The organism is Klebsiella pneumoniae complex sp. WS1778, assembly GCF_049472055.1.
Taxonomy (GTDB): Bacteria; Pseudomonadota; Gammaproteobacteria; order Enterobacterales; family Enterobacteriaceae; genus Klebsiella; species Klebsiella quasipneumoniae.
The window spans coordinates 795,694-851,411 of sequence record NZ_JBKGTJ010000002.1 but is presented as its reverse complement, the minus strand read 5'-3'; the positions used below and the strand labels follow the sequence as shown (position 1 = coordinate 851,411).

Genomic DNA, 55,718 nt, shown 5'->3' with positions numbered 1-55,718 from the left:
AGGCTCTCCTGGTGCAGCGGATCCAGCACCTTCTGCAGAAAACGCCGCGCGCGGGCATGCTGCGGATGGGCGAAAAACTCAGCCGGCGGGGCGACCTCGAGAATGTCGCCGCCGTCGATAAACACCACCCTGTCGGCAATTTCGCGGGCAAACTGCATCTCGTGGGTCACCACCAGCATGGTGATCCCACTGTGGGCGAGGTTTTTCATCACCTGCAGCACTTCGCCGATCATCTCCGGGTCGAGGGCCGAGGTGGGCTCGTCGAACAGGATAATCTGCGGCGAGGAGGCCAGAGCGCGGGCGATGGCCACCCGCTGCTGCTGGCCGCCGGAGAGCTGCGCCGGCATCTGCTGCGCTTTCTCCTCCAGCCCGACCTGGCGCAGCAGCGCCAGCGCCCGCTCCTGAGCCGCGCTTTTTCCCCAGCCGTGGACGCGCTCCAGCGCCAGCGTGATGTTCTCCTGCGCCGTCAGGTGGGCGTAAAGGTTGAACTGCTGGAAGACAAAGCCGACGCGGCTGCGCAGCTGGCGCAAGGCGCTGCCGCTCAGCCGGCTGGTGGGTTTACCGTCGATCAGGATCTCGCCGCCGCTTAAGGATTCGAGCTGGTTGATCAAGCGGATCAGCGTCGATTTTCCCGATCCGGAAGGACCGAGGATCGCCACCACTTCGCCGGGCTCGACTTGCAGGTTGATGGCGTTAAGCACCTGATGATCGCCGTAGCGCTTGGCCACCTCACGAAACGTTATGCTGGCGCGCTGCAGACGTGAAAAATCCGCGGCCGGGGCCGCGGAGTGGGAGAATAAACCCGAGAACATATTATTTCGCTTCTATGGTAAAGGCGCGCGGCTGCGGCGTTTTAGTGGCAGGGCCAAACCAGACATCGTAAATTTTCGCGGCTTCGCCGGTTTTCTCCAGCTTCACCAGCTCATCGTTGACGGCCTTCAGCAGGGCCGGTTCGCCTTTCTTCACCCCCACGCCAATCTCTTCTTTGCTGAGCAGGTCGGGCAGAATTTTAAACTTGGCTTTATCCGGCGCTTCCGCCAGCAGACCGGCAAGGATGGTGCTGTCCTGGGTGATGGCCTGGACGTTGCCGTTGCGCAGGGCGGTCAGGGCCAGCGGAATATCGTCATAGGAGAGGACGCGAGCCTGCGGGAAACGCTGGTGCAGCGCCTGTTCGCCGGTGGTGCCTTTCACCGCGCCGATGCGCGCTTTGCTGTACTCATCAAGCTTATCCGGAGACCCGGCCGGCACGAGGAACTGCTGGCCGGTGACGAAATACGGCGTTGAGAAATCAATAACCTGGGCCCGCTCCGGGGTGATGGTAATGTCGGCGACGATCAGGTCGGCTTTGCCGGACTGCAGCAGCGGAATACGGTTGGCCGGGTTAGTGGCCACCAGCTCGAGTTTGACGCCGAGCGCTTTCGCCAGCGCCTGGGCAAAGTCGACGTCGTAGCCGACGATATGGTGGGTTTTGGCGTCTACGGAGCCGAACGGCGGGTTGGCGTCAAAGGTGGCGACTTTCACGACGCCAGCGGCTTTGATGTCAGCCAGCTGGTCGGCCTGCGCCTGCGAGGCGAGCAGCAGCATACCCAGCGCCAGTGCGATTTTTGTGGTTTTGTTGCGCATAGTTTTTCCCCTGAATCCCTGTTTTGTTTTGTGGACATCACGCTCCCATAAATTGCCCATCGGCGGCAAAGAAGAAAAAATTCTTATCTATAACCAAAAAGAACTTAACAAACCTGTGGGTATTCTTTATGCGCCGCTGGCGTTTTCCCGGTGCGACAACGACCGCCGAACGGTTCCCTCTCCCTCAGGGAGAGGGTTAGGGTGAGGGGAAAAGGACCGGGCGTAATATGCGCCAGCCAGGATTGCAAATTCGGAATTAATATTTCCCGCGCCCGGCCAACTGTGGTTGAAATAGACCCAGGCGATACGCTTCCCGACAGAGGAGAAAACGAAAGTGGCATTGTGGCAACGGTTAACGGGCTGGCTGGCTTTTTTGTCCAACGGTGAAGCCGGACAGCAAGATACCCAACGCGTCATGGAGGCGATCCTGCCGGTGGCGAGCCTCTATGGCGTGGACATTGGCAACGTGGAAACCCGGTGGTTCCGTCATGATAAGACATACTGAGCGACGCAGGACGCGAGAAGCCTACTGGAACGAGGTGTGCTTTGTGTAGCAAGAGACTGCCTGAGGTTGCGGCCTCGCAGGAGGCGCCGCCGCAGCCCAGGCAGTTTTGACCATGACTATCCCCCCAGATACATCCGCTTAATTTCCGGATTAGTCAGCATCTCCCGCGCCGCGCCTGACAAGGTGATCCGGCCATTCTCCAGGACATACGCCCGATCGGCGATCGCCAGCGCGGCCGTCGCATTCTGCTCCACCAGCAGCACCGTCATATTCTCTTCGCGCAGTTGCTTAATGATGCCGAACAGCTCGCCGACAATTTTCGGCGCCAGTCCGAGGCTCGGTTCATCCAGCATCAATAACACCGGCTCGCTCATCAGCGCCCGGGCGATGGCCAGCATCTGCTGCTCGCCGCCGCTCATGGTGCCAGCCATCTGATGGCGCCGCTCCTTGAGCCGTGGAAAGAGGGCGTACATGCGATCGCGCAGGCGGGTGTAGCCGGCGAGATTATTGTAAGCGCCCATGCGCAGGTTCTCTTCGATGGTCAGGTTGGTAAAGACCCGGCGTCCCTCCGGCACCAGCGCAAGCCCGCGGCGCACGATCTGGTGGGTCTGGCTGCGCGAGATATCGTCGTTAAGGAAGCTGACGCGCCCGCTGGAGCGCACCAGGTTGACGATCCCGTTCAGGGTGGAGGTTTTACCGGCGCCATTGCTACCGATCAGGGTGACGATCTCCCGGTCATAGACGTCGATATCGACGCCCTTCAGCCCCTGGATCACGCCGTAAAAAACCTTCAGTTCCCGGGCGTTAAGCATAATTGGCTTCTCCCAGATAAGCGGAAATGACGTCCGGATGCTGGATCGCCTCGGCCATCAGGCCGCTGAACAATGGCTTACCATACTCCAGGACCATCACCCGTTCGCACAGGCGGTTGACGAAGGGCATATCGTGCTCGATTAACAGGACGCTGAGCTGATAGTCATGGCGCATGCGGAAGATCAGCTCCGCCAGATCCTCGGTCTCCTTTGGGTTCATCCCGGCAGCCGGCTCATCGAGCAGCAGCAGCTTCGGCGCGGTGGCCAGCGCGCGGGCGATCTCCACTTTGCGCTGGTTGCCATAGCTCAGGTTCGTGGCCTGCATATGGGCGAAGTGGGCGATGCCGATATCCTCCAGAATGGCCATCGCTTTGGCCTTCGCCGCCCGCTCGGCCGGAAAGTAGCGGCCAATGTGCAGGGCCGCCTCCAGCAACGAATAGCGGCTGGCCCGGTCGAGCCCGACCATCACATTCTCCAGCACCGTCATAGAGTTAAACAGCCGGATATTCTGGAAGGTGCGAGCGATCCCGGCGTTCACCACCTGGTTGGGCTTCAGCCCCTTCAGCGAGGCGCCCGCGAGGGTGACGCTGCCGCTGGTGGGCTTATAGTTGGCGGTGATGACGTTAAACAGGGTGGTCTTACCCGCGCCGTTCGGGCCGATAAGGCCAAAGATCTCCGCCTCGTCAACATGGAAGCTGACGTTGTCGATGGCCCGCAGGCCGCCAAACTGCATGGTGACGTCCTGCACCTGCAGGATGATTTTATTTTCCGCCATAGCCGCCGCTCCTTCTTCCGGTCTGCCAAATCTCTTTTTTCCCCAGCAGCCCTTCGCGGGCGAAGAGCATGATAATCAGCAGCAGCAGGGAGAAGACCACCATTCTCAGGCCCGGATAGGCGCCGAGATCGTGACCGAAGAACTGCAGCGGCTGGTCGAGAAAGCGCAGCCACTCGCCGCTGCCGACCACCAGCACGGTGCCGAGCAGGGCGCCGGTGGTGCTGCCGAGTCCGCCGAGGACGATAATAATCAGCAGCTGGAAGGTGAGCATAAAGTCGAACAGCCCCGGGGAGATGGTGGTCAGCAGGGAAGCCAGCAGACCGCCGCCGATCCCTTCGAAGAAGGCGCTGGTGGCGAAGGCGCAGGTTTTAATGCGGAAGGTGTTGACCCCCATGGCGATCGCCGCATCTTCGTCGTCGCGAATAGCTTTCATCATCCGACCATACTTCGACCACACCAGCTGAAGGATCATGCCGGTGGCCAGCAGGGCGAACAGCCCGCACCAGAACAGAAGATGCGGCTGCTGCGGAATATCGTTCAGCCCGATGGCGCCGTTGGTGATTTGCGGGTTGTTAATGGCGAGGATCTTGATGATAAACCCGAAGCCGAGGGTGACGATGGCCAGGTAGTCGCCGCGCACCCGGAAGACCGGCACGGCGAGGCACACCGCCAGTGCCGCCGCGCACAGGCCGCTTATCAGCAGGGCGGGGAGGAAACCCGCGTGCAGGCTGAGGATCCACGGGCTGGGGGCGGCCATTTCAAACATGTCTACCTTGCTGTCGCTGGAGAGGATCAGCAGGGCGGTGACGTAGGCGCCCACCGCCACGAAGCCGTTCGGCTCCAGCGACAGCTGGCCGGTCACGCCGTTGATCAGGTTGTAGCTGACCGCGAGGATCATAAAGATAAAAATGGTGCTGATGACGCGAACAATGTAGTCATTGAAAACCACGTTGATTCCGGCCAGCAGCGCGATACAGATGACAATAATGGCCAGGTTGCGCAGCTGCGCCCCGGCGGTCGTCGTCGCGTTGAGCATCAGAAACGGCTCCTTTCCAGACGTTCGTCGCCCATAATGCCGACCGGGCGGAACAAGAGGACCAGAATCAAGAACAGGAAGGCGAAAGCATCTTTATAGCCGCCCAGTTCGGGGAAGATCGCCACCGCGACCACTTCGGTAAAACCGAGGATAAAGCCGCCCAGCACCGCGCCGGTGACGCTGCCGATCCCGCCCAGCACGGCGGCGGCAAAGGCCTTCAGGCCGATAAGCACGCCCATCAGGGGATCGATCGTCGGGTAGCTGATGGAGTAGAACACGCCGCCGAGCGCCGCGAGGCTACTGCCGAGGGCGAAGACCAGGGAGATGATCCGGTTGGCGTCAATGCCCATCAGGCGCACGGTGTTGACGTCAAAGGCCACCGCGCGGATCGCCATCCCATAGCGGGTGCGGTACAGCAGCCAGAGGATCGCCAGCAGCAGCAGGACGGTGATCAGCGGCACAATCCACGCCACGTTGGTAATGATGACGCTGCCAAAGGCCCGGGTCTGGTTGAAAAAGTCCGGGGCGGAGAAGAAGCGCGAGCTGCCGCCGAACAGCACGTTAAACAGGTTTTCGAGGAAGAAGCTGACGCCGATGGCGGTGATCAGCATGGAGATTTTCGAGGCCTGACGCAGCGGACGATAGGCGACCCGGTCAATCAGCATACCAAACAGGCCGCACAGCCCGAGGGTCAGGAAAACGGCTACCCCGAAGGGTAGCCCAACCGAAGAAAATAAAAACAGCGTACTAAACGCGCCGACCATCATCACGTCCGCATGGGCGAAGTTGATCAGCCGCAGCACGCCATAAACCATCGTATAACCGATGGCAATCAGGGCGTACATGCCCCCAAGACTCATTCCATTGACCACTTGCTGGAGAAAAATGGCGCCGTCCATTTTGTAGCCTCGTCACAACTTAAGGGTTAACCACGGTACGAAACGCCAGCTTGCCATCTTTCACTTCGTTGATGACCGCGCTGCGAATGGCATCGCCGTTCTGTAAGGTCAGCGTGCCGGTCACGCCCTGGAAATCTTTGGTGGCGCGGATTTTTTCATTTACGCAGACCCGATCGTGGGGATCGCTGCACTGGTTCATGGCGTTGACGATGACGTTATAGGCATCCGCCGCCATTGCGCCCCAGGTATGGGTCGGCTGCTGGTATTTGGCTTCCCAGGCTTTGATGAAGGTTTCCCCCGCCGGGGTCTGCTCTTTGGCGTTCGGCGAGTAATAATCGGTGGTCATATAGCCGTTGACCGCGTCTTTACCGACATCGAAGAAGACCTGATCCGCGGCCAGTCCATCGCCGCCCACCACCGGTTTGTTGAGCCCCAGCTGTTTAGACTGCACGGCAATCAGCGCCCCTTCGGTGTAGTAGATCGGCATATAAATCATGTCGACATTCTTCGCCTTGACGCTCGCCAGCTGGGCTTTAAAGTCCTTGCTGCCGCCCGGGGCCTGGACCTCGATGGGAATGGTGCCGCCGTTTTTCAGGAACTGGGTGCGGAACGCTTTCGCCAGGCCGACGGAGTAATCGTTGCTGCTGTCAAACACGATGGCGGCGGTTTTGGCTTTCAGATCGCGGGAGGCCAGATTGGCCCCGACCACCCCCTGGAAGCTGTCCGAGAAGCAGACCCGGCTGACGTAGGGATGGTTGCGGGTGACGCGGTCGTTGGTGGCGGTGGAGGAGACCAGCGGCGTTTTGCTGTCATCGGCGATCTTGGTCATCGCCAGGGTGTTGGAGGAGGTGACTTCCCCGATAACGGCATCCACTTTATCGCTGGAGACCAGGCGCTGCATGGCGTTGGCCGCTTCGACTTTGTCGCTTTTATCATCGATGACGATAAGCTTGATGGTATCGCCATTTTTTAACGTCGGGGTGATGGCCTGAATAATGTCCAGACCTTTCTGCGACGGCTGGCCATAGCCGCTGAGGGCGCCGCTCAGGGGTAATACCACCCCGATTTTAATTTCCGCTGCCTGCGCGCTGCTGGCGCCGACCAGCGCGGCAACCAGCGTGGCCATTAAAGACGCTTTCCCGGAAAACGATTTCATGGGTATTTCTCCGTCGGTCGATTATTTATCTTTAACCATCAATGACTGCATAACATTGAGGAATAATGCGCCAGCTTATCCGGCGAATTATTGGCTGTTATGTTGAATAGATAACGAGATATATACCCTAAATAATTCGAGTCGCATGAAGGCGGCAAGTGAGCGAGTCCCCAGGCGCTTACAGAAGTAAGTGACTGACAGCCAACGCACATGCAACTTGAAGTATGACGGGTATTTTTAATGCGCTGAATTACCTTACAACGTCCGTTTCGTTTTTACTCATGCAATATTCTTATTACCTGCAGGCAAGGGCATAAGGCTGGCGACCACACGGTTTTTGATACGGTGAACGCATTTTGCCGGGTGGCGACAGGCGCCTTCCCCGGCCTGAAAACAGGCAATATACCGGTTAAACGGTTTTCGTCGGCCCGCGCAAGCGAAGCGCCGCCGGGAAATTTCAGCGTGCACCCGAATATAATATTCAGGCGCGCCCGGTAATATTAACAATGTATTCTGCTGCTCACGTGACTTATTATTTTAAAGGGGGCAATGGTTTTATTTTCCCATGCAGCGCCGGATTATCGCTTTCATCTTTCAGGCGCACTCCGGTAAGCCGTCGTAAAAAAGCCTGCTCCAGCAGCCAGGCCAGTTTAAAGGCGGCGGCGTCATGGCTCAGCCCTTCCGGGCGAATATTGGAGATACAGTTGCGCTCCGACTCCAGCCGCTGCCGATGCGGCTGCCAGGTGAGGTAGACGCCGAGGCTGTCCGGTGAGGAGAGACCCGGTCGTTCGCCAATCAGGATCGCCACCGCGCGGGCTTTCAGGGTTTCGCCAATATCATCCCCCAGCGCCACCCGTGACTGATGGGCCAGCACCACCGGCGCCAGGCCGATACCCAGCGTCTGCAGGTAGGGCAGCAGGGCGCGGATCAACGGCACCGCCTGGCGCTCTACCGCCCATGAAGAGAGGCCGTCGCCGATCACCAGCAGCAGGTCGGCGGGGCGGACGCCGCTGGCGGCGAGGTCGGCGCGGCTTTCGTCGGCAAGCTGCCTTCCGAGATCCGGACGCCGCAGATAGGTGTGACGGTCCGGCGCGGCGCTGTGCACCGTCAGAGCGTCGAGGCCGAGCGCCGCCAGCGGCGCCACCAGCTGCTGGCTGGCGAACGGCTGATGAATAGCATCCCGCGCTCTGGCGTGGGCCAGACCAAAGTTGAGGACTTCGCGGGTCGGCAGGCTGGCGCCGCTGCGCCCCAGGGCAATCCGCGCATCGGTAAATTCACGCAGCGGGTTCCAGGCGTCGGGACGGTTCATACGGAGGCTCCTTGCGGCAGGACGGACAACAGTGGATGACGGGCGTCGGTGAGCCGCAGCGCGCCGTGCGGATCGATAATCTGCATCTTCGCCAGCCAGTCGGCGAACTCCGGGGCATGCTTTAAGCCCAGCAGACGACGGGCGTACAGCGCGTCATGGAACGAGGTGCTCTGGTAATTGAGCATGATATCGTCCGCTCCGGGCACGCCGATCAGGAAGGTGAGCCCGGCGGCGCACAGCAGGGTCAGCAGGGTGTCCATATCATCCTGATCCGCTTCCGCGTGGTTGGTATAGCAGACGTCGCAGCCGATCGGCAGGCCCATCAGCTTGCCGCAGAAGTGATCTTCCAGCCCGGCGCGAATAATCTGCTTGCCGTCGTAGAGATACTCCGGACCGATAAAGCCGACCACCGTATTGACCAGCAGCGGTTCAAAGTGGCGGGCGACGGCGTAGGCCCGCGCCTCGCAGGTCTGTTGGTCGACGCCGTGGTGGGCGTTGGCCGACAGGCAGCTCCCCTGCCCGGTCTCAAAATACATCACATTGTTGCCGAGGGTACCGCGACCGAGGCTGAGGGCCGCTTCGCGGGCCTCCTGCAGCATGGCAAGATTGATGCCGAAGCCGCTGTTGGCCGCTTCGGTTCCCGCCACCGACTGAAACACCAGATCCACCGGCGCGCCGCGCTCAATCAGCTGCAGCGTATTGGTGACGTGGGTCAAAATGCAGGACTGGGTGGGAATGGCGAAGCGCTGGATAATATCGTCCAGCATCACGTTCAACTGCGCCAGCACCGGTAAGCTGTCGCTGGCCGGGTTGATGCCGATCACCGCGTCCCCGGCGCCGTACAGCAGCCCGTCGAGCATACTGGCGGCAATGCCTTTCAGGTCATCGGTGGGATGGTTGGGCTGCAGGCGCACGCTGAGGTGGCCGGGCAGGCCGATGGTGTTGCGAAAGCGCGTCACCACCTGACATTTGCTGGCGGCGAGGATCAGATCCTGATTGCGCATCAGCTTGCTTACCGCCGCCGCCATCTCCGGGGTGATAGCGCGGGCGACCCGCTGCAGCGTGGCGGTATCGGTGGCATCGTCCAGCAGCCAGTCGCGGAAATCGCCGACCGTCAGGTGACGCAGGGCGGCAAAGCCCTGCGCATCGTGGGTGTCGAGGATCAGGCGGGTCACTTCGTCCTGCTCGTAAGGGATAAGCGGATTGTCGAGGATGTCGGTCAGCGGCACCTCGGCGAGGGTCATTTTCGCCGCCATCCGCTCTTCGGCTGAGTGGGCGATAACCCCCGCCAGGGCGTCGCCGGAGCGAGCCGGCGACGCTTTCGCCATCAGCGTTTTCAGACTATCAAAGCGCCATACCTGGCCCGATAGCGTGGTTTTATACATGCCGCCTCCTCAGGAGACCGTTCGCAGTTGAGGATCCACTGGCGCCCGTTCACGGGCCGCTGCGGTTTTGCGAAACCACAGGTAGCCGCCGAGCATCATCGCCGCGAAAATCAGCGCCAGCAGCAGGTTATACCAAACCATCGCCACCAGGCAGAGCAGCGCCATGCCGAGGGCAAAGGCCGGCGCCAGCGGGTAGAGCGGCGCGCGGAACGGACGGATCAGCTTCGGCTCGCTACGGCGCAGTTTGAACAGCGCCGCCATGGAAGTGATATACATAACAATAGCCCCAAATACCGACATGGTGACGATGCAGGCGGTCAGCGGCATGCCGCTGATGGTGATCAGCGAGTCGGAGAAGATCGCGGCGATGCCCACCACGCCCCCGGCAAGGATCGCCAGATGCGGAGTGCGGGTGCGGCGATTGAGGGTGGCCAGACCGGCGGGCAGATAGCCGGCGCGGGCGAGGGAGTAGATCTGCCGCGAGTAGCCCATAATGATGCCGTGGAAGGAGGCGACGAGGCCAAACAGCCCCAGCCACACCAGCATATGCAGCCAGCCGCTGCCGTTGCCCACGACCGTCTTCATCGCCTGGGGCAGCGGATCGTTAATATTGGACAGCGCGCGCCAGTCGCCGACGCCGCCGGCGAAGACCATCACCCCAATCGCCAGCACCGTCAGCGTCAGAATGCCGCCGCCCAGGGCGCGGGGAATGGTGCGCTGCGGATCTTTGGCCTCTTCGGCGGCCATGGAAGCCCCCTCAATGGCGAGGAAGAACCAGATAGCGAACGGAATGGCGGCGAACATACCCGGCAGCGCCAGGCCGCTAAAGCTTTCCGCGCCCGCCCAGCCGTTAGTGGTGAAATGGCTCCAGGAGAAGCCGGGGGCGACTACGCCCATAAACACCAGCAGCTCGAAGATGGCCAGCAGGGTGACGATCAGCTCGAAGGTGGCGGCGATGCCGACGCCGAGGATATTGAGCGTCATAAAGATCACGTAGGCGCCGCAGGCGACCCATTTCGGATCCAGCGCCGGAAACTGCACGTTGAGGTAGGCGCCGATGGCCATGGCGATGGCCGGCGGGGCGAAGACGAATTCAATCAGAGTGGCAAAACCGGCGATAAAGCCGCCGGTGGGCCCGAAGGCGCGGTAGGCATAGGCGAAAGGGCCGCCAGCGTGCGGGATGGCGGTGGTCAGCTCGGTAAAGCTGAAAATAAAGGCGCAGTACATGGCGGCGACCGCGAGGGCGACGACCATAAACCCCATCGTGCCCGCCTGCGACCAGCCGTAGCTCCAGCCGAAGTACTCCCCGGATATCACCAGTCCGACGGCGATCCCCCATAAACGAAAACTGCCGAGCGTTCTTTTTAAGGTGGTGGTGTGCTCTGTCATACGTGTTGCCTCGCCAGATAGAAAGGTTCTGAACGACAGGCTGCAAAGAGAGTGCCAGAACGTTGTCCGTCGCGATGAGGCGCCAGTTCGGGGAGCGCCCGTCGGCGCTGCGCAAAAATGGGGCAGGCTGCACGCTGTCGGCGCGCGACCTGGTGCAGCGGCTTTGCTTTTTCAGCGGCGGCACGGTATAACACTTCTTCTTTTGGATGTTTAGATGTCTATACGTTTATACGCATCATGACCCGGGCAAGCGGGCTGGCGTGAGAAAATAAAATGCAAAGCACAACACAACAACAAGGTGGGCAACTGAAGCGCACCATGAAAACGCGCCATCTGATCATGCTGTCGCTCGGCGGCGTGATTGGCACCGGCCTGTTCTTTAATACCGGCTATATCATCTCCACCACCGGCGCGGCCGGGACGCTGCTGGCGTATCTGATTGGCGCCCTGGTGGTCTGGCTGGTGATGCAGTGCCTCGGCGAACTGTCGGTAGCGATGCCGGAGACCGGCGCTTTCCACGTTTACGCGGCGCGTTACCTTGGCCCGGCGACGGGCTATACCGTGGCGTGGCTCTACTGGCTGACGTGGACGGTGGCGCTGGGTTCGAGCTTTACCGCCGCTGGCTTCTGTATGCAGTACTGGTTCCCGCAGGTGCCGGTCTGGATCTGGTGCGTGGTGTTCTGCGCGGTGATCTTCGGCCTTAACATCATTTCGACCCGCTTCTTCGCCGAAGGCGAGTTCTGGTTCTCGCTGGTGAAAGTGATCACCATCATCGCGTTTATTATTCTCGGCGGCGCGGCCATTTTCGGCATCATTCCGATGCAGGATGGCTCCCCGGCGCCGGGCCTGCGCAATATCACCGCCGAAGGCTGGTTCCCGCACGGCGGCCTGCCGATCCTGATGACCATGGTGGCGGTGAACTTCGCCTTCTCCGGGACGGAGCTTATCGGCATTGCCGCCGGGGAGACGGAAAACCCGCATAAGGTTATTCCGGTCGCCATCCGCACCACCATCGCCCGGCTGATTATTTTCTTTATCGGCACCGTATTTGTGCTGGCGGCGCTGATCCCGATGCAGCAGGCGGGGGTGGAGAAAAGCCCCTTCGTGCTGGTGTTTGAAAAGGTGGGTATCCCTTACGCGGCGGATATTTTCAACTTCGTGATCCTGACGGCGATCCTCTCGGCGGCCAACTCCGGCCTGTACGCTTCCGGGCGGATGCTCTGGTCGCTGTCGAACGAGAAGACGCTGCCGGCCTGCTTTGCCAAAGTCAATAAACGGGGCGTGCCGGTGACCGCGCTGTCGGTGAGTATGCTGGGCGGCGTGCTGGCGCTGTTCTCCAGCGTGGTGGCGCCCGACACGGTGTTTGTGGCGCTGTCGGCGATCTCCGGTTTTGCGGTGGTGGCGGTGTGGTTGAGCATCTGCGCCTCGCACTTTATGTTCCGCCGCCGCCATCTGCAGCAGGGTAAGGCGCTGAGCGACCTGCAATATCGCGCCCCCTGGTATCCAGTGGTGCCGATTCTGGGCTTTGTGCTGTGCCTGGTGGCCTGCGTGGGCCTTGCTTTTGACCCGAGCCAGAGAATTGCGCTGTGGTGCGGGATCCCCTTTGTGGCCCTGTGCTATGGTGCCTGGTATCTTACTCGTTCACGGAAAATGACTCAGGAGCCCCAACATGTCGCAGACTAATCCGTTTACCGCCCTGCTTGCCGCCCAGCCTTTCGTGCTGCTGGACGGCGCTATGGCCACCGAGCTGGAGGCACGCGGCTGCGATCTGGCTGACAGCCTGTGGTCGGCGAAAGTGCTGCTGGAGAACCCGCAGCTGATCCGCGATGTGCATCTCGACTACTTTCGCGCCGGGGCGCAGGTGGCGATCACCGCCAGCTATCAGGCCACCCCGGCGGGGTTTGCCGCACGCGGGCTGGATGACGCGCAGTCCCGGGCGCTGATCGGCAAAAGCGTCGAGCTGGCGCGCAAAGCGCGCGAGGCGTACCTCGCCGAGAACCCGCAGGCCGGCACGCTGCTGGTCGCCGGTTCGGTGGGGCCGTATGGCGCGTTTCTTGCCGACGGCTCGGAGTATCGCGGCGATTATCAGCGCAGCGCGGCAGAGTTCCAGGTCTTCCACCGCCCGCGCGTCGAAGCGCTGCTGGATGCGGGCGCCGACCTGCTGGCCTGTGAAACCCTGCCGTCATTCGCCGAGATCCAGGCCCTGGCGGCCCTGCTGCAGGAGTATCCCCGCGCTCGCGCCTGGTACTCCTTCACGCTGCGCGACGCCGAACATCTCAGCGACGGCACGCCGCTGCGCGAGGTGATGGCCGCCCTGGCGGATAACCCGCAGGTGGTGGCGGTGGGGATCAACTGTATCGCGCTGGAAAATACGCCCGCGGCGCTGGCGCATTTGCACAGCCTGACGGCGCTGCCGCTGGTGGTCTATCCTAACTCCGGCGAGCATTATGATGCGGTGAGCAAGACCTGGCATCATCATGGCGAAGCCTGCGCCAGCCTGGCGGATTATCTGCCGCAGTGGCTGGCGGCCGGGGCGAAGCTGATCGGCGGCTGCTGCCGCACCACGCCGAAGGATATTGCTGAGCTTAACGCGAAGCGCTGAGTTTTTTGCCGGGTGGCGCTGCGCTTGCCCGGCCTACACCTTGCGCGATCCGTAGGGCGGGCAAGGCGCAGCCGCCACCCGGCGCCAACCATCTGCCACCAACCAATCGCTCAAAATCAACTATCCTTTCCCGCTTTTGTTCTAAAAACGATTCGCTATTAGCCAGAATTTTTAATTACTTCATCTCCATCCTGATGCCGGAAATACTGCACCTATAACAACTCAGGGGAAGCAGACATTATGGCATTCACATCGCGAATTACTCTACTGGCGGCGCTGGCCGTCGCCGCCTTCCAGGCGCAGGCGGTCAACGTGACCGTGGCGTATCAAACCTCCGCTGAGCCGGCGAAAGTCGCCCAGGCGGACAACACCTTCGCCAAAACCAGCGGGGCGACCGTCGACTGGCGGAAATTTGACAGCGGCGCCAGCGTGGTGCGCGCTCTGGCCTCCGGCGATGTGCAGATCGGCAATATCGGCTCCAGCCCGCTGGCGGTGGCCGCCAGCCAGCAGGTGCCGATTGAAGTGTTCCTGCTCGCTTCAAAGCTCGGCAACTCCGAAGCGCTGGTGGTGAAGAAAAGCATCACCAAACCGGAAGATCTGATCGGCAAGCGCATCGCCGTGCCGTTTATCTCCACCACCCACTATAGCCTGCTGTCGGCGCTCAAACACTGGGGCATCAAGCCGGGCCAGGTGCAGATTATTAACCTGCAGCCGCCGGCGATTATCGCCGCCTGGCAGCGCGGGGATATCGATGGCGCTTACGTCTGGGCGCCAGCGGTTAATGAACTGGAAAAAGAGGGCAAGGTGCTGACCGATTCCGCGCAGGTTGGGGAGTGGGGCGCGCCGACCCTCGACGTCTGGGTGGTCCGTAAGGACTTCGCCGAGCAGCATCCGGAGATTGTCAAAGCGTTCGCTAAAAGCGCCATCGACGCCCAGCAGCCCTACATCGCCAACCCGGAGGCATGGCTGAAACAGCCGGACAACATCAGCAAGCTGGCGCGCCTGAGCGGGGTGCCGGAAGCCGATGTCCCGGGGCTGGTGAAGGGCAATACCTATCTCACCGCCGCTGAGCAGGCGCAGGCGCTGAACGGGCCGGTCAATCAGGCCATCGTGGATACCGCGCGCTTCCTGAAAGAGCAGGGCAAAGTGCCTGCGGCGGGAACCGATTATCGTCAGTACGTGACTGACCGCTTTGTGAAGTAAAGGAGGCGGCGATGCTGCAAATCTCGCATCTTTCCGCCGACTACGGCGGTAAACCGGCGCTGGCGGATATCAACCTGACGCTGGAGAGTGGGGAGCTGTTGGTGGTGCTGGGGCCTTCGGGCTGCGGTAAAACTACCCTGCTGAACCTGATTGCCGGATTCGTGCCCTATCAGCACGGCAGCATCACTCTCGAAGGTCAGCGGGTGACCGGGCCGGGCGCAGAGCGCGGCGTGGTCTTCCAGAACGAAGGTCTGCTGCCGTGGCGCAATGTGCAGGATAACGTGGCGCTGGGTCTGCAGCTGGCGGGCGTGGATAAAGCGCAGCGCCGGCAAGCGGCGGCGCAGATGCTGAAGAAGGTGGGTCTCGAAGGGGCGGAAAAACGCTTTATCTGGCAGCTGTCCGGCGGTCAACGCCAGCGGGTGGGCATCGCCCGGGCGCTGGCGGCGAATCCGCAGCTGTTGCTGCTGGATGAGCCCTTCGGCGCGCTTGACGCTTTTACCCGCGAGCAGATGCAGACATTGCTGCTGAAACTGTGGCATGAGACCGGCAAACAGGTGCTGCTGATCACTCATGACATTGAAGAGGCCATCTTTATGGCCACCGAGCTGGTGCTGCTGTCGCCGGGGCCGGGACGGGTGGTGGAGCGGCTGCCGCTAGATTTCAGCCGTCGCTTTGTCGCGGGCGAATCCTGCCGCAGCATCAAATCCGACCCGCGCTTTATTGAACAGCGGGAATACATTCTGAGCCGGGTGTTTGACCAACGGGAGGCTTTCTCATGAGCGTGGTACTGAACGACAAACCGCGTCAGTCGACGCTGAAATGGCGCTGGCCGCTCTCCCGTCAGCTTACCCTCAGCGTGGCGACCCTGGCGGTGCTGCTGGCCGTCTGGTGGGCGGTCGCGGCGCTGCAGCTGATTAGCCCGCTGTTTCTGCCGCCGCCGGGACAGGTGTTGCAGAAGCTTATCACCATCGCCGGGCCGCAGGGCTTTATGGATGCGACGCTCTGGCAGCACCTGGCGGCGAGCCTGACGCGGATCGTTATCGCGCTGCTGGCGGCGGTGCTGATCGGCGTACCGGTGGGGATCGCCATGGGGCTCAACTCAACGGTGCGCGGGATCCTCGATCCGCTGATCGAGCTTTATCGTCCGGTGCCGCCGCTGGCCTACTTACCGCTGATGGTGATCTGGTTTGGCATTGGTGAAACGTCAAAGATCCTGCTGATCTACCTGGCGATTTTCGCCCCGGTAGCGATGTCGGCGCTGGCGGGGGTGAAAAGCGCGCAGCAGGTGCGGATTCGCGCCGCCCGTTCGCTGGGCGCCAGCCGGGCGCAGGTGCTGTGGCTGGTGATCCTGCCCGGCGCGCTGCCGGAGATCCTCACCGGGCTGCGCATTGGTCTCGGGGTGGGCTGGTCAACGCTGGTAGCCGCTGAGCTGATCGCCGCCACCCGTGGGTTAGGGTTTATGGTGCAGTCCGCCGGCGAGTTTCTCGCCACCGATGTGGTGCTGGCGGGGATCGCAGTCATTGCCATTATCGCCTTTTTACTGGAACTGGGGCTGCGCGCGCTGCAGCGCCGCCTGACGCCCTGGCATGGAGAAGTACAATGAGTGAACGTCTGAGCATTACCCCGCTGGGGCCGTATATTGGCGCGCTGGTGACCGGGGCGGATTTAACCCGTCCGCTGAGCGACAACCAGTTTGAGCAGCTGTATCACGCGGTGCTGCGTCATCAGGTGGTATTCCTGCGCGAACAGAATATCACCCCGGCGCAACAGCGCGACCTGGCGCTGCGGTTTGGCGACCTGCATATTCATCCGGTCTACCCTCACGCCCCTGGCGTGGAAGAGATTATCGTCCTCGATACCCACAACGATAATCCGCCGGATAATGACAACTGGCATACCGATGTCACCTTTATCGACACGCCGCCCGCCGGCGCCATTCTGGCGGCGAAAGAGCTGCCGGCGACCGGCGGGGATACTCTGTGGACCAGCGGCATTGCCGCCTGGGAAGCGCTGTCAGAACCCTTCCGGCAGCTGCTGAGCGGCCTGCATGCGGAACACGATTTCCGTAAATCGTTCCAGGAGTATAAGTACAACCACACGGAAGCCGAGCATCGGCGCTGGCAGGAGGCGGTGGCGAAGCATCCACCCCTGCTGCACCCGGTGGTGCGTACCCACCCGGTGACCGGCAAGCAGGCGCTGTTCGTTAATGAAGGCTTTACCACGCGGATTGTCGACGTGACCGAGAAAGAGAGCGCGGCGCTGCTGAGCTTCCTGTTTGCCCATATCACCAAACCGGAGTTTCAGGTGCGCTGGCGCTGGCAGCCGAACGATGTCGCTATCTGGGATAACCGGGTGACGCAGCATTACGCCAACGCCGACTATCTGCCGCAGCGGCGCATTATGCACCGGGCGACGATCCTCGGCGATAAGCCGTATTTCCGGGCGTCGTAGCCGCGGTTAATGTTGCCTGCAGAACTACCCCTGCCATCCGCCACCCTGGCCGGATGGCAGGATAAACCGGCTATCCGGCCTGCAAAGCTAAATGCGCGCCAATATAGCGCTGATAGCGGTTCGCTTTCAGATAGGTCAAATCCACCAGCACCAGACCATCCACGCAGTTATTGAAATCCGGATCGCTGCCGAAATCGATAAACTGCACGCCGCCCGGCTCGCACACTTCCGAGTACTGCTTATACAGCGGCGGGATCGCGCAGCCGAGGTTGCCGAGCAGGGACTTCAGCCGGGCCAGGTCGTCGTTGTAATCCTCCCCGCCAAACTGCGCCAGCACGTCGGGCAGCGAGGCCGGATAAGGGCGACGGGACTCCGCCAGCGGGTGCGTGGCCGGGAACCACAGCCGGTAGAACGCCACCAGCAGATCGCGAGCGGCGGGCGGCAGCCCACCAGAAATCGATACCGGGCCAAACAGATAGCGATAGTGCGGGTAGCGCGCCAGATAAGCGCCGATGCCGGACCACAGGTAGTCCAGCCCGCGTCGACCCCAGTAGCGCGGCTGGATAAAGCTGCGCCCCAGCTCAATGCCGTGCTGCAGGATGTCGTCCATTCGCCCGTCGTAGTGGAACAGACTGGAGCTGTAGATCCCCTCCAGGCCGCGCTTTGCCAGCTGGATGGCCGTCGGCATAAAGCGGTAAGCGCCGACGATCTCGAGGTCTTCTTCATCCCACAGGATCAGATGCAAATAGTCGTCGTCATACCCGTCGATATCCCGCCGTTTGCCGCTGCCTTCGCCAACCGCGCGGAAGGCGATTTCCCGCAGGCGTCCCAGCTCGCGCAGCAGCGGCGCCTCCTCCTGACCGTTGCGCTGCCAGAGGTAAATCACTTTGCCATCGGCGGTGCGGCCCAGGCATTCGGCCTTGTGCAGTTCGCGTTTGAGCCGCGCCCGATCTTCCGGGCGGGCGATGGCGCTTTCAGTTTTGAACTGCCCAGGCAGCCCTTTGCGCAGCTGTTCAAGGTGCTGATAGCAGCGGCCGGTAAGTTCGCGAGCGCTGGACTGGGCATCGAACCAGCTCGACCAGGGGATCTGCTGGCCGATACGCACCGGCAAGCTGCTGTTGCGCCGGCGAAACATCTGCTGCATCAGCAGGAGCAGCGGCAGGTTGTCGGAGACCAGGGTGCTGGCGTAAAACAGGGCGCTGTTGTGGGCATGAATCCACGCCGGCAGCAGCGGGGCGCGATATTTCGCCGCCAGCTTAATAAAGCCCGAGTGCCATTTTTTATCGCGAATGCCGCGACGGGTAAGGCGAGAGACTTCCCCCGCCGGGAAGAAAATCAGTACCCCACCGGCCTGTAGCTGCTGGTCCATCTGCTGCAGCGCCGTTTTAGCGGTGCGGCCATGAATATTATCCACCGGGATAAACAGCGAGCTCAGGGGCTCAAGGTGGGTGAGCATGCGGTTGGTGACCACTTTGACGTCGCGTCGCACGCGGGATACCGCATACAGGAGCGCCAGGCCGTCGAGGGTGCCGGTGGGGTGGTTGGCGATAATGACCAGCGGGCCATATTCGGGGATTTGTTCGAGATCGTGCGCCGGGATGGCGCAGCGGATATTGAGGTATTCCAGCACCTGTTCGACCGTATCAAGCCCCTTCAGGTGGCGGTGACGGTCGGCAAATTGTTGAAACTCTTCCTCATAAAATAGCTTTTTTAACAGTTTCTTTTGCCAGGGGGCGGGCCTCGCCTGAGGCCACAGGTCATCGAGTACGTTGTCGAGACTAAACATAGTGGCTCCTCCTCCGTCCTGCCCAGACAGTAGAAGGTAGAGATGTCGTTCAGATTACAGTTGGGTGAAGATTCGGTCGCAGCAAGCGAGGTTTCCCGGATAGCGGCTAACGCCTCATCCGGGCTACGGTTGGCGCCGATTTGTAGCCCCGGTAAGCGTCAGCGCCACCGGGGAGAGGCTATCGGCGTTCACCGCAGCTAAGATCAAAGCTATCGCCAGCCCAATTTGGGGGATATAGCCCGCGCTGGACATCGCGATGAAAGGTTGAAAATGGCCAATCGATCACTCGGGTGACCCAGCCATGCTTAAGTGGATTGATATGGATGTAATCAACGTGTCGGCGGTAATCATCTTCATCGCGTTTGGCATGCTCCCAAAAGCGAGGTTGCCAGAGGGGGTGTCGTTTTAACGTTCTGGTAAAACAGCCTTTGATATCTCTCCAGCGTGAAGAAAAATCGTCATCATTATGAGGTAGTGTCCAGATGCAATGCAGATGTTCAGGCAACACCACCCAGGCATCAATAATAAAGGGGCGATGTTGTTTAACTACGGCGACAGAGTAGCGCAATAATTCTATGTTTTCAGTTAGGTGCATGCTTCTACGGTCTTTAAGGTTAACGGTGAAGAACCAGGTTCCCCCTTTAATGTAATAACGTCGATAAGCCACCACAGGATCTCCTGGAATTCGGTATTTATGATGTGGTTTAACACGTTAGAAGGCGAAATCCGGTACGCCAAGAAGAACGCGCAGAAGATGGAAAGCGGCGTGCAAAATTTTAGCTACAGATATTGTTTAGCGCCTGTCCCCGGATAGCGGCGCAAGCGCCTTATCCGGGCTACGGTGTGGTGGTCGCGATAAATACAGCGCACCGGAGATGAGGTTTGGTAGCCCCGGTAAGCGTCAGCGCCACCGGGGAGAGGGAGGCTTAACGGAGGATGTTTTTCTCGGCCAGGTCGAGGGCGAAATAGCTGAAGATCAGATCGGCGCCCGCGCGTTTGATAGCGCCGAGGCTTTCCAGAACCACTTTCTCTTCATCGATAGCGCCCGCCTGGGCGGCGAATTTGATCATCGCGTACTCCCCGCTGACCTGGTACGCGCCGAGCGGCAGATCGCTGCGTTCGCGGATATCGCGCAGAATATCCAGGTAGGCGCCCGCCGGTTTCACCATCAGGCAGTCGGCGCCCTGGGCTTCATCGAGCAGCGACTCGCGAATAGCTTCCCGGCGGTTCATCGGGCTCATCTGATAGGTTTTACGATCGCCCTTCAGCGCGGTACCGGCCGCTTCGCGGAACGGGCCGTAGAAGGAAGAGGCGAACTTGGTCGAATAGGACATGATCGCCGTATTGGTGAAGCCTGCTGCGTCCAGCGAGCGGCGAATCGCCTGCACCTGACCATCCATCGCGGCGGAAGGGGCGATGAAATCCGCGCCGGCGGCGGCAGCGACAACGGCCTGTTTGCCGAGGTTTTCCAGGGTCGCGTCGTTATCCACCCCGTGGTCGCACAGCACGCCACAGTGGCCGTGGGAGGTGTATTCGCAGAAGCAGGTATCGGACATGACGATCATCTCCGGCACCGTGGACTTACAGATCCGCGACATACGCGCCACCAGACCATTTTCATTCCAGGTATCGCTGCCGGTGGCATCGGTGTGATGAGAAATACCAAAGGTCATCACCGAGCGAATGCCGGCATTGGCGATGCGTTCGATCTCGCGCGCCAGATATTTTTCCGGAATGCGCATCACCCCGGGCATGGCCTCGATCGCTTTGTAATCATCAATTTCTTCTTCAACAAAGATCGGCAACACCAGGTCGTTCAAACTCAGTGTTGTCTCTTCAAACAGGGCGCGCAGCGCAGCGGATTGACGCAGGCGGCGGGGGCGAGTGATTAAATCTGTCATGGTTTGCCTGATTTTGTGAAATGAAAGAGGGTAGTGTAACTGAAATGGCATCAGGATGTTTCGCCAAAACGATCGTTATGTCGCATCGGCGAAACCTCCCCCGGGCTTACTGACTGGCCGTCTGCATGTTGGGCTGCATGCCGCTCAGCTCGCTGACCAGATCGTTGATGCCATCGCTCATATTGTTGAAACGGGTTAACGGCGAGCGGGTCACCACCACAAAAGCGCCGACGTTAGCCTGCGGATTCATCGCCATATAGGTGATAAACCCGCCGCCGCCGCCGGTTTTCTGAATAATCCCCGGATGGCCATTCTTCGGCTTCATATACACCCAGCCAAGCCCCAGCGCGTCGGCGCGGCCAGGCACGTCCATACCGATCACCCGAGTCAGCTGGTTACGCTGATAAATCAGCGTCTGCATCCGGTCGGCCTGCTGGCTGCGGGTATAGAAATCGGATGACAGGAACTGCTGCATCCAGCGCATCATATCCCCCGGCGTCGAGTAGACGCCGCCGCTGCCGATCGCCGCCAGGGTGTTGTTACACGGGCTGGCGCCTTTCTCCGGGATCATCAGCCGCTGGCACTGATCCGGCGATGGGGTAAAAGTAGTGTCCTTCATCCCCAGCGGCCGGGTGATCTGCTCTTCAAACAGCTGCGGATAAGGTTTGCCGGCGGCGGTGGAGAGCGCGTCCGCCAGTAAATCGAAGGCCAGGTTGGAGTAGGCCGCTTGCGAGCCGGGCGCGGTCTTCAGGGTGGCGGTTGAGAGCCAGTTCCAGCGCTGCTGGCGGGTTGGCCAGACAAACACCGGACGATGAGCGGCGCCGCCAGGCTGTTCGCGCGGCAGGGCGCTGGTATGGGTCGCGAGATTCACCAGAGTGATTGGTTTTCCCTGCCAGTCAGGCACTCGGGCGCCCGGCGGAGCGTATTTGCTCAGCGGATCGTTGAGTTTCACCACCCTCTGGTCGAGCAGCTTCACCAGCATCTCGCTGGTCATCAGTTTGCTGAGGGAGGCGATACGGATCACCGAGTCGAGCTGCGGGTGCTGATTATTCCCCGGGCGGGTTTCGCCAAAGCTGCGAAACACACGCTGATTGCCATCGATCACCACCAGCGCCATGCCGGTGGCGCCGCTGCCGTAGTAGATATGATTGGCGTAACGATCGACCACATCCGAGGCGAAAACCGGGTCAACGGTAGGCTGTGCGGCCTGCACCGAGGTCCACGACGCCGCGCACAGCGCAGCAAAAATGAGCAAACTACGTTTCAACGGAGATCATCCATTAAATAAATAAAAAAGAAGAGGGTATTTATACTACGAAGTGGCGCAGAACAAAGCGGGATTCACGACATTCCTGCAGGAAAAAGGTAACGGTGCGTAAAAAAGACTTTTTTACGCTTTCGGATACCGGCTTTTTTCGCCGGCGCGTATGATGACCGTTTGGCTGAAGGTTTGCGGGAGAAAACAATGGCGGCTCAACGGGTAGTGATGGTCGTGGATATGCAAAACGGCGTGTTCGCCACGCCGCGTCTGGCGCGCGAGCGCTGCGTCGCGCAAATTAATCGTCTGGTGCGCGCGGCGGATAAAGTGATTTTTATTCAGCATGATGAGGCCGGCGGCCTCGAAGCCGGCAGCGAAGGCTTCGCCCTGCTCCCTGAGCTGGAACAGCCGGCCGGCGCGCTGTATGTCACCAAAACCGCCTGCGACGCCTTCTACCACACCTCGCTGGAGCAGGTGCTGCGGGAACACGACATTCAGCAGTTCGTCATCTGCGGTTGCGCCACCGACTACTGCCTCGACACCACCATTAAAAACGGCGCCAGCCGCGGGTACGGCATTGTTATCGCGGAAGATGCCCACACCACCGCCAACCGCCCCGCCGCGCAGGCCGCGACGCTGATCGCCCACTACAATGAGGTGTGGCGTACGCTGACCGTTCCTGGCAATCCTTTACAGGTGAAACCCACAGAAACAATTCTGCACGCCTGGCAGCAGAACTAAGCTGTTGATATCCGGTCTTATCATCCGTCTGCCCCGCGAGAGCGCTTTCACGCGGCGGCCGACGTATGCGTCGTATACAGCAATAGCAGAACGATAAGAAGTTAGCAGGAGACAATGATGTTTAAATCTTTTTTCCCCAAACCGGGGCCGTTTTTTATTTCTGCCTTTATCTGGTCGCTGCTGGCGGTGATCTTTTGGCAGGCGGGCGGCGGCGACTGGCTGCTGCGGGTCACCGGGGCATCGAAGGATGTGGCGATCAGCGCGGCGCGCTTCTGGTCGCTCAACTATCTGGTGTTCTACGCTTACTATCTGTTTTGCGTCGGCGTGTTTGCGCTGTTCTGGTTTGTCTACTGCCCGCATCGCTGGCAGTACTGGTCGATTCTCGGCACGTCGCTCATCATCTTCGTCACCTGGTTTCTGGTGGAAGTGGGGGTGGCGATCAACGCCTGGTATGCGCCGTTCTATGATCTGATCCAGAGCGCGCTGGCCACCCCGCATAAGGTCAGTATCAACCAGTTTTATCATGAGATCGGCATCTTTCTCGGCATCGCGCTCATCGCGGTGATCATCGGCGTGATGAACAACTTTTTCGTCAGCCACTACGTCTTCCGCTGGCGCACGGCGATGAACGAACACTACATGGCCCACTGGCAGCATCTGCGCCATATCGAAGGCGCCGCGCAGCGTGTGCAGGAAGATACCATGCGCTTTGCCTCCACCCTGGAAGATATGGGCGTGAGCTTTATCAACGCGGTGATGACCCTGATCGCCTTCCTGCCGGTGCTGGTGACGCTCTCCGAACACGTTCCCGACCTGCCCATCGTCGGTCACTTGCCGTATGGCCTGGTGATTGCCGCGATCGTCTGGTCGCTGATGGGGACCGGCCTGCTGGCGGTGGTGGGGATTAAGCTGCCGGGTCTGGAATTTAAAAACCAGCGCGTGGAAGCGGCCTATCGTAAAGAGCTGGTCTACGGCGAGGACGATGAAACCCGCGCCACGCCGCCGACGGTGCGTGAGCTGTTCAGCGCGGTGCGTCGCAACTATTTCCGTCTCTATTTTCACTATATGTACTTCAATATCGCCCGCATTCTTTATCTGCAGGTGGATAACGTTTTCGGCCTTTTCCTGCTGTTTCCGTCGATCGTTGCCGGTACGATTACCCTTGGGCTGATGACGCAAATTACCAACGTTTTTGGCCAGGTGCGCGGTTCGTTCCAGTACCTGATCAGCTCGTGGACGACGCTGGTGGAACTGATGTCCATCTACAAACGTCTGCGCAGCTTTGAGCGCGAACTGGACGGCAAGCCGCTGCAGGAAGCGATCCCGACATTACGTTAATCAAGACAAGGAAGCAGGATGGCCGCACGTTTATCGCGCATTATACCCGGTTCATTGACGCTGCTGGCGGCCGTGGTGCTCAGCGCCTGTACCAGCCAGCAGGCGCCGGTGCTGAAAGAGGGCGAGAAGCCCGTTGACGTGGCGTCGGTGGTGCGGCAGAAAATGCCCGCCAGCGTCAAGGATCGGGAGGCCTGGGCGCAAGCCATCGCCACCGCCTTTGACAGCCAGAAGCTGGCGCCGACGGAAGAGAACGTCTGCTCGGTGCTGGCGGTCGCGCAGCAGGAGTCCAATTATCAGTCCGATCCGGTGGTGCCGGGGCTGAATAAAATCGCCTGGCAGGAGATCGACCGCCGGGCGGAAAAAATGCACATTCCGCTGTTTCTGGTCCATACCGCGCTGAAGATCACCTCGCCAAACGGCAAAAGCTACAGCGACCGTCTGGACAACGTGAAGACGGAAAAGCAGCTGAGCGCTATTTTTGATGACTTTATCGGGATGGTGCCGATGGGGCAGAAGCTGTTCGGCTCCCTGAACCCGGTGCACACCGGCGGCCCAATGCAGGTCAGCATCGCCTTTGCTGAGCAGCATACCTCCGGCTACCCGTGGAAAATGAACGGTACGGTGCGCCAGGAGGTCTTCAGCCTGCGCGGCGGCCTCTGGTTTGGTACCTATCATCTGCTGAACTACCCGGCCAGCTACAGCGTGCCGTTGTACCGTTTTGCCGACTTTAACGCCGGCTGGTATGCCAGCCGTAACGCCGCCTTCCAGAACGCGGTGGTGAAAGCCAGCGGGGTGAAACTGGCGCTCGACGGCGACCTTATCCGCTATGACAGCGATGAGCCGGGCAGCACCGAGCTGGCGGTACGTCGCCTGGCGGGCCAGCTGGGGATGAGCGACAGCGAGATCCACAGCCAGCTGAAAAAGGGCGACAGCCTGGCGTTTGAGAAGACCGACCTCTATCAACAGGTTTTCCGTCTCGCTGATAAAAAAGCGGGCAAAACCCTGCCGCGGGAGATGTTACCGGGGATCCAGCTTGAGAGTCCGAAAATCACCCGTAATCTGACGACGGCGTGGTTTGCGAAACGGGTCGATGAGCGGCGGGCAAGCTGTATGGCGCGGCGTTAACGGCGCCGACGCCAGCGTACAATGATCGCCAGCAGCCCGATGAACGCGCAGCCGACCAGGAAAGGGATCAGGCCAAAGAGGGTGCCAACGGCGAGACTGATGTCGACCTGCGGACGGCTGGCGTCCTGGGCCTGCATCAGGCGCTCAAACACCCCCGGGGCGTGGATCAGCATGCTGAGCATCTGCGCACCGGCCCAGCAGCAGATCAGCACGAACAGCCCGTAGGCGACATGGCTGCCGGTCAGCGCCCCTCTCTTTTTATTTCCCAAAAGCGATTTTGAAAAACTGAATTCAGCCATAGGCCCTCCCACCTCTGTACTGCTGGTTTTTTCTCCAGCTCTATGGCAGGTATTCTGGCAGTGCGACGCCGTCGCCAGTATCAGATTGCTGGTAATTGCCCTCCAGGAATAATCCTGTTTTCGCCGTTGTGTTAACCGCGCCACAGGAAGGGAAAAGGGAGACCGGCGTCGCAATCCAGCAACATTATCCATATCGCTACAGACCGCCGCGGGCGGCTATGCGAAGATGCGTTTTTTGCTGTTGGAGGCCGCATGAAGCTCACTGATAAAATTCGCCGCGACTGGCACTACTACGCGGTGGCGCTGGGGTTAATTTTTATTCTTAATGGCGTGGTGGGGCTGCTGGGGTTTGAGACGCAGGGCTGGCAATCCTACGCCGTCGGTCTGGTCACCTGGGTGATAAGCTTCTGGATTGCGGGCTTTGTGATCCGCCGCCGCCCGGCAGAGGAGGCCTGAGGCCGCCGCTGCCAGGCGGGGTAAAACGCGTTTTAGTTCATGGAGGTTTTCAGCGCCCGGTCCGCGGCATGGCGCTCCAGCGCCAGCTCAATCAGGCGGGTGATCAGACTGGTGTAATCGAGGCCGCTGGCCTGCCACAGCTTCGGATACATACTGATATTGGTGAAGCCCGGCAGGGTGTTGATCTCGTTGATCACCACCTCGTTGTCGGCGGTGAGGAAGACGTCGACGCGGGCCATGCCGCTGCAGCCCAGGGTCTGGTAAGCCTGCACCGCGATAGCGCGGATCTTGTCGTTGATCTCCGGGGCGATAGCGGCCGGGACCACCACCTTCGCGCCCTGGTCGTCGATATACTTGGTGTCGTAAGCGTAAAACTCGCTGTTGAGGACAATTTCACCGCAGGTGCTGGCCTGCGGATGGTCGTTACCCAGCACCGCACACTCAATTTCCCGCCCTTTAATACCTTGCTCCACCACCACTTTATGGTCAAATTCAAAGGCCAGGGCCACCGCCTGATGGTACTGCTCTTCGTTTTTAACTTTGCTGACGCCAACCGACGATCCCTGGTTGGCCGGCTTAACGAACAGCGGCAGGCCCAGCTTCGCTTCGACATCGGCAAAGCTGAACTGCGCGCGGTTGGCGCGGGTCAGGGTGATAAACGGCGCAACGGCGAGACCGGCGTCGCGCAGCAGGCGTTTGGTCACATCTTTGTCCATACAGGCCGCAGAGCCCAGCACATCGGATCCGACGAAAGGCAGATTGGCCATGCGCAGCATCCCCTGCAGGGAACCGTCTTCGCCCAGCGTGCCGTGGACGATGGGGAAAATTACATCGATGGCCGCCAGCGGCTGACCGCTTTCGGCGTTAATCAGTTGCTGCGCCTCGCGGCCCGGGATCTGCGCCAGGGTCACCGTTGAAGGGCGCAGGGCGATGCGGGCAGGATCCTGAGCGTTGAGCAGGTAGTTGCCGGCGTCGTTGATGTGCCATAGCCCCTGTTTATCAATCCCCAACAGAACCACATCGAAGCGTGATTTATCAATCGCTTCCACGATATTCTTCGCTGACTGCAGCGACACTTCATGCTCTGCCGACTTACCGCCAAAAACGATCCCAACCCTCATCTTTGCCATTTCAACTTCCATCCAGATTACATCAAAGGGCATAACATACCATGTGAAACCGCCGCCTGCCTGCCATAATATTTACCTGATCAATTGACGGGAGCGGGCGTGAGAGGAAAGACGCTGCTGGTGCTGGCCGGGCTGCTCGGCGCGGGCCTTGTGGGATATCGCTATCTGCCGCCACACCTGAATCCGCTGGCGCCGCTGGCCCTTGACGATCCCCCGGGCTGGCTGACGTCGTTCAAGCTGCGCAGCCTGACGGCCGACCAGTGCGCCTCCCTGCTGGCGGAGGCCAACCGCCGGCGGCTCATCGCCAGCCAGCCGGTGGCCGACAGCGAGGGCGCCTGCCCGCTGCGTAATGTGGTGCGGGTGGCTAATTTTGGCTCGGTGCAGTTGAGCAGTAGTTTCCTCGCCAGCTGCCCGCTGGCGCTCAGCAGCGCGCTGTACGTCGAGCAGCAGGCGAAGCCGCTAACCCGTCAGCTGATGGCCAGCGCTCTGCGCCAGATCGATCATCTCGGCAGCTTCGCCTGCCGCAATATCTACCATCGGGAACAGGCGCGGCGTAGTGAACACGCGACGGCGGATGCCCTTGATGTTAGCGGCTTCCGCCTGACGGACGGCAGACGCATCAGCGTCCTGCAGGGCTGGCGCAGCGATCGCTCTCACCCCTGGCTGGCGGCGCTGTTAAGCAACAGCTGCCCTTACTTCGGCAACGCCCTGGGGCCGGAATACAACGCGGCGCACGCCAACCATTTTCACTTTGGGATGCGCGGGCAGGGCTTCTGCTTTTGAGCATAAAGCCCTGTGAGCAGCCTGAATGACCAGAAAATGCTTCGTCAGCCTCTCATGCGCAGTCATAAAACACCAAACTCACCGCCAGCGCATCTATGGTAGTACACCAGTGCAATGAAATTGCTAAGCTAGGTAATAATTGGCAAATCATTAATGAATACGCGTAGTTATGGAATCCTGGAAGGTTAATCTTATCTCCGTCTGGTTTGGTTGCTTTTTTACCGGCCTGGCGATCAGTCAAATTCTCCCCTTTTTACCGCTCTACGTCTCCCAGCTGGGCGTCACCTCGCATGAAGCGCTGTCGATGTGGTCGGGGCTGACCTTCAGCGTCACCTTCCTGGTCTCGGCGATCGTCTCGCCGATGTGGGGGAGCCTGGCGGACCGCAAAGGCCGCAAGCTGATGCTGCTGCGCGCCTCGCTGGGAATGGCGATCGCCATTTTGCTGCAGGCCTTCGCCACCAACGTCTGGCAGCTGTTTATTCTGCGGGCGATCATGGGCTTAACCTCCGGTTATATCCCTAACGCCATGGCGCTGGTGGCCTCCCAGGTGCCGCGCGAGCGCAGCGGCTGGGCGCTGAGCACCCTGTCGACGGCGCAAATCAGCGGCGTGATCGGCGGCCCGCTGCTGGGCGGCTTCCTGGCGGACCACGTCGGGCTGCGAATGGTCTTTTTTATTACGGCGATCCTGCTGACCATCAGTTTTCTGGTGACCCTGTTTCTGATTAAAGAGGGCGTTCGCCCGCAGGTCAGCAAAAGCGATCGTCTCACCGGGAAACAGGTCTTTGCCTCCTTGCCCTATCCGGGGCTGGTGATCAGCCTCTTTTTCACCACTCTGGTGATCCAGTTGTGCAACGGCTCAATCGGCCCGATTCTGGCGCTGTTTATCAAGTCGATGGCGCCGGACAGCAACAATATCGCTTTTCTGGCCGGGATGATCGCCGCGGTGCCCGGGGTGTCGGCGCTGATCTCTGCGCCACGTCTGGGTAAGCTTGGCGACCGCATCGGCACCTCGCGGATCCTGCTGGCGACGCTCTGCTGCGCGGTGGTGATGTTCTTCGCCATGTCCTTTGTCACCACCCCGCTGCAATTAGGTACGCTGCGTTTTCTGCTCGGCTTTGCCGATGGCGCGATGCTTCCGGCGGTGCAGACCCTGCTGCTGAAATACAGCAGCGACAGCGTCACCGGGCGCATCTTTGGCTATAACCAGTCGTTTATGTATCTTGGCAACGTCGCCGGGCCGCTAATTGGCGCTTCCGTATCAGCGATGGCCGGCTTCCGCTGGGTGTTTATTGCTACCGCCATTATCGTTTTCATTAACCTCTGGCAACTGGCATGGATGCTGCGCCGTACCCGCCGGGCGAATGCCTGAACCTCTGCTGACGGTATTTAACGCAATACCGTCAGCGTTATTCAACGTCGGTCGATTTACCATTACTTTTTGTTATCGCCATTGCGTGAGCGCTATTCCATTTTATTATTTCCGACGTCATTTAGTTATAAACAGACCCGGTTGTGATTAAACAATACTATTTATAGTGGTATTTTGTTGTGGTAAAACGTTTCGCTGTATATTGGGTGTTGCGACGATTCTTATTTTAAGTAATTCTGGGGTCCGTCATCAGGTATGACATCTCAATCGAAAAACAGGCCTCGCATAAGGAACTGGTGCTATGAAGAATCTCATTGCTGAGTTACTGGTTAAACTGGCGCAAAAAGAAGAAGAAGCAAAGGAACTGACGGTGCAGGTTGAAGCGCTGGAGATCGTGGTCACCGCATTATTGCGCCATATGGAGCATGATGCCCAGCAGGCATTGATTCAGGATATTGAGCAGGCGATAGACCAGGTGACGCCTTGTCCGCCGGTCAACGACCAGGATGCCATCCTGCTGCAGCAATATCTAAAGAAGCTGTTGCGGCATCCTCGTAGCTAATCTTTGCGACGCGACAAGGATGCCGTCATTTTTCTGTCATCTCCCTTTTATAAAGTCTCCCACGTTTTGTTTTTTTAAGTATTTTTTACATGGAGATGACAAAAGTGAAATTAAGCGCCCTGTTTATTGCCCTGCTGCCTCTGCTGGGCTCGCCGGTTATTCATGCGGAAACCACGACCGCGCCGGTTCTGGAAAATCGCGCTGCCCAGGGAGATATCACCACTCCCGGCGGCGCGCGTCGTTTAACGGGCGATCAAACCGAAGCGCTGCGCGCCTCGATAATCAATAAGCCGGCCAAAAACATTATCTTGCTGATTGGCGATGGGATGGGCGATTCTGAAATTACCGCTGCGCGAAATTATGCGGAAGGGGCGGGCGGTTTCTTTAAAGGCATTGACGCCCTGCCGTTAACCGGGCAGTACACGCACTATTCGCTGGATAAAAAAACCGGTAAACCGGACTACGTCACCGACTCGGCGGCCTCCGCCACCGCCTGGACCACCGGCGTGAAGACCTATAACGGCGCGCTGGGCGTCGATATTCATGAGAACGCGCATCAGACCATCCTCGAACTGGCGAAAGCGGCGGGACTGGCCACCGGCAACGTTTCCACCGCCGAGCTGCAGGACGCCACCCCCGCGGCGCTGGTGGCGCATGTGACATCGCGTAAATGCTACGGCCCTACGGTCACCAGCGAAAAATGCCCCAGCAATGCGCTGGAGAAAGGGGGCAAAGGCTCCATTACCGAACAGCTGCTGAACGCCCGGCCGGATGTCACCCTGGGCGGCGGCGCGAAGACTTTTGCCGAAACGGCGACGGCGGGCGAGTGGCAGGGCAAAACCCTGCGTGAGCAGGCGGAAGCGCGCGGCTACCAGATTGTGACCGACGCGGCCTCTCTTGCCGCCGCGACGGAAGCCAGCCAGGATAAACCGCTGCTGGGACTGTTCGCCGACGGCAATATGCCGGTACGCTGGGAAGGGCCCAAGGCGTCTTATCACGGTAATATCGATAAGCCGCCGGTAACCTGTACCCCAAACCCGAAACGCGACGCCTCGGTGCCGACGCTGGCGCAGATGACGGAGAAAGCGATTGACCTGCTGAGCCGCCACGAGAAAGGCTTCTTCTTGCAGGTGGAAGGTGCCTCCATCGATAAGCAGGATCATGCGGCGAATCCGTGCGGCCAGATCGGCGAAACGGTTGATCTCGACGAGGCGGTGCAGAAGGCGCTGGAATTTGCCAAAAAAGACGGCAATACCCTGGTGATCGTCACCGCCGACCATGCGCACGCCAGCCAGATCATCCCGGCGGATAGCAAAGCCCCGGGCCTGACTCAGGCTCTGAATACTCGCGATGGCGCAGTGATGGTCATGAGCTACGGCAACTCAGAGGAAGAGTCGATGGAGCACACCGGCACCCAGCTGCGCATTGCGGCCTACGGTCCGCATGCGGCTAACGTCGTCGGCCTGAGCGATCAGACCGACCTCTTCTCAACTATGAAAGCTGCCCTGAGTCTGAAATAAGTCGCTGCCGGTGGCGAAATCGCGTCACCGGCTGGTTTTTTTTCTATCTGCGTCCAGACTTACAACGATCCACTCACAGAAGGATGGTGCGATGAAAATAACCTTACTGATGACCCTACTGTTTGGCTTGATCTTTATCAGCGCGGTTGGCGCGGCAGAAAAAACGCCCACTCCTCAGCAGCAAAGGATGACGGACTGCAATCAGCAAGCGTCAGCCAAAACGCTGAAAGGGGAGGAGCGCAAAACCTTTATGAGTCAGTGCCTCAAAAAAGAGACCACGACCTCGCAAGGAAAGCCCCTCACGCCCCAACAGCAGAAGATGAGCGACTGCAATAAAGCGGCTTCGGCAAAATCACTGAAGGGCGATGAACGCAGTACCTTCATGAGTAGCTGCCTGAAGAAAGCCTGAAAAAAAGGGAGCGCACGCGCTCCCTTGTTCTTTGACCTCTCAGGGCTTGCAGCCCGCCAGCTCAGCTTCAGGAGCGGCTCAGCTTCTCTGATTTTTCCATGCACTGGCTGATGGCTTCGATCACCGCGGAGCGGAAGCCTTTTTCTTCCAGCACGCGCACGGCTTCGATGGTGGTCCCGCCAGGAGAGCAGACCATATCTTTCAGCGCTCCCGGATGCTCACCGCTCTCCAGCACCATTTTGGCAGAGCCCATCACCGCCTGCGCGGCGAATTTGTAGGCCTGGGCGCGCGGCATCCCGCCGAGAACGGCGGCATCGGCCATCGCTTCGATAAACATAAAGACATAGGCTGGCGCCGAACCGCTCACACCCACCACCGGATGGATCATCGGCTCGGCAATTTGCTCCGCCTGGCCAAAGCAGCGGAAAATGGTCAACACTTCAGCCACATCTTCGCTGCTCACCAGCGCGTTTGGCGTAACGGAGGTCATGCCGGCGTTAACCAGCGACGGGGTATTGGGCATCGCGCGAATAATTTTGCGATCGTGGCCGAGCGCGCGCGCCAGCTGGTCAAGCGTGACGCCGGCGGCGATGGAGACCACCAGCGACTCTTTATTCAGGCTGGAGGCGATATCGCCCAGCACTTTGGTCATGATCCCCGGCTTCACCGCGCCGAAGACGATATCGGCAATTTGCGCCACTTCCTGGGCGCTATCGGCGGCGTTGATGCCGTACTGGTCGCGCAGAGCCGCAACCTTGTCCGGCGACGGGGTGTAGACCCAAATTTGTCCCGGCTGTACCTGGCCGCTGGCGATCAGTCCACCCAGAATGGCCTTACCCATATTGCCGCAGCCGATAAAGCCAATTTTCTTATCCATCACCATTCCCCTCTGCTTTTTTCGTTACGATCTGATTAGCTTATCATCCTGGCGCTTTCATGGGGGAGAAAAGCAGGTAACATTGGCGACACTTATTGCAGGTAACAGGAGCTGGCATGGCCATTTGGGTGGATGCAGACGCGTGTCCGAACGTGATTAAAGAGATATTGTTCCGCGCGGCAGAGCGGACCCAGACGCCGCTGACGCTGGTGGCGAACCAGCCGCTGCGCGTACCGCCGTCGCGTTTCATCCGCACCCTGCGGGTTGAGCAGGGTTTTGACGTGGCGGATAACGAAATCGTCCGTCAGTGCGCGGCGGGGGATTTAGTGATCACCGCCGATATTCCGCTGGCGGCGGAGGTGCTGGCGAAGGGCGGGGCGGCGCTTAATCCGCGCGGAGAGCGCTACAGCGAAGCGACGATCCGCGAGCGGTTGACGATGCGGGATTTTATGGAGACATTACGGGCCAGCGGCGTTCAGACCGGCGGCCCGGATAGTTTATCGCAGCGCGATCGGCAACAGTTTGCCGCCGAGCTGGAGAAGTGGTTGCTGGCGGTTAAACGTCAGCAGGGTTAAACCCAACTGTCGTCATCGCTGCCAATATCATCATCGCCAAAGCCGGCGTCGAAGTCGTCGTTCCAGGTGTTGTCGGCAAGGAACTGATCGTCTCCCTGACGGAACGGATCGTCACCCACGGCGGCGTCCTGCGCGGCGGGGGCATCAGCATCAGGCTGCGGCTTCTCTTCGATGATATTCACAATCTCCTGCGGGTGCGAGCCGCTGAACATACTGGTCAGCATATTGCCCAGCACCACCCCGCCCGCTACGCCTGCGGCCGTTTGCAGCGCGCCCGCCATAAAGCCGCCGCCGCGTGCGGCAGCCTGCGGGGCATAGCTCTGCTGCTGCTGTGGGGCATACTGCGGCTGTGAGCTGGCCTGCGGGCGACCGTATTGCTCCGCGCCCGGGATCGGGTCAGAACCGCGTGACGAGCCGCCGCCGCCAAACAGGCCGGAGAGGAAACCGCCGCTGCTGGGCTTCGCCGCCTGCAGTTGGCTGACCTGGCTCTCCAGCGCCTGGATGCGATCGTTGAGCTGTTTAATCGCGGCTTCCTGGATAAGGATGGTTTGCGCCATATAGTAGGGGGCCGCCGGCTGCGCGCTCACGTGTTGGGCAATCCGCTCCTCGGCGCTGGCATCGCGCGATGCACTGTGCGCCTCAGCCTCTTTCAGCCGGGAAAACAGTCCATCAATAAGGCGTTGTTCTTCAGATTGCATGTTACATTCCTCTGTCACACTGTCGAATAGGCATCAGGGTGCGTCTGAAACACGATGTTGTAAATATGTTGCTTCGTAAAGCTATGCATAAATGTGTTACCGTTTACGCCAGCAGTGGATAAAAAATAACGCCAGGCGGAAAAGTAAAGCTGGTTAAACACCAAATGCAATGATAAGTTTACATCAAGAGCCCTTTGTCTCACTGCGGTGATGGGGTGTAAAGAAGTTGTGTAACGTTTTCTTTACGAATGCGTTGCGGATCAGACAGCGATAATACGTTCTTTCGTTTTCCTTTTTTTGCGACAGACGGAACCAGGGGGTCTTCGGTTATGACACAGCCAATCTTTCTCATCGGGCCACGCGGCTGCGGTAAAACCACCGTCGGCCATGCGCTGGCGCGAGCGCGACATTTTCAGTTCTCCGATACCGATCATCGGCTGCAGGCCCATGAGCAGCGGACGGTGGCGGAGATCGTGCAGGCGGAAGGGTGGGCGCGCTTTCGCGAGCTGGAGACCCTGTCGCTGAAGGCCGTGACCCTGCCGAATACGGTGATCGCCACCGGCGGCGGCATCATCCTCGCGGAATGTAACCGTCAGTTTATGCGGGAGAACGGCGTGGTGATTTATCTTCAGGCGTCGGTGTCGGCGCTGATTGACCGTCTGGAAGCCTACCCGAAAGCCGAACAACGGCCGACGCTCACCGGGAAACCGGTGCGTGAGGAAGTGGGCGAGGTGCTGGCGCAGCGTGAAGCGTTATACCGTGATGCTGCCCATCATATTGTCGATGCTACAGCCTCCCCGGATCGGGTGGTGGAGCAAATTATGACCATGCTGTGCGGCGCGACGGCAGCTCCGGTAAGTTAAGAATTTACTTACATTAAGGCGGCGAGGGGCGCCTATACTTGATAGTTCTGATACCGGAAGAAGGAAGAACTATGCCAAACAGACCCCCATATCCGAGAGAAGCGCGCGTGGTTGCGGTAGAGAAAGGTCCTCAGGGTCAGACGGTGACCTGGTATCAACTCCGCGCGGACTATCCTGAGCCCGATTCGCTAATCAGCGAACATCCTACCGAGCAGGAAGCCGTGGATGCCAAGCGGCGTTATGAAGATCCCGACAAGTCTTAACCCCTGAGCCCGGATTGCCTGTCCTGCGGGCAATATCGGGCGTATCTCACATTTTTTATTTATCAGTCGTACTAATGAATTTCTAACACACGGATTTTTCAGGCACGCCGCCGCTGCCCGGTAATCTTTACATTCAACCGCGGCGTGGAGCTGCTACGCTTCTCGACGGTTGATTTTTACTCACCAGGGGGGCGAATGCTGTGTGTGGTAAGCCTGTGTTGAAGCAGTGGTAGTGAAAAGGTACATGATATGAGTAGTGCAACGATGGCAATTTTGACCATCGGCGTTGTGCCGCTGGCGGGAGTATTACCGCTCCTGACCGAACATATCAGGGAAGAACAGATCGCTCACATCAGCCTGCTGGGCGAGATGACGCGTGACGACGTGATGGCAGAGTACGCCGTGGGTGACGGCGAACAGGGTCTGTTGACCTTGCTCAGCGATAACCAGCTGGTGATGGTGTCGCGACAAAAAATTGAACGTGATGTTCGCAGCGTGATCGCCATGCTGGATCGACAGCATTTTGATGTGATCCTGCTGCTCAGCTCCGAACAGCTGACCGGTTTTACCACCCACCACGCGATCCTCCTCGAGCCGCAGCGGATCATTCCGCCGCTGGTGGCGTCGATCGTCGATGGGCACCAGGTCGGGGTGATCGTGCCGGTGGAAGAGATCATGCCCATGCAGCGACAAAAGTGGCATTCACTGGAGAAGTCACCGTACTACGCGTTGGCCAACCCGTTTACCGGTAGCGACAGTGAGCTGTTAACCGCCGGTAAAGCGCTGCTGGAGCAGGGGGCCGACGTGCTGGTCCTCGACTGTCTCGGTTACTATCAGCATCATCGCGATGTGTTACAAAAAGCCCTTGATGTCCCGGTTTTGCTGTCGAATGTGCTGGTTTCCCGACTGGCGGCAGAACTATTAGTCTAAAGTGTTAATTTCACGTGACAGGGGCAAGGAGCGCCCCCTATATTGAGCCTTTCAACGACGATCAGAAGGGCTTGTTTATGCTTCAAAGCAATGAATACTTTGACGGAAAAGTGAAATCCATTGGCTTCACCAGCAGCAGTACCGGTCGCGCCAGCGTTGGCGTGATGGCGGAAGGAGAATACACCTTTGGTACGGCGCAGCCGGAAGAGATGACGGTGGTCAGCGGGGCGCTGAATGTCCTGCTGCCGGGTGAGACTGAGTGGAAAGTTTACGCCGCCGGCGAAGCCTTCAATGTGCCAGGCAACAGCGAATTCCATCTGCAGGTGGCTGAGCCAACCTCCTATCTGTGCCGCTATCTGTAAGTCAGCGTAACGCCCGGCGCTTGCCGCCGGGTTGTATTTTTTTTCCTGCCAGGCAGGAAGGAAAGCGGCGCTTAGCGCTGCGCTTCGCCGCCGAGCCCGTCCACCAGGCTTTGGATCAGGGCAGCCAGTTCGCCGGTCATTAAGATAAAGTCGGCGTCAAAGCGCTGGGCGAAATCTTCCCGATCGATATCTTCGTTTTGGTCGCGTAATTCATCGCAGAACTTGAGGCGCTTAATTGACGCGTCGTCGCAGATCACAAACTGAATACGCTGCTGCCAGTCCAGCGCCAGCTTGGTGACGACCTTCCCGGCCTCAATGTGCACAGCGATTTCGTCGCTGACCAGATCCTGCTTCTTGGCGCGGATCACGCCGCCATCTTCCAGCATCGCTTTCAGCTCGGCTTCGTCCAGCAGCTGGAAGCCCTGCGCTACGGTGCCGGAGCGGACCCACTCGGTCAGTGTCAGCTCGATCGGATTCTCCAGGGTCAGCGGCACCACCGGCAGCGAGCCGAGGGTTTTACGCAGCAGGGCCAGGGTATCTTCCGCTTTCTTCGCGCTGGCGCAGTCCACCATGATCAGGCCGTTGACGGTGTCGATCCACATCATCGTCTGGCTGAAGCGGCTGAAGGCGCGCGGCAGCAGCGAGTGCAGCACTTCATCTTTCAGGGAATCTTTCTCAGTCTTCTTCAGCTTGCGCCCCTGATCGGCTTCGAGCTTCTGGATCTTCGCCTCCAGCGCCTGCTTGATCACCGGCGACGGCAGGATCTTTTCTTCTTTACGCGCGCAGATAATGATCTGGCCGTTCGCCGTATGCGTCAGCGCGTCGCTGCGCGATCCCATCGGCGATACCCAACCGGTTTTCGCCATATCCTGGCTGCCACAAGGGGTAAATGTCAGCTCGGCCAGCTGTTTTTCCATCTCCTCGGCGCGCAATTCGATATCGCGGCTGAGACGGTAAACCATTAAATTTTTGAACCACAGCATGATAATTTCCACGGCTTTGTCGTTAAATCAGGCGGGCATGATAGCGAATTGTCGCTATGCTTGCATTGTTAATCGGGGTGAGGAGCTGAGCGTGCGTATTGGTATTGATTTAGGTGGTACAAAAACCGAAGTGATAGCCCTGAGCGACCAGGGAGAGCAGTTGTTTCGCCATCGGTTACCCACGCCGCGGGAGGATTACCGGCAAACCATCGAGACTATCGCTACCCTGGTGGCGATGGCCGAGCAGGCGACCGGACAGCGTGGCACCGTGGGGATGGGGATCCCGGGCTCGATTTCGCCCTATACCGGGGTAGTGAAAAACGCCAACTCGACCTGGCTCAACGGCCAGCCCTTTGACAAGGACCTCAGCCTGCGCCTTGACCGCGAAGTTCGGCTGGCTAACGACGCCAACTGTCTGGCGGTGTCGGAAGCGGTGGACGGCGCGGCGGCGGGGGCGCAAACGGTGTTCGCGGTGATTATCGGCACCGGCTGCGGCGCGGGCGTAGCGCTCAACGGGCGGGCGCATATCGGCGGCAACGGTAACGCCGGCGAGTGGGGACATAACCCATTGCCGTGGATGAACGACGATGAGCTGCGCTACCGTGCGGAAGTGCCTTGCTACTGCGGTAAACAGGGGTGTATCGAAACCTTTATCTCCGGCACCGGCTTTGCCACTGACTATCAGCGGCTGAGCGGCAAGGGGTTAAGCGGCAGCGAGATTATGCGCCTGGTGGGTGAAGGTGACGAAAAAGCTGAACTGGCGCTGAGCCGCTATGAACAGCGGCTGGCGAAATCGCTCGCCCACGTGGTGAACATCCTCGATCCGGACGTCATCGTGCTCGGCGGCGGGATGAGCAACGTCGAGCGGCTGTATCAGACGGTGCCGGACCTGGTGAAACAGTGGGTCTTCGGCGGCGAGTGTGAAACGCCGATCCGTAAAGCGATGCACGGCGACTCCAGCGGAGTACGCGGCGCGGCATGGCTGTGGCCGCTACAGGGGACCTGAACCACTCCCCCTCACCCCGGCCCTCTCCCGGAGGGAGAGGGGGAAAGGCGGCGTCGGTGGTTGGGGGTGTGGCAGGAACCCCCGGTCTCTTGCGGGGAGAGGGGTAATCGCAACAGCGTACGAAACGGAAAACCAGCGCCGGACGGTTCCCTCTCCCCCCGGAGAGGGTTAGGGTGAGGGAACATCGTAATGACTCAGACCTCACTCCACCGCAAACGCTCTATCCAGCCGACTGTAGCCCAGGCCATTTATCTTCTTCACTTTGATCTGCACCGGAATGCGATCTTTCATCGCCTCCACGTGGCTGATCACCCCGATAATCTTGCCGCTGGCGTTGAGGGCATCCAGCGCGTCCAGCGCCGTGTCCAGCGTTTCGCTGTCGAGGGTGCCGAAGCCCTCATCAAGAAACAGAGAGTCAATCCGCGTCTTATGGCTCACCAGGTCTGACAGCGCCAGGGCCAGCGCCAGGCTGACGAGGAAACTTTCGCCGCCGGAGAGGGTGCGGGTGTCGCGCACGGCGTCGGCCTGCCAGGTATCGACCACCTCCAGCTCCAGCGCTTCGCTGGCTTTGCGCTGCAGCAGATAGCGCCCGTGCAGGCGGTTAAGCTGCTGGTTTGCCAGCCAGACCAGATTATCCAGCGTCAGCCCCTGGGCGAATTTGCGGAACCGATCGCCGGTGCTGGAGCCGATCAGCGAGTTGAGATAGCCCCAGTCATCCGCCAACTGCGCCGCCTCTGCAATCTGCCGCCCTAGCGCCTGCTGATGCTGACGGCTCTCTGCGTCCTGCCTGAGCTGCTGACGGATTTCGCCCTGGCGGGTGGTGTTGTCCCGCAGCCGCTGGGCCAGGGCGTGCAGCTGAGTTTGCAGGGCGGGGATGTCCGCATCCGTCCCTTGCGGACGCAGCGCCAGGTGCGCCTGTTGCTGCCGGGTCGCCTGCTCGCAGAGCGCCGTCGCCTGCTGAAGCTGCTGCTCCAGCGTCTGTTTTAACTGCGTCAGCCGCTGGACGGTCTCGTCATCCAGCAGCGCGGCGAGGAACGCCTGCCGATCGTTAAAGCGGCTGGCGGCCAGGGCGGCGGTAAATTGCGCCTGCGACTGGTCCAGGCGCGCCTTCTCTTCGGTCTCCAGCTGCTGCTGGGCGACAAGCTGGCTGTGCAACGCCAGGCACTCTTCGTGGATCGCGCGCCAGTTGTCGGGGATCGCCGGTTCCGCTTCAGCTTCAGCCTCTGCCTCGTCGCTGGCTGGCAGCGTCTCCAGCAGCGGCTGCAGGGCGGCAATCTGCTCCAGAATGGCGCCATGCCGGGTCTGTTGCGCCTGCCACTGGGAAAATTCGCTTTCGCGAGCGTTCAGCCAGGCGGATTCTGTCCCTTCTTCCGGCAGGGTCAGCGTCAGGGCCTGCAGGGCGCTCTCCAGCCCCTGGCGCGTGGCCGTCAGCTGCTGCAGAGCCTGGCGCTCCAGCGCCTCCTGATCGTTGAGCTGGCTCTGCAGCATCTGGCGCTGGCTGAGCTGGTAGAGCTGCTGCTCGTAGCGCTCCTGCTCCTGGATCCAGTCGTTTATCTCTTGCGCAATATCCCGCGTGACCTGCAGAGAGGCGCAGGTTTCCTGCCATGCTTTAGTGAGCGCTTGCTCTTCCTCAGCGAGCCGCCCGGCCGCTTCGGTCTCACGCTGGAGCTGCTGCGTCAGGGCGTTGACCTGCCCGAGGATCAGCAGACCTTCTTCTTTTAGCGCGGCGACCTCTTTTTCCAGCGCATCGCGGCGGCGCTGATTATCCGTGACTGTTAGCGAGGCGTATTGCTCAATCGCCGGATGTTCACAGGAGCCGCACAGCGGGCAGGGCTTACCCGCCTCAAGCCGGGCGCGGTAATCTTCCAGATCTTTAATCGTTTCTTCCCGCTGGCAGAGCGCTTTCAGGTCGAGATAGTGCTGGTTTTTGTCTTTGTACTGCGCCCGGCGTTGCGCCAGGGTAGCGTTGAGTTTTGCCTGCTCCGCCTGCGCCTGCTGTACGCTTTCGGCGTTCTGGCGCAGACGCTTGCGCAGCAGCTGATGCTGTTCATGCAGGGAGAGCAGCCGCTGGCGCAGCGGTCGCGACTGGGTTTGCTGCGCTATCGCCGCCGCAACCTCATCGGCGCTCAGCGACAAAGGGCTGGCCGGCAGCGCGGTCAGCTTCTGGCGCAGCGCGGCCAGGCGGCTGGTCTGGGCCGTCAGCTGCTGTTTATCCCGCGTTAGCTGCGAAAATTGCGCCCGCCAGCCGGCAATCTCCTGGCCCCACAAGCGGAATCGCTCATGGGCCGCCAGCCACTGCGCCAGATCGGTCAGTTCAGCCTGCCGCTGCTGCTGGGCGTGCAGGGCGCTGCGGCGGATGCGCGCGCGCAGCGCCGTGCTGGCAAGTAAGCGAGCATTTACTTCATTGATTCGCTGGCGGGTTTGCTCCAGGCCTGCCGCGTGCTCCTGATGGCGCTCCCACAGGGGGCGCAGCTGGGCGGCGGGCTGGGCCAGCTCAAGCTTCGCCAGCGCCGGCGCGGCGTCGGCCAGCGCCTGGCGGGCCTGCTGCTGGCCGCTGACCGCCTGCTGCTGCTGCTGCGCCAGCTCGTCGCGGCGCGTTAGCCACTGGAGCTGCCGCTGCTGGTTTTGCTGCTGCGCCAGCAGGGCTTTCTCTTCGTCAGTAAGCACCTGCAAACTTTCCTGCAGCGCCTGCTGCTGGGCCTCCGTCAGCAGGACGATGCCCGCCGCCTGGGCTTCGAACTTCTCCAGCGTATGGCGAGCGGCTTTGTGCTGCTCATAGACCATCGCCGAAATCTGACCGTAGATTTCCGTGCCGGTCAGCTCCTCCAGCAGCTCCGCGCGATCGCTCGGCTTCGCGTTCAGGAAGGCGGCAAATTGTCCCTGGGAGAGCAGCATCGAGCGGGTGAAGCGGCCATAGTCGAGGCCGGTGAGCGTCGCGGTTTGCTCCAGCTTATCCGAGACCTTATCGGCGAGGATTTTGCCGTCGGCGCAGCGCGCCAGCTCTACGCGGGGCGCCTGCAGATTGCCATCCGGCTGGTTACGCGCCCGGTTCTGGCTCCAGAAGGCGCGGTAGGCGATGCCCTTCACTTCAAACTCCACCTCCGCCAGACACTCGGCGGTATCGCGGGTCATCAGGTCGTTTTGCGACTGGGAGACTTTATTCAGGCGCGGCGTCTCATGATAGAGCGCCAGGCAAATGGCGTCGAGCAGGGTGGTTTTCCCGGCGCCGGTGGCGCCGGTAATGGCGAACAGGCCGTTGCTGGCGAACGGCTCGGCGGTAAAGTCTATCTTCCATTCCCCTTTCAGGGAGTTGAGGTTTTTCAGACGCAGACTGAGGATTTTCATGCGTTTTCGTCCTCCGCGGTGAGCGTATGCAGCGTATGGGCGAACAGCTCGTGCAGCCGGGCGCGCTTCTCATCGTCAATCTCGGTCAGCGCCAGCCGGCGCTCGAACACCTCTTCCACCTTCAGTTCGCTGAGGGTCTCCCGCTGGGCGTTGAGCAGTATTTTCTCGCGCTGCTCGCGGCTGCGGCGCACCAGCAATACTTCCACCGGCAGATCCTCCGTCAGCGCCTGAATTTGACGCTGAATATCGTGCAGGTACTCCTCGGTGGTGATTTCGATATCCAGCCACACCGGCGGGTCCTGTTCAACGCCGCGCCACTGCTCCAGCTGGGCGGTGATAGCGGCCAGATCGCCTTTGATGACCGCCAGCGGCTGGGTGACGGGCACCTCGAGGGTTTCCACGGCGCTGAGTCGCCCATCGCTAAAGCTCACCAGATGCACCGATTTCGCTTTGCCGGTTTCATCAAAGCTCAGCGGCAGCGGCGAGCCGCTGTAGCGGATGTGCTCGCAGCCGCCGACCACCTGCGCCCGGTGAATATGGCCCAGCGCAATGTAGTCGGCAGGGGGGAAGTGCTGCGCCGGGAAGGCATCCAGCGTGCCGATATAAATGTCGCGAACGGCATCGCTTTTGCTGGCGCCGACGGTGGTCAGATGGCCGCTGGCAATGACGGGCAGCGGGCGATCGCCGCGCAGCGCGCAGGCCTGCTGATACTGTTCCTGATAATAGTCGCTGATGGCGTGCAGCAGCAGCTGCTGTTTTTCCCGACCGGAGTGGCCGGCCTGGCTGATGACCAGCTCGCGCGGGCGTAAAAACGGCACCGGGCAGAAGATAGCCCCAGGGGTGCCGTCGCGCCGCGGCAGCTCAATGGGCGGGCAGCCGGCGTTCGCCACGACGGTGGTGTGTAAAAAGGCGAGGATATCGCGGGATTCATTGAGCATCGCCACCGAATCGTGGTTGCCCGCCAGCACCACCAGGCGACAGCCGGTCTGCTGCAACTGGACGACAAAGCGGTTATACAGTTCGCGAGCGTAGCTCGGCGGCGATCCGGTATCAAAAATATCGCCGGCTACGATGATGGCGTCGACTTCATGCTCCTGCGCGCGGGCCAGCAGCCAGCTCAGGAAGGCGTCATGTTCGGCCGCACGGCTTTTGCTGTAAAAATTCTGGCCCAGGTGCCAGTCGGAGGTGTGAAGGATGCGCATAAATCTTCCCTAGCGAAAAAAGCATGAGCGGCAGTATACCATTTGTCGGAGAGGGGTAAGTCCGCGTCATGCTTCAAAATACCCGATCATCAGACGGTCATTTTTTTCATAAATCTGTCACAAAAGTGACGCATAATGACGCCGCACTTCTATACTGATGGCTAAAAAACACAGGGTAAATAATGGCGAGAAGAATTCTGGTCGTTGAAGATGAAGCTCCAATCCGCGAAATGGTCTGCTTTGTTCTGGAGCAAAATGGCTTTCAGCCTGTCGAAGCGGAAGATTATGACAGCGCGGTGAATCAACTAAATGAACCCTGGCCTGATTTGATTCTCCTTGACTGGATGCTGCCGGGCGGTTCGGGGCTGCAGTTTATTAAGCTGCTCAAGCGCGAGGCGATGACCCGTGATATTCCGGTGGTGATGCTGACCGCGCGCGGAGAAGAAGAGGATCGCGTTCGCGGCCTGGAGACCGGGGCGGACGACTACATTACCAAGCCTTTCTCACCGAAGGAGCTGGTGGCGAGAATCAAAGCGGTGATGCGCCGTATTTCGCCGATGGCGGTGGAAGAGGTGATTGAAATGCAGGGGCTGAGCCTCGATCCCTCATCGCACCGGGTGATGACCGGCGAAAGTCCGCTGGACATGGGGCCAACGGAATTTAAATTATTGCATTTCTTTATGACCCATCCGGAGCGGGTGTACAGCCGCGAGCAGCTGCTGAACCACGTTTGGGGAACCAACGTCTATGTGGAAGACCGCACGGTGGACGTCCATATTCGTCGCCTGCGCAAAGCGCTGGAACACAGTGGCCATGATCGGATGGTGCAAACGGTTCGCGGCACGGGGTATCGTTTCTCCGCCCGTTTCTGAATTTTGACAGGAGTGTGACCCGTGCTGGAACGGCTGTCATGGAAAAGGCTGGCGCTGGAGCTCTTTTTAGCGTGTATTCCGGCCCTGATTCTGGGGGCGTTTGTGGGTCATTTGCCGTGGTTTTTACTGGCGGCAGTGACCGGTTTGCTGATCTGGCATTTCTGGAATTTGATGCGCCTGTCGTGGTGGCTGTGGGTGGACCGGAGCATGACCCCTCCGCCCGGCCGCGGCAGCTGGGAGCCGCTGCTGTATGGTCTGCACCAGATGCAGATGCGTAATAAAAAGCGTCGACGTGAGCTGGGAAGCCTGATTAAACGCTTCCGCAGTGGAGCGGAATCGTTGCCGGACGCGGTGGTCCTGACCACGGAGGAGGGAGCCATTTTCTGGTGTAATGGCCTGGCGCAGCAGATTTTAAACCTGCGCTGGCCGGACGACAGTGGGCAAAACATTCTTAACCTTCTGCGCTATCCTGAATTCGCCACCTACCTGAAACAGCGTGATTTTTCAAAACCGCTCAATCTGGTGCTGAATAATGCCCGTCATCTGGAAATTCGCGTGATGCCCTACAGCGACAAGCAGTGGCTGATGGTGGCGCGCGACGTGACTCAGATGCATCAACTGGAAGGGGCGCGGCGTAACTTCTTCGCTAACGTCAGCCATGAGCTGCGCACCCCGCTGACGGTGCTGCAAGGCTATCTGGAGATGATGCAGGAGCAGGTGCTGGAAGGGGCGACCCGTGAAAAGGCCCTGCACACCATGCGTGAGCAAACCCAGCGTATGGAGGGGCTGGTGAAGCAGCTGCTCACGCTGTCGCGTATTGAAGCCGCGCCGGCGCTGGCGATGAATGACCGCATCGACGTGCCGATGATGCTGCGGGTGGTGGAGCGCGAGGCGCAGACCCTCAGCCAGGATAAGCAGACGCTGTTTTTTACCGTCGATGAGCAGCTCAAGGTGCTGGGCAACGAGGAGCAGCTGCGCAGCGCCATTTCTAACCTGGTCTATAACGCGGTGAACCACACCCCGCCGGGCACTGAAATTCGCGTCAGCTGGCAGCGAACGCCGCAGGGGGCGCTGTTCAGCGTCGAAGATAATGGGCCAGGCATTGCCCCGGAGCATATTCCCCGTCTGACCGAGCGTTTCTATCGGGTGGATAAAGCCCGCTCCCGGCAAACGGGGGGCAGCGGCCTGGGGCTGGCGATTGTCAAACACGCGGTAAACCATCATGACAGCCGACTGGAAATAGAGAGTACGGTGGGCAAGGGAACCCGTTTTAGCTTCCTGCTCCCGGAACGATTAATTGCCAGAAACGACACCTGAGCGGCGCACTGTCAGCTTATCTTGCCAATGACCAGCTTCGGCTGGTCATTTTCATTGGCAGTCATTTTCCCCTCGCCTATTTAATGAACGTGCGCTGCTTTTTTGTTCGCATGATAAGCCACGGGTTTTCCATCAATATGGTAAATGATTCTGGTGTGAAAAGGATAACCAGCATAATCATCTGCTTTTGCGATCGTGCCTTGCTTTAAAACGTTATAAGCGTTTAAATTGCGCCTGCGCAGTCGATGACAGACTGCTTTTGCGTGGTAATACCAAAAACAATTCTTTCCCACGCCGCTTCGGGAGCATATCTCGCTGAGTTTACCGGCAATCGCCGCTGTATCGTCCCTGAGAGGGTAGCGCGGTATTTTTCCATTTTTTTACAACACCACATCCACAGGCAGTAATGAATTTATGACCCATCAGTTAAAATCTCGCGACATCATAGCGTTGGGCTTTATGACCTTCGCGTTGTTCGTTGGCGCAGGCAATATTATTTTCCCTCCGATGGTTGGCTTACAGGCGGGCGAGCACGTCTGGACGGCGGCGATCGGCTTCCTGATCACTGCGGTGGGTCTGCCGGTTCTGACGGTGGTGGCGCTGGCGAAAGTCGGCGGCGGCGTTGAAAGCCTGAGCACCCCGATTGGTAAAGTGGCGGGTATCCTTCTGGCGGTGGTGTGTTATCTCGCGGTAGGACCGCTGTTCGCGACCCCGCGCACCGCGACCGTCTCTTTTGAGGTCGGGATTGCGCCGCTGACCGGCGACGGCCCGCTGCCGCTGCTGATCTACAGCGTTATCTACTTCGCGCTGGTGATCCTGGTCTCACTCTATCCGGGCAAACTGCTGGATACGGTGGGAAATTTCCTTGCGCCGCTGAAAATTATCGCCCTGATTGTGCTGGCGGTCGCCGCGGTTGTCTGGCCGGCGGGCCCGATCAGCGACGCGATGGAAGCGTATCGTACCGCGCCATTCTCCAATGGCTTCGTCAACGGCTACCTGACCATGGACACCCTCGGCGCGATGGTGTTCGGGATCGTGATTGTCAATGCCGCACGCTCCCGCGGCGTCAGCGAAGCGCGTTTGTTGACCCGCTACACCGTCTGGGCGGGCCTGATGGCAGGCGTCGGTCTGACCCTGCTGTATCTGGCGCTGTTCCGTCTGGGCTCTGATAGCGCCACCCTCGTGGACCAGTCCGCTAACGGCGCGGCAATCCTCCACGCTTACGTGCAGCATACCTTCGGCGGGGCGGGCAGCTTCCTGCTGGCGGCGCTGATCTTCATCGCCTGCCTGGTGACGGCGGTGGGTCTGACCTGCGCCTGCGCTGAGTTCTTTGCCCAGTATCTGCCGTTCTCCTATCGCACGCTGGTCTTCATCCTCGGCCTGTTCTCGATGGCGGTCTCCAACCTTGGTCTGAGCCACCTGATTCAGGTGTCGATTCCGGTGTTGACCGCTATCTATCCGCCGTGTATCGCACTGGTTGTATTAAGCTTTACCCGCAGTTGGTGGCATAATTCGTCACGTGTTATCGCGCCGGCCATGTTTATCAGTCTGATGTTTGGTATCATTGACGGGATTAAGTCATCGGCGTTTGCCGCTATCCTGCCGGCCTGGACCGCGCGTCTGCCGCTGGCGGAGCAAGGTCTGGCCTGGCTGATGCCGACCGCCGTGATGGCAATCCTCGCGGTGATCTGGGACCGTGCCGCCGGACGTCAGGTGACCTCCAGCGCGCACTAACCGGCGTTGAGGACAAGCGTTTAACCACGGGACTTCGGGTTCCGTGGTTTTTTATTTTTTGTGTTAAACGGCATTGAAAAACCACGATGGAAAGTAGTAACAAGCTTAAGCGCGGGCTAAGCACCCGGCACATCCGCTTTATGGCCCTGGGTTCCGCCATCGGCACCGGGCTTTTTTACGGTTCAGCCGACGCGATTAAAATGGCCGGACCCAGCGTACTGTTGGCCTACATTATCGGCGGCGTCGCGGCATATATCATTATGCGCGCGCTCGGTGAGATGTCGGTGCATAACCCTTCCGCCAGCTCATTCTCCCGCTATGCTCAGGAAAACCTCGGCGGACTGGCGGGCTATATCACCGGCTGGACCTACTGCTTTGAAATCCTGATCGTCGCCATCGCCGACGTCACCGCCTTCGGTATCTACATGGGCGTCTGGTTCCCGACGGTGCCGCACTGGATCTGGGTGCTCAGCGTGGTGCTCATCATCTGCGCCGTCAACCTGATGAGCGTCAAGGTGTTTGGCGAGCTGGAGTTCTGGTTCTCGTTCTTCAAAGTGGCCACCATCATCATTATGATCCTCGCCGGGTTCGGCATCATTATCTGGGGGATCGGCAACGGCGGCCAGCCGACGGGCATTCATAACCTCTGGAGCAACGGCGGCTTCTTCAGCAACGGTTGGCTGGGAATGGTGATGTCGCTGCAGATGGTGATGTTCGCCTACGGTGGTATCGAAATCATCGGTATTACCGCCGGTGAGGCGAAAGATCCGGAGAAATCCATTCCACGCGCTATCAACTCGGTGCCGATGCGCATTCTGGTGTTCTATGTCGGCACGCTGTTTGTCATTATGTCTATCTATCCGTGGAACCAGGTGGGTACCGACGGCAGCCCCTTTGTCCTGACCTTCCAGCATCTGGGCATTACCTTCGCGGCCAGCATACTTAACTTCGTGGTCCTGACGGCCTCGCTGTCGGCGATTAACTCCGACGTGTTCGGCGTGGGCCGTATGTTGCATGGCATGGCCGAGCAGGGGAGCGCGCCGAAGGTGTTCGCTAAAACCTCGCGTCGCGGTATTCCGTGGGTGACGGTGATGGTGATGACCATTGCGCTGCTGTTTGCGGTATACCTAAATTACATCATGCCGGAAAACGTCTTCCTGGTGATCGCCTCGCTGGCCACCTTCGCCACCGTGTGGGTGTGGATTATGATCCTGCTGTCGCAGATTGCCTTCCGCCGCCGTCTGTCGCCGGAGGAGGTCAAAGCCCTGAAATTCAAAGTCCCCGGCGGGGTGGCGACCACGGTTGTCGGCCTGCTGTTCCTGGCGTTTATTATCGCCCTGATCGGCTATCATCCGGACACCCGCATCTCGCTGTACGTCGGTATGGCGTGGATTGCGCTGCTGCTGCTGGGCTGGGTCTTTAAGACCCGTCGTGAGCGCCGCCTGGCGCAGGCACAGTAATCAACATCGCCCCGGTCTGCATCGCGCGACCGGGGCGGCTTGCCGACCCGCGTCCTCCCCCGTTATCCTCCCCCAAAAAATCCTGTGACGATGAGTTCTGCGCCTGACGGCTATGGCAAGGTGTGCCCATTCTGCACAATGAGGATTCACGATGTTGAAGGCATGGCACCTTCCGGTTGCACCCTTTATCAAGGTGCAACAGGACCGACTGTTTATTACCCTGTGGTTGAGCGGTGAGTCGCTGCCGCAGCGGATCACGCTGCGCGCGGAAGAAGATAACGAAGAGCTGTCGCTGCCGATGCAGCGCCTCCGCCAGGCGCCGAGGCCGGGTGTGGTGGCATGGCGCGGCGAAATCTCTCTCGCCAGCGGTCAGCCGCGCCGCCGCTACAGCTTTAAGCTACTGTGGGCCGACCATCAGCGCTGGTTTACGCCGCAGGGCTTCAGCCGTTTCCCGCCGGCCAGGCTGGAGCAGTTCGCCGTCGACCTGCCGGACGCCGGCCCGCAGTGGGTGGCCGATCAGGTTTTCTACCAGATTTTCCCCGATCGCTTTGCCCGCAGCGCTGCGCGTGACGCCGAACAGGATGCGGTCTATTACCATCACGCGGCGGGACGGGAGATTGTGCGCAAGGCGTGGGACGAACCGCTTACCGGCGAGGCGGGCGGGTCGACGTTCTACGGCGGGGATCTCGACGGCATCAGCGAAAAACTGCCTTACCTGAAGCAGCTCGGCGTCACCGCCCTGTATCTGAACCCGGTCTTCGCCGCCCCCAGCGTGCATAAATACGACACCGAGGATTATCGGCGCGTCGATCCGCAGTTTGGCGGCGACGCGGCGCTGCTCCGCTTGCGCCACAACACCCAGCGGGCGGGGATGCGCATGATCCTCGACGGCGTGTTCAACCATACCGGCGATTCCCATCCCTGGTTCGATCGCCACCAGCAGGGCAGCGGCGGCGCCGGCCACCATCCGGACTCCCCATGGCGCGACTGGTTTACCTTCTCCGGGGAGGGGCAGGCGCACAACTGGCTGGGCTATGCCAGTCTGCCGAAGCTCGACTATCGGTCGACCAGCCTGGTCAACGAGATCTATGCCGGCGAGGACAGCATCGTACGCCACTGGCTGAAGGCGCCGTGGAGTATGGACGGCTGGCGTCTGGACGTGGTGCACATGCTGGGCGAAGGCGGCGGGGCGCGGAATAACCTGCGGCATATCGCCGGCATCACCCAGGCGGCGAAACAAACGCAGCCGGAAACCTTTGTCTTTGGCGAACATTTTGGCGACGCGCGCCAGTGGCTGCAGGCGGATGCCGAAGATGCGGCAATGAACTACCGCGGCTTCACCTTCCCGATCTGGGGATTCCTCGCCAATACCGATATCTCTTACGATCCGCAGAATATAGACGCCCAGACCTGTATGGCGTGGATGGATAATTATCGCGCCGGGCTGTCGCATCAGCAGCAGCTGCGGATGTTCAACCAGCTCGACAGCCATGATACGGCGCGTTTTAAATCTCTCCTTGGCAAAGACGTAGCGCGTCTGCCGCTGGCGGTGGTGTGGCTGTTCAGCTGGCCCGGGGTACCGTGTATCTACTACGGCGATGAGGTGGGCGTAGATGGCAATAACGATCCGTTCTGCCGCAAACCGTTCCCGTGGGATCCGGCGCTGCAGGATACCCAGCTGCTGGCGCTGTATCAGCGAATGGCGAAACTGCGTAAAGCCCACCAGGCGCTGCGCTACGGCGGCTGCCAGGTGATTTACGCCGAGGATAACGTGGTGGTGTTTGTCCGCGTCTACAAACAGCAGCGGGTACTGGTGGCGATTAACCGCGGCGAAGCCTGCGAAGTGGTTATCGAGGATTCGCCGCTGTTGGACGTGGGAGCCTGGACGCTGCAGGAGGGCGCCGGCGCCTTCCATAACGGGGTACTGACGCTCCCGGCTATCTCCGCCTGCGTCTGGTCCGGTCGTTAACGATAGAGCTGGCTCAGCAGGTCGTCGCGGAGGAGCGCCTCCCGCCACCAGCGCTGAGCCAGCCCGTCATTCCCGCTGCGCCAGGCCATGTAGGTGATATCTTTTTCCCGCCAGCCGGCGACGCTTTTCTCCACCAGACAGCCTTTTTCCAGCCACGGGCGGGCGATATGACGCGGCAGAAAGCCGCAGCCCAGCCCGGCGCACAGCAGTTCGACTTTGCTGGCGAAATCATCGACGCCGATTTGCGGCTGTTCATCAAGCAGATTGCTGTTCAGCGGATGGCAATAGCGGGCGCTGTCGCGGATTACCACCGCCCGGTGCTGGCTGAGCTGCTTATTGCTGAGCGGCGTTTCCGCTCCGGCCAGCGGGTGGGCCGGGGCGACCACGAAAATGTTATCCAGCGCGCCGAGGGTTTGCCATGACCACTCGGCGGAGGTGGGCGGCTCATTGATGGCGCCGAGGATAATATCCGCGCCATGGTGGGTCAGCTCTTCCCATGAACCGGCGAGGGTGTGATGACTGAAGTTCAGCCGGGTCTGCGGGTTTTGCGCGTAGAACTCGGCGATCAGCGGCAGCAGGGCCGAAAAGGGAAACGAGGCGTCGAGGGCGATCGCCAGCTCTCGCTCCCAGCCCGCGCTCAGCTGCTGGGCCTGCTTTTCCAGATCTCTGGCGGCGCTTAAAAGCTGTCGCCCCTTCTCCAGCATCAGCCTCCCGGTATCAGTAAATTTTGCCCGATGGCCGGAACGATCCAACAAGACGATCTCCAGATCGCTCTCCAGCTTCTGGATCATATAGCTCAGAGCGGCGGGGGTTTTATACAGCGACTCTGCGGCGGTGGCGAAGGATCCGTGTCGGTCCAGCGCATCAAGGATCATCAGAACATCAAAGTTTACGCGCATCAGGAGTTTCCATTCATTAATTTCCCCTTGTTGTACCTAAGCGCAATAATCAATGCCAGTGAATAAATCAGAACAGTTTGCCGTAAAATTTTGATGAACGCTGGCATGAGTAAATACTAACCGCTGACAAAATATAAACCACAAAAAAACTTTAATAACTTGTTAGAAATAACTGGCTATACTCACCATGCTTTATCAGTCAGGATCTACACGACGCATTAACCATCATGTCATCTTTTTAACTAATTGATTAAGAAGGTATTTAATGTCTATTCGTGAACTGCTCGATCCCACTAATTCCGCCCTTATCTTTATTGATCATCAGCCACAGATGTCATTTGGCGTGGCGAATATCGATCGCCAGACCCTCAAAAATAACACCGTGGCGCTGGCTAAAGCCGGCAAAATTTTTAATGTACCGGTGATTTACACTTCCGTAGAGACCAAAAGCTTCAGCGGTTATATTTGGCCGGAATTATTGGCCGTGCATCCTGACGTCAAGCCGATTGAGCGTACTTCAATGAACTCCTGGGAAGACGATGCCTTCGTTGCGGCGGTGAAAGCGACCGGCCGTAAAAAGCTGGTGATCTCCGCTCTGTGGACCGAAGTTTGCCTGACGTTTCCGGCGCTGATGGCCCTGGAGGCGGGATACGAAGTGTATGTGGTCACCGATACCTCCGGCGGTACCTCTGTCGACGCCCATGAGCGCTCCATTGACCGGATGGTGCAGGCGGGCGCGGTGCCGGTGACCTGGCAGCAGGTGCTGCTGGAGTACCAGCGCGACTGGTCGCGCAAAGCGACTTACGATGCGGTGATGGACCTGGTGCGCGAACACAGCGGCGCCTACGGGATGGGCGTGGATTACGCTTATACCATGGTGCATGGCGCGCCAGAGCGTAAAGCTTAAATACACTTCACCCTTCAGGCTGCCTCTTTGTTAGCTGGGTTTGCCCGCCCCGGTCACTGACTGATGTCAGCTCCCGGGACGTGCCGGCTTGCCGCCTCGACGCAGCATGAATGACGTTGTGTATGGTCATCTATGGCTAATGGCGAGAATCATCCTGCCATTCCCCTGAAGCAAGGAATCTTTATGGCGCAGCAAAAATCGGTGACCCTTGTCATCAGCCATCTGCTCGATCCGCAACACGGCCAGCGCTACGAAGAGTGGCTCGGCAAAATCATGCCCATCGCGGCTGAGTTTCCCGGCCATCTCGGGGCGAATGTGATCCGGCCCGCCGCAGGGCAGAATCTGTGGAGCGTGATTATCCGCTTCGACACCCTGGAGCATCTCTATGCCTGGACGCAGTCGGAAACCCGTCGTCAGCTGGTGGCGGAAATTGCCCCGCTGCTGACGGAGGGCGATCGGACGGAGGTGCGGACCGAACCGGCCTTCTGGTTTACCCCGCCGGTGGCGAATGTGCGCCAGCCGCGGCGCTGGAAACAGTTTCTGATCACCCTGCTGGTGATTTTCCCCAGCACCAACCTGGTGCCGACGGTGACCGGCATGCTGTTGCCGTCGCTTAAGGGGAGCCTGCTGCTGCACCTGATCAATGATGCCTGCGTGGTTGCGCTGGTGGTCTGGTTCTGGATGCCCATCGTGACCCGCCTGTTTGCTGGCTGGTTGAAGAAAAACTGAGTCAGCCTCCCCAAGGAGTGTGTTATGTCGCAAACTGCCACACTGATTCTGACCCACGGCCAGATTCATACCCTCGATCGTGCGAATCCGCTGGCGGAAGCCGTGGCCATCGCCGACGGAAAAATTGTTGCCACCGGAAGCCACGATCGGATCATGAGCTTTGCCGCCGAGGGAACGCAGATCGTCGATCTCAAAGGGCATACGGTGATCCCGGGCCTCAACGATTCTCACCTGCATCTGATCCGCGGAGGGTTGAACTACAACCTTGAGCTCCGCTGGGAGGGCGTGCCCTCTCTGGCCGATGCCCTGCGAATGCTTAAGGATCAGGCGGATCGCACACCGTCGCCGCAGTGGGTGCGGGTGGTCGGCGGCTGGAGCGAATTCCAGTTCGCCGAACGACGGATGCCGACCCTGGAAGAGCTAAACGACGCGGCGCCCGATACGCCAGTGTTTGTGCTACATCTCTACGATCGCGCACTGCTGAACCGCGCGGCGCTGAAAGCCGTGGGGTATACCAAAGAGACGCCGGATCCGGTGGGCGGAGAGATCGTCCGCGATAGCCACGGCAACCCGACCGGGATGCTGATTGCCAAACCAAACGCCATGATCCTCTACGCCACCCTGGCCAAAGGGCCGAAGCTGCCGCTGGATCTGCAGGTGAACTCCACCCGTCAGTTTATGCGCGAGCTGAACCGACTGGGGCTGACCAGCGCCATCGACGCCGGGGGCGGTTTCCAGAACTACCCGGAAGATTACGAAATTATCGAGCAGCTGCACGCAAAAGATCAGATGACCGTGCGCATCGCCTACAACCTGTTTACCCAGCGACCGAAGCAGGAGCTGGAGGACTTCGAGCGCTGGACCGATATGCTGAAGCCGGGGCAGGGAACCGATTTCTATCGCGCCAACGGCGCCGGCGAGATGTTGGTGTTTTCGGCGGCGGATTTTGAAGATTTCCTGCAGCCGCGGCCGGATTTGCCGCAAGGCATGGAAGATGAGCTGGAGCGGGTGGTGCGCCATCTGGTGGAACATCGCTGGCCGTTCCGCCTGCATGCCACCTACGACGAGTCCATCAGCCGGATGCTGGACGTGTTTGAGAAGGTGAACCGTGACATTCCGTTTAATGGCCTGCACTGGTTCTTCGATCATGCCGAGACCATTACCGAGCGCAACATTGAGCGGGTGAAGGCGCTGGGGGGCGGCATTGCGGTGCAGCACCGGATGGCCTTCCAGGGCGAATATTTTGTCGATCGCTACGGCAAAGAGGCGGTGAAACATACGCCGCCGGTAGCGAAAATGCTGGAGCTGGACGTACCGGTAGGGTTAGGGACCGATGCCACCCGCGTCGCCAGCTATAATCCGTGGACCGCGCTGTACTGGCTGGTCTCCGGGCGCACCGTTGGCGGGATGGCGATGTATGACGACAACAACCGCCTGCCGCGCGATGTCGCGCTGGAGCTGTGGACGGCGGGCAGCGCCTGGTTCTCCAGCGAGCAGGGTAAAAAGGGCCGTCTGGCCGCCGGTCAGCTTGCCGATCTGGTGGTGCTGTCGAAGGACTATTTCAGCGTCGCGGAAGAGGAGATCAAAGGCATTGAGTCGGTGCTGACGGTGGTTGATGGCAAAGTGGTGTACGCCGCCGGTCACTTCTCGCCGCTGGCGCCGCCGCCGATCCCGGTGCTGCCGGAGTGGTCGCCGGTGGTGAAGGTCCCGGGCCATTACCGTTCCGCTCCGCCAGCGGCGGCCAAAATTGGCGCCATAGTGCAGATGCACCAGTGCTGCGGTAGCTGCGGTGTCCACGGCCATCAGCATGATATCGCGCGAAAATCGTCGATCCCGGTCTCCGACGAGCAGGCCTTCTGGGGCGTGCTGGGTTGCTCCTGCTTTGCCTTCTGATGCCTGACGCCTCCGCCCCGGTTGCTAAGGGGCGGAGGTCTCAGCCACCTTTCACGCATCAATAGCGCTGCTGTGAGCCAAAAAGCGCCATGCGGCGGGCAATCATTTCGCGTACTGGCTGCAGTCCCTGGGCGATCACTTTCCGCGGATCGTTCACATCGTGCCCGGTATCGGCAGCAAAGATCGCCTTCACCTGCTGGCACCAGGCGTACATATTTTCGGTATTAACGTTAATCTTGGCGGTGCCGCAGGCAATCGCCCGGCGCATATCCTCATCGGCAATACCTGTGCCGCCATGCAGCACCAGCGGAACCTTCACCCGCTCGGCAATGGCTTTCATCTCGGTAAATCCCAGTCGGGCTTTGCCTTTATACAGGCCATGGGTGGAGCCCAGCGCGGCGGCGAGGCAATCCACCTGGGTTTCTGTCACCAGGGTGTAGCACTCCTCGGGATCGGCGTAGATGACTTCGGAATTGACAATGCCGTCTTCACTGCCGGCGATAGTCCCCAGTTCGGCCTCCACGGAGATACCTTTGCTGTGCGCCAGCGTCACCAGATGGCGAGTAATGGCCAGGTTTTCCCTGAACGGCAGATGCGAGCCATCAAACATAATGGAACTGAAGCCGGCGGCGATCGCCGCTTCGCAGGCCTCCCGGGAGGTACCATGATCCAGATGCAGCGCCACCGGAACATCAATATGCAAATACTCCATGGCGTTAACTACGATGTCATGAATACATTTTAACCCGAGCATATGCTTAACCGTGCCGCCGGACACGCCCAAAATAACCGGTGAGCGGCACTGCTGGGCAGTGCTTAATACGGCGCCGACCCATTCCAGATTATTAATGTTGAACTGACCGACGGCGTAGCCGTCCCGCAGGGCATGCTGAAGCATGTCCTTCATCGACACTAACATATTCACCTCTTGATATTTATTAAATGCAGTTATTCTTCAAAATATTGCTTTAAGTTTCTCTCGTAGCTATTTAACGAGTGGTGGACGACCGCC

Annotated in this window: 56 protein-coding genes (2 of these 56 only partly in view); 32 read left to right on the top strand and 24 right to left on the bottom strand. The window is 59.8% G+C overall.

The features are described 5' to 3' along the window. Positions 1 to 812, bottom strand: the 5' portion of a protein-coding gene (locus tag ACLEXF_RS14020) for an amino acid ABC transporter ATP-binding protein (RefSeq protein ID WP_004204909.1). It extends 7 nt beyond the left edge of the window; the window shows 812 of its 819 coding nt (coding positions 1–812); its start codon is at positions 810 to 812; its stop codon lies beyond the left edge, outside the window. A 1-nt stretch (position 813) separates the two neighbouring features. Continuing rightward, positions 814 to 1,623, bottom strand: coding sequence for an ABC transporter substrate-binding protein (locus ACLEXF_RS14015; protein ID WP_002890106.1), 810 nt, complete (start codon positions 1,621 to 1,623; stop codon positions 814 to 816). 334 nt (positions 1,624 to 1,957) lie between these two features. Here ACLEXF_RS14015 and ACLEXF_RS14010 point away from each other — a divergent pair, with 334 nt between their 5' ends. Continuing rightward, positions 1,958 to 2,128 (top strand): hypothetical protein, encoded by a 171-nt coding sequence (locus tag ACLEXF_RS14010; RefSeq protein ID WP_002890108.1) that lies wholly within the window; start codon positions 1,958 to 1,960, stop codon positions 2,126 to 2,128. A gap of 116 nt (positions 2,129 to 2,244) precedes the next feature. On the opposite strand, the gene ACLEXF_RS14005 is transcribed toward ACLEXF_RS14010, so the two are convergent. The 5 genes from ACLEXF_RS14005 to ACLEXF_RS13985 are packed head-to-tail and all read right to left on the bottom strand — an operon-like array spanning position 2,245 to position 6,776. Beyond that, positions 2,245 to 2,940, bottom strand: a complete 696-nt coding sequence (locus ACLEXF_RS14005) for an ABC transporter ATP-binding protein (RefSeq protein ID WP_004204908.1) — start codon at positions 2,938 to 2,940, stop codon at positions 2,245 to 2,247. Next, entirely contained in the window at positions 2,933 to 3,715 is a 783-nt protein-coding gene (locus ACLEXF_RS14000) for an ABC transporter ATP-binding protein (protein WP_017900983.1), read from the bottom strand. The genes ACLEXF_RS14005 and ACLEXF_RS14000 overlap by 8 nt, the downstream gene beginning before the upstream one ends. Beyond that, positions 3,702 to 4,751, bottom strand: a complete 1,050-nt coding sequence (locus ACLEXF_RS13995; protein WP_002890127.1) for a branched-chain amino acid ABC transporter permease — start codon at positions 4,749 to 4,751, stop codon at positions 3,702 to 3,704. The genes ACLEXF_RS14000 and ACLEXF_RS13995 overlap by 14 nt, the downstream gene beginning before the upstream one ends. Continuing rightward, positions 4,751 to 5,650, bottom strand: a complete 900-nt coding sequence (locus ACLEXF_RS13990) for a branched-chain amino acid ABC transporter permease (protein ID WP_002890128.1) — start codon at positions 5,648 to 5,650, stop codon at positions 4,751 to 4,753. The genes ACLEXF_RS13995 and ACLEXF_RS13990 overlap by 1 nt, the downstream gene beginning before the upstream one ends. 19 nt (positions 5,651 to 5,669) lie before the next feature. Then, on the bottom strand, positions 5,670 to 6,776 hold the full coding sequence (locus tag ACLEXF_RS13985) for an ABC transporter substrate-binding protein (protein WP_004147267.1): 1,107 nt from the start codon (positions 6,774 to 6,776) through the stop codon (positions 5,670 to 5,672). Here ACLEXF_RS13985 and ACLEXF_RS13980 point away from each other — a divergent pair. Beyond that, positions 6,769 to 6,912: a hypothetical protein gene (locus tag ACLEXF_RS13980; RefSeq protein ID WP_032426080.1), complete on the top strand. Its 144-nt coding sequence runs from the start codon at positions 6,769 to 6,771 to the stop codon at positions 6,910 to 6,912. The two genes, ACLEXF_RS13985 and ACLEXF_RS13980, sit on opposite strands and share 8 nt — an antisense overlap. 426 nt (positions 6,913 to 7,338) lie before the next feature. On the opposite strand, the gene eutC is transcribed toward ACLEXF_RS13980, so the two are convergent. The 3 genes from eutC to eat are packed head-to-tail and all read right to left on the bottom strand — an operon-like array spanning position 7,339 to position 10,889. Next, on the bottom strand, positions 7,339 to 8,115 hold the full coding sequence (eutC, locus tag ACLEXF_RS13975; protein ID WP_004204903.1) for an ethanolamine ammonia-lyase subunit EutC: 777 nt from the start codon (positions 8,113 to 8,115) through the stop codon (positions 7,339 to 7,341). After that, positions 8,112 to 9,500: an ethanolamine ammonia-lyase subunit EutB gene (locus ACLEXF_RS13970; RefSeq protein WP_042939284.1), complete on the bottom strand. Its 1,389-nt coding sequence runs from the start codon at positions 9,498 to 9,500 to the stop codon at positions 8,112 to 8,114. Before ACLEXF_RS13970 ends, eutC begins: the two co-directional genes overlap by 4 nt. A 9-nt stretch (positions 9,501 to 9,509) precedes the next feature. After that, positions 9,510 to 10,889, bottom strand: coding sequence for an ethanolamine permease (gene eat / locus ACLEXF_RS13965; RefSeq protein WP_004204901.1), 1,380 nt, complete (start codon positions 10,887 to 10,889; stop codon positions 9,510 to 9,512). 62 nt (positions 10,890 to 10,951) lie between these two features. Between eat and ACLEXF_RS13960 the strand changes: the two genes are divergently transcribed. The 7 genes from ACLEXF_RS13960 to tauD all read left to right on the top strand — a co-directional run bounded on the left by ACLEXF_RS13960 (position 10,952) and on the right by tauD (position 17,145). After that, on the top strand, positions 10,952 to 11,080 hold the full coding sequence (locus ACLEXF_RS13960; RefSeq protein ID WP_161992934.1) for a hypothetical protein: 129 nt from the start codon (positions 10,952 to 10,954) through the stop codon (positions 11,078 to 11,080). Positions 11,081 to 11,162: 82 nt separating this feature from the next. Then, positions 11,163 to 12,572 carry an S-methylmethionine permease gene (mmuP, locus tag ACLEXF_RS13955; RefSeq protein ID WP_004204899.1) on the top strand — a complete coding sequence of 470 codons (1,410 nt, stop codon included), beginning with the start codon at positions 11,163 to 11,165 and terminating at the stop codon, positions 12,570 to 12,572. Next, entirely contained in the window at positions 12,559 to 13,491 is a 933-nt protein-coding gene (gene mmuM / locus ACLEXF_RS13950; RefSeq protein ID WP_094311715.1) for a homocysteine S-methyltransferase, read from the top strand. Before mmuP ends, mmuM begins: the two co-directional genes overlap by 14 nt. A 240-nt stretch (positions 13,492 to 13,731) precedes the next feature. Continuing rightward, complete coding sequence (tauA, locus tag ACLEXF_RS13945) at positions 13,732 to 14,694, top strand: taurine ABC transporter substrate-binding protein (protein WP_004204897.1); 963 nt, start codon at positions 13,732 to 13,734, stop codon at positions 14,692 to 14,694. An 11-nt stretch (positions 14,695 to 14,705) separates the two neighbouring features. Further along, the gene (tauB, locus tag ACLEXF_RS13940; protein WP_004178719.1) at positions 14,706 to 15,473 is read left to right on the top strand and encodes a taurine ABC transporter ATP-binding subunit; all 768 of its coding nucleotides are present in this window, start codon (positions 14,706 to 14,708) and stop codon (positions 15,471 to 15,473) included. Then, the gene (gene tauC, locus ACLEXF_RS13935; protein ID WP_004144603.1) at positions 15,470 to 16,297 is read left to right on the top strand and encodes a taurine ABC transporter permease TauC; all 828 of its coding nucleotides are present in this window, start codon (positions 15,470 to 15,472) and stop codon (positions 16,295 to 16,297) included. Before tauB ends, tauC begins: the two co-directional genes overlap by 4 nt. Next, on the top strand, positions 16,294 to 17,145 hold the full coding sequence (gene tauD / locus ACLEXF_RS13930) for a taurine dioxygenase (protein ID WP_017898949.1): 852 nt from the start codon (positions 16,294 to 16,296) through the stop codon (positions 17,143 to 17,145). Before tauC ends, tauD begins: the two co-directional genes overlap by 4 nt. 70 nt (positions 17,146 to 17,215) lie before the next feature. Here tauD and ACLEXF_RS13925 read toward each other — a convergent pair whose 3' ends face one another. The 4 genes from ACLEXF_RS13925 to ampH all read right to left on the bottom strand — a co-directional run bounded on the left by ACLEXF_RS13925 (position 17,216) and on the right by ampH (position 22,099). Further along, complete coding sequence (locus tag ACLEXF_RS13925) at positions 17,216 to 18,931, bottom strand: lysophospholipid acyltransferase family protein (protein WP_032455618.1); 1,716 nt, start codon at positions 18,929 to 18,931, stop codon at positions 17,216 to 17,218. A gap of 178 nt (positions 18,932 to 19,109) precedes the next feature. After that, entirely contained in the window at positions 19,110 to 19,601 is a 492-nt protein-coding gene (locus ACLEXF_RS13920; protein WP_160124628.1) for an REP-associated tyrosine transposase, read from the bottom strand. A 256-nt stretch (positions 19,602 to 19,857) separates the two neighbouring features. Next, complete coding sequence (gene hemB / locus ACLEXF_RS13915; RefSeq protein WP_004204887.1) at positions 19,858 to 20,832, bottom strand: porphobilinogen synthase; 975 nt, start codon at positions 20,830 to 20,832, stop codon at positions 19,858 to 19,860. 106 nt (positions 20,833 to 20,938) lie between these two features. Next, a complete protein-coding gene (ampH, locus tag ACLEXF_RS13910) occupies positions 20,939 to 22,099 on the bottom strand; it encodes a D-alanyl-D-alanine-carboxypeptidase/endopeptidase AmpH (protein WP_407259916.1) in 1,161 nt (386 codons plus the stop codon). Between the two features lie 219 nt (positions 22,100 to 22,318). Between ampH and ACLEXF_RS13905 the strand changes: the two genes are divergently transcribed. The 3 genes from ACLEXF_RS13905 (at position 22,319) to ACLEXF_RS13895 (ending at position 25,294) form a co-directional block, all read left to right on the top strand. Next, positions 22,319 to 22,831, top strand: a complete 513-nt coding sequence (locus ACLEXF_RS13905) for an isochorismatase family protein (RefSeq protein WP_072096510.1) — start codon at positions 22,319 to 22,321, stop codon at positions 22,829 to 22,831. A 117-nt stretch (positions 22,832 to 22,948) separates the two neighbouring features. Next, entirely contained in the window at positions 22,949 to 24,169 is a 1,221-nt protein-coding gene (gene sbmA / locus ACLEXF_RS13900) for a peptide antibiotic transporter SbmA (protein WP_004204884.1), read from the top strand. Positions 24,170 to 24,187: 18 nt separating this feature from the next. Further along, positions 24,188 to 25,294: a DUF1615 domain-containing protein gene (locus tag ACLEXF_RS13895; protein ID WP_017898945.1), complete on the top strand. Its 1,107-nt coding sequence runs from the start codon at positions 24,188 to 24,190 to the stop codon at positions 25,292 to 25,294. Here ACLEXF_RS13895 and ACLEXF_RS13890 read toward each other — a convergent pair. Next, a complete protein-coding gene (locus ACLEXF_RS13890) occupies positions 25,291 to 25,593 on the bottom strand; it encodes a YaiY family protein (RefSeq protein ID WP_017898944.1) in 303 nt (100 codons plus the stop codon). The genes ACLEXF_RS13895 and ACLEXF_RS13890 overlap by 4 nt on opposite strands. A gap of 252 nt (positions 25,594 to 25,845) precedes the next feature. On the opposite strand from ACLEXF_RS13890, the gene ACLEXF_RS13885 reads away from it, so the two are divergent. Next, positions 25,846 to 26,049, top strand: coding sequence for a DUF2754 family protein (locus ACLEXF_RS13885; RefSeq protein WP_004204881.1), 204 nt, complete (start codon positions 25,846 to 25,848; stop codon positions 26,047 to 26,049). Between the two features lie 32 nt (positions 26,050 to 26,081). Here the strand turns inward: ACLEXF_RS13885 and ddlA are convergent, their stop codons facing one another. Beyond that, positions 26,082 to 27,179, bottom strand: a complete 1,098-nt coding sequence (gene ddlA, locus ACLEXF_RS13880) for a D-alanine--D-alanine ligase (RefSeq protein ID WP_004204880.1) — start codon at positions 27,177 to 27,179, stop codon at positions 26,082 to 26,084. A gap of 99 nt (positions 27,180 to 27,278) precedes the next feature. Here ddlA and ACLEXF_RS13875 point away from each other — a divergent pair, with 99 nt between their 5' ends. The 5 genes from ACLEXF_RS13875 (at position 27,279) to ACLEXF_RS13855 (ending at position 31,822) form a co-directional block, all read left to right on the top strand. After that, complete coding sequence (locus ACLEXF_RS13875) at positions 27,279 to 27,962, top strand: extensin family protein (RefSeq protein ID WP_407259915.1); 684 nt, start codon at positions 27,279 to 27,281, stop codon at positions 27,960 to 27,962. Positions 27,963 to 28,131: 169 nt separating this feature from the next. Beyond that, positions 28,132 to 29,331: a multidrug efflux MFS transporter gene (locus tag ACLEXF_RS13870; RefSeq protein ID WP_004204877.1), complete on the top strand. Its 1,200-nt coding sequence runs from the start codon at positions 28,132 to 28,134 to the stop codon at positions 29,329 to 29,331. Between the two features lie 301 nt (positions 29,332 to 29,632). Further along, positions 29,633 to 29,893 carry an anti-adapter protein IraP gene (gene iraP / locus ACLEXF_RS13865; protein ID WP_004204875.1) on the top strand — a complete coding sequence of 87 codons (261 nt, stop codon included), beginning with the start codon at positions 29,633 to 29,635 and terminating at the stop codon, positions 29,891 to 29,893. A gap of 89 nt (positions 29,894 to 29,982) precedes the next feature. Further along, positions 29,983 to 31,413, top strand: coding sequence for an alkaline phosphatase (gene phoA, locus ACLEXF_RS13860; protein ID WP_423265776.1), 1,431 nt, complete (start codon positions 29,983 to 29,985; stop codon positions 31,411 to 31,413). Positions 31,414 to 31,504: 91 nt separating this feature from the next. Continuing rightward, a complete protein-coding gene (locus ACLEXF_RS13855) occupies positions 31,505 to 31,822 on the top strand; it encodes a PsiF family protein (protein ID WP_004204873.1) in 318 nt (105 codons plus the stop codon). Positions 31,823 to 31,889: 67 nt separating this feature from the next. Here ACLEXF_RS13855 and proC read toward each other — a convergent pair whose 3' ends face one another. Next, positions 31,890 to 32,699 carry a pyrroline-5-carboxylate reductase gene (gene proC, locus ACLEXF_RS13850; RefSeq protein ID WP_004204871.1) on the bottom strand — a complete coding sequence of 270 codons (810 nt, stop codon included), beginning with the start codon at positions 32,697 to 32,699 and terminating at the stop codon, positions 31,890 to 31,892. Positions 32,700 to 32,815: 116 nt separating this feature from the next. Between proC and ACLEXF_RS13845 the strand changes: the two genes are divergently transcribed. Further along, on the top strand, positions 32,816 to 33,274 hold the full coding sequence (locus ACLEXF_RS13845) for a YaiI/YqxD family protein (RefSeq protein WP_004204870.1): 459 nt from the start codon (positions 32,816 to 32,818) through the stop codon (positions 33,272 to 33,274). Here the strand turns inward: ACLEXF_RS13845 and ACLEXF_RS13840 are convergent. Beyond that, positions 33,271 to 33,972: a DUF2076 domain-containing protein gene (locus ACLEXF_RS13840; RefSeq protein ID WP_049004147.1), complete on the bottom strand. Its 702-nt coding sequence runs from the start codon at positions 33,970 to 33,972 to the stop codon at positions 33,271 to 33,273. The two genes, ACLEXF_RS13845 and ACLEXF_RS13840, sit on opposite strands and share 4 nt — an antisense overlap. A gap of 329 nt (positions 33,973 to 34,301) precedes the next feature. Here ACLEXF_RS13840 and aroL point away from each other — a divergent pair, with 329 nt between their 5' ends. From aroL to ppnP, 4 genes are all read left to right on the top strand, one after another. Beyond that, complete coding sequence (aroL, locus tag ACLEXF_RS13835; protein WP_023319827.1) at positions 34,302 to 34,835, top strand: shikimate kinase AroL; 534 nt, start codon at positions 34,302 to 34,304, stop codon at positions 34,833 to 34,835. A 71-nt stretch (positions 34,836 to 34,906) separates the two neighbouring features. Continuing rightward, positions 34,907 to 35,098 carry a YaiA family protein gene (locus tag ACLEXF_RS13830; RefSeq protein WP_002890278.1) on the top strand — a complete coding sequence of 64 codons (192 nt, stop codon included), beginning with the start codon at positions 34,907 to 34,909 and terminating at the stop codon, positions 35,096 to 35,098. A gap of 249 nt (positions 35,099 to 35,347) precedes the next feature. Then, on the top strand, positions 35,348 to 36,028 hold the full coding sequence (locus ACLEXF_RS13825; protein ID WP_072096489.1) for an AroM family protein: 681 nt from the start codon (positions 35,348 to 35,350) through the stop codon (positions 36,026 to 36,028). A gap of 77 nt (positions 36,029 to 36,105) precedes the next feature. Further along, positions 36,106 to 36,390, top strand: coding sequence for a pyrimidine/purine nucleoside phosphorylase (gene ppnP / locus ACLEXF_RS13820; RefSeq protein ID WP_004204865.1), 285 nt, complete (start codon positions 36,106 to 36,108; stop codon positions 36,388 to 36,390). A 71-nt stretch (positions 36,391 to 36,461) separates the two neighbouring features. Here ppnP and rdgC read toward each other — a convergent pair whose 3' ends face one another. Then, positions 36,462 to 37,373: a recombination-associated protein RdgC gene (gene rdgC, locus ACLEXF_RS13815; RefSeq protein ID WP_407259914.1), complete on the bottom strand. Its 912-nt coding sequence runs from the start codon at positions 37,371 to 37,373 to the stop codon at positions 36,462 to 36,464. Positions 37,374 to 37,464: 91 nt separating this feature from the next. Between rdgC and mak the strand changes: the two genes are divergently transcribed. Further along, positions 37,465 to 38,379 carry a fructokinase gene (mak, locus tag ACLEXF_RS13810; RefSeq protein ID WP_004204864.1) on the top strand — a complete coding sequence of 305 codons (915 nt, stop codon included), beginning with the start codon at positions 37,465 to 37,467 and terminating at the stop codon, positions 38,377 to 38,379. Between the two features lie 201 nt (positions 38,380 to 38,580). Here the strand turns inward: mak and sbcC are convergent, their stop codons facing one another. Together sbcC and sbcD are read right to left on the bottom strand one after the other, a co-directional pair. Next, positions 38,581 to 41,724 carry an exonuclease subunit SbcC gene (sbcC, locus tag ACLEXF_RS13805; protein ID WP_308063282.1) on the bottom strand — a complete coding sequence of 1,048 codons (3,144 nt, stop codon included), beginning with the start codon at positions 41,722 to 41,724 and terminating at the stop codon, positions 38,581 to 38,583. Next, positions 41,721 to 42,926 carry an exonuclease subunit SbcD gene (gene sbcD, locus ACLEXF_RS13800; RefSeq protein WP_085846441.1) on the bottom strand — a complete coding sequence of 402 codons (1,206 nt, stop codon included), beginning with the start codon at positions 42,924 to 42,926 and terminating at the stop codon, positions 41,721 to 41,723. The genes sbcC and sbcD overlap by 4 nt, the downstream gene beginning before the upstream one ends. Positions 42,927 to 43,108: 182 nt before the next feature. Between sbcD and phoB the strand changes: the two genes are divergently transcribed. The 5 genes from phoB to malZ all read left to right on the top strand — a co-directional run bounded on the left by phoB (position 43,109) and on the right by malZ (position 50,278). Then, positions 43,109 to 43,798, top strand: a complete 690-nt coding sequence (phoB, locus tag ACLEXF_RS13795) for a phosphate response regulator transcription factor PhoB (RefSeq protein WP_004204861.1) — start codon at positions 43,109 to 43,111, stop codon at positions 43,796 to 43,798. Positions 43,799 to 43,819: 21 nt separating this feature from the next. Further along, entirely contained in the window at positions 43,820 to 45,115 is a 1,296-nt protein-coding gene (gene phoR, locus ACLEXF_RS13790; protein ID WP_017898936.1) for a phosphate regulon sensor histidine kinase PhoR, read from the top strand. A gap of 414 nt (positions 45,116 to 45,529) precedes the next feature. Further along, positions 45,530 to 46,849 (top strand): branched-chain amino acid transporter carrier protein BrnQ, encoded by a 1,320-nt coding sequence (brnQ, locus tag ACLEXF_RS13785; protein ID WP_004204859.1) that lies wholly within the window; start codon positions 45,530 to 45,532, stop codon positions 46,847 to 46,849. 86 nt (positions 46,850 to 46,935) lie between these two features. Next, positions 46,936 to 48,309, top strand: a complete 1,374-nt coding sequence (gene proY, locus ACLEXF_RS13780; RefSeq protein WP_004204857.1) for a proline-specific permease ProY — start codon at positions 46,936 to 46,938, stop codon at positions 48,307 to 48,309. Positions 48,310 to 48,460: 151 nt separating this feature from the next. Further along, positions 48,461 to 50,278, top strand: coding sequence for a maltodextrin glucosidase (gene malZ / locus ACLEXF_RS13775; protein WP_423265773.1), 1,818 nt, complete (start codon positions 48,461 to 48,463; stop codon positions 50,276 to 50,278). Here malZ and ACLEXF_RS13770 read toward each other — a convergent pair. Beyond that, positions 50,275 to 51,177: a LysR substrate-binding domain-containing protein gene (locus ACLEXF_RS13770; RefSeq protein WP_004204855.1), complete on the bottom strand. Its 903-nt coding sequence runs from the start codon at positions 51,175 to 51,177 to the stop codon at positions 50,275 to 50,277. The two genes, malZ and ACLEXF_RS13770, sit on opposite strands and share 4 nt — an antisense overlap. A gap of 265 nt (positions 51,178 to 51,442) precedes the next feature. Here ACLEXF_RS13770 and ACLEXF_RS13765 point away from each other — a divergent pair, with 265 nt between their 5' ends. The 3 genes from ACLEXF_RS13765 (at position 51,443) to ACLEXF_RS13755 (ending at position 54,706) form a co-directional block, all read left to right on the top strand. After that, positions 51,443 to 52,084: a hydrolase gene (locus tag ACLEXF_RS13765; protein WP_002890357.1), complete on the top strand. Its 642-nt coding sequence runs from the start codon at positions 51,443 to 51,445 to the stop codon at positions 52,082 to 52,084. Positions 52,085 to 52,267: 183 nt separating this feature from the next. Further along, positions 52,268 to 52,813: an antibiotic biosynthesis monooxygenase gene (locus ACLEXF_RS13760; protein ID WP_004204853.1), complete on the top strand. Its 546-nt coding sequence runs from the start codon at positions 52,268 to 52,270 to the stop codon at positions 52,811 to 52,813. Positions 52,814 to 52,837: 24 nt separating this feature from the next. Beyond that, positions 52,838 to 54,706 (top strand): amidohydrolase, encoded by a 1,869-nt coding sequence (locus ACLEXF_RS13755; RefSeq protein ID WP_053810711.1) that lies wholly within the window; start codon positions 52,838 to 52,840, stop codon positions 54,704 to 54,706. Between the two features lie 58 nt (positions 54,707 to 54,764). Here the strand turns inward: ACLEXF_RS13755 and fba are convergent, their stop codons facing one another. Then, positions 54,765 to 55,619 (bottom strand): class II fructose-1,6-bisphosphate aldolase, encoded by an 855-nt coding sequence (gene fba / locus ACLEXF_RS13750; RefSeq protein ID WP_074186558.1) that lies wholly within the window; start codon positions 55,617 to 55,619, stop codon positions 54,765 to 54,767. A 35-nt stretch (positions 55,620 to 55,654) separates the two neighbouring features. Then, positions 55,655 to 55,718 carry the final stretch of a carbohydrate kinase family protein gene (locus tag ACLEXF_RS13745; protein ID WP_023319834.1) on the bottom strand. Its footprint extends 899 nt past the window's final position, so only the last 64 of its 963 coding nucleotides appear in the window; its start codon lies off the right edge, out of view; it ends in the stop codon at positions 55,655 to 55,657.

Coding starts and splice junctions, on each gene's coding strand:
- ACLEXF_RS14015 (WP_002890106.1), bottom strand. CDS start 1,623: ATGCGCAACAAAACCACAAAAATCGCACTGGCGCTGGGTATGCTGCTG.
- ACLEXF_RS14005 (WP_004204908.1), bottom strand. CDS start 2,940: ATGCTTAACGCCCGGGAACTGAAGGTTTTTTACGGCGTGATCCAGGGG.
- ACLEXF_RS14000 (WP_017900983.1), bottom strand. CDS start 3,715: ATGGCGGAAAATAAAATCATCCTGCAGGTGCAGGACGTCACCATGCAG.
- ACLEXF_RS13995 (WP_002890127.1), bottom strand. CDS start 4,751: ATGCTCAACGCGACGACGACCGCCGGGGCGCAGCTGCGCAACCTGGCC.
- ACLEXF_RS13990 (WP_002890128.1), bottom strand. CDS start 5,650: ATGGACGGCGCCATTTTTCTCCAGCAAGTGGTCAATGGAATGAGTCTT.
- ACLEXF_RS13985 (WP_004147267.1), bottom strand. CDS start 6,776: ATGGCCACGCTGGTTGCCGCGCTGGTCGGCGCCAGCAGCGCGCAGGCA.
- eutC (WP_004204903.1), bottom strand. CDS start 8,115: ATGAACCGTCCCGACGCCTGGAACCCGCTGCGTGAATTTACCGATGCG.
- ACLEXF_RS13970 (WP_042939284.1), bottom strand. CDS start 9,500: ATGTATAAAACCACGCTATCGGGCCAGGTATGGCGCTTTGATAGTCTG.
- eat (WP_004204901.1), bottom strand. CDS start 10,889: ATGACAGAGCACACCACCACCTTAAAAAGAACGCTCGGCAGTTTTCGT.
- mmuP (WP_004204899.1), top strand. CDS start 11,163: ATGCAAAGCACAACACAACAACAAGGTGGGCAACTGAAGCGCACCATG.
- mmuM (WP_094311715.1), top strand. CDS start 12,559: ATGTCGCAGACTAATCCGTTTACCGCCCTGCTTGCCGCCCAGCCTTTC.
- tauA (WP_004204897.1), top strand. CDS start 13,732: ATGGCATTCACATCGCGAATTACTCTACTGGCGGCGCTGGCCGTCGCC.
- tauB (WP_004178719.1), top strand. CDS start 14,706: ATGCTGCAAATCTCGCATCTTTCCGCCGACTACGGCGGTAAACCGGCG.
- tauC (WP_004144603.1), top strand. CDS start 15,470: ATGAGCGTGGTACTGAACGACAAACCGCGTCAGTCGACGCTGAAATGG.
- tauD (WP_017898949.1), top strand. CDS start 16,294: ATGAGTGAACGTCTGAGCATTACCCCGCTGGGGCCGTATATTGGCGCG.
- ACLEXF_RS13925 (WP_032455618.1), bottom strand. CDS start 18,931: ATGTTTAGTCTCGACAACGTACTCGATGACCTGTGGCCTCAGGCGAGG.
- hemB (WP_004204887.1), bottom strand. CDS start 20,832: ATGACAGATTTAATCACTCGCCCCCGCCGCCTGCGTCAATCCGCTGCG.
- ACLEXF_RS13905 (WP_072096510.1), top strand. CDS start 22,319: ATGGTCGTGGATATGCAAAACGGCGTGTTCGCCACGCCGCGTCTGGCG.
- sbmA (WP_004204884.1), top strand. CDS start 22,949: ATGTTTAAATCTTTTTTCCCCAAACCGGGGCCGTTTTTTATTTCTGCC.
- ACLEXF_RS13895 (WP_017898945.1), top strand. CDS start 24,188: ATGGCCGCACGTTTATCGCGCATTATACCCGGTTCATTGACGCTGCTG.
- ACLEXF_RS13890 (WP_017898944.1), bottom strand. CDS start 25,593: ATGGCTGAATTCAGTTTTTCAAAATCGCTTTTGGGAAATAAAAAGAGA.
- ACLEXF_RS13885 (WP_004204881.1), top strand. CDS start 25,846: ATGAAGCTCACTGATAAAATTCGCCGCGACTGGCACTACTACGCGGTG.
- ddlA (WP_004204880.1), bottom strand. CDS start 27,179: ATGGCAAAGATGAGGGTTGGGATCGTTTTTGGCGGTAAGTCGGCAGAG.
- ACLEXF_RS13870 (WP_004204877.1), top strand. CDS start 28,132: ATGGAATCCTGGAAGGTTAATCTTATCTCCGTCTGGTTTGGTTGCTTT.
- iraP (WP_004204875.1), top strand. CDS start 29,633: ATGAAGAATCTCATTGCTGAGTTACTGGTTAAACTGGCGCAAAAAGAA.
- phoA (WP_423265776.1), top strand. CDS start 29,983: ATGGAGATGACAAAAGTGAAATTAAGCGCCCTGTTTATTGCCCTGCTG.
- ACLEXF_RS13855 (WP_004204873.1), top strand. CDS start 31,505: ATGAAAATAACCTTACTGATGACCCTACTGTTTGGCTTGATCTTTATC.
- proC (WP_004204871.1), bottom strand. CDS start 32,699: ATGGATAAGAAAATTGGCTTTATCGGCTGCGGCAATATGGGTAAGGCC.
- ACLEXF_RS13845 (WP_004204870.1), top strand. CDS start 32,816: ATGGCCATTTGGGTGGATGCAGACGCGTGTCCGAACGTGATTAAAGAG.
- ACLEXF_RS13840 (WP_049004147.1), bottom strand. CDS start 33,972: ATGCAATCTGAAGAACAACGCCTTATTGATGGACTGTTTTCCCGGCTG.
- aroL (WP_023319827.1), top strand. CDS start 34,302: ATGACACAGCCAATCTTTCTCATCGGGCCACGCGGCTGCGGTAAAACC.
- ACLEXF_RS13830 (WP_002890278.1), top strand. CDS start 34,907: ATGCCAAACAGACCCCCATATCCGAGAGAAGCGCGCGTGGTTGCGGTA.
- ACLEXF_RS13825 (WP_072096489.1), top strand. CDS start 35,348: ATGAGTAGTGCAACGATGGCAATTTTGACCATCGGCGTTGTGCCGCTG.
- ppnP (WP_004204865.1), top strand. CDS start 36,106: ATGCTTCAAAGCAATGAATACTTTGACGGAAAAGTGAAATCCATTGGC.
- rdgC (WP_407259914.1), bottom strand. CDS start 37,373: ATGCTGTGGTTCAAAAATTTAATGGTTTACCGTCTCAGCCGCGATATC.
- sbcC (WP_308063282.1), bottom strand. CDS start 41,724: ATGAAAATCCTCAGTCTGCGTCTGAAAAACCTCAACTCCCTGAAAGGG.
- sbcD (WP_085846441.1), bottom strand. CDS start 42,926: ATGCGCATCCTTCACACCTCCGACTGGCACCTGGGCCAGAATTTTTAC.
- phoB (WP_004204861.1), top strand. CDS start 43,109: ATGGCGAGAAGAATTCTGGTCGTTGAAGATGAAGCTCCAATCCGCGAA.
- brnQ (WP_004204859.1), top strand. CDS start 45,530: ATGACCCATCAGTTAAAATCTCGCGACATCATAGCGTTGGGCTTTATG.
- proY (WP_004204857.1), top strand. CDS start 46,936: ATGGAAAGTAGTAACAAGCTTAAGCGCGGGCTAAGCACCCGGCACATC.
- malZ (WP_423265773.1), top strand. CDS start 48,461: ATGTTGAAGGCATGGCACCTTCCGGTTGCACCCTTTATCAAGGTGCAA.
- ACLEXF_RS13770 (WP_004204855.1), bottom strand. CDS start 51,177: ATGCGCGTAAACTTTGATGTTCTGATGATCCTTGATGCGCTGGACCGA.
- ACLEXF_RS13765 (WP_002890357.1), top strand. CDS start 51,443: ATGTCTATTCGTGAACTGCTCGATCCCACTAATTCCGCCCTTATCTTT.
- ACLEXF_RS13760 (WP_004204853.1), top strand. CDS start 52,268: ATGGCGCAGCAAAAATCGGTGACCCTTGTCATCAGCCATCTGCTCGAT.
- ACLEXF_RS13755 (WP_053810711.1), top strand. CDS start 52,838: ATGTCGCAAACTGCCACACTGATTCTGACCCACGGCCAGATTCATACC.